Origin of the sequence: Nonomuraea sp. WAC 01424 (assembly GCF_003947315.1) — a bacterium.
Lineage (GTDB): Bacteria > Actinomycetota > Actinomycetes > Streptosporangiales > Streptosporangiaceae > Nonomuraea > Nonomuraea spiralis.
Map to the genome: position 1 here is coordinate 1 of NZ_QHHZ01000023.1, position 54,055 is coordinate 54,055.

Below are 54,055 nucleotides of genomic sequence, written 5' to 3' on the forward strand. Positions count from 1 at the left end.
ACCGGCTGAAGAACTTCCGGGCCGTGGCCACGCGCTATGACAAGCGCGCCTACATCTTCCTCGGCACCGTCACCCTGGCCGCCCTGGTCATCTGGCTCCGGACCTGATCCAAGAAACAGCTCCTAGCGTGCCCGCCATGAGACGCATCACCACCCTGACGTGCGCGGCGGCCCTGGCGCTCGCCCTCGCCGCCCCCGCGACGGCCGACTCACTCCGGCCCGAGGACAAGGGCCAGGCCGGCTTCGGCCGCGCCACGCTGACCGGCTTCGCCGCGCTGCCCGCGCAGACCTACGTCCCCGGCAGCGAGCCGTCGGGCTCGCTCCTCGGCACCGCGCCGGTCAACGGCGTCACCCCGCCCTTCCCCGGCCAGCCCGTCCAGGGCTTCAGCGGCATCGCCCGCCGCCACGACGGCACCTTCGACGTGCTCTCCGACAACGGCTTCGGCAACAAGGCCAACAGCGCCGACTTCCTCCTGCGCGTGCACCACGTCAAGCCGGACTTCGCCGCCAAGTCGGTCGAGGTGCTCGGCGGCGTCAACCTGACCGACCCGCGCGGGCTCGTCCCGTTCGCCCTGACCCGCCCGGACCGTACGCTGACCGGCTCCGACTTCGACGTCGAGTCGATCGTGCGCGCGACGGACGGCACGTACTGGATCGGCGACGAGTTCGGCCCCTTCCTGCTGCACTTCGACCGCAAGGGCCGGCTGCTCGAAGCCCCGATCGAACTGCCCGGCGTCAAGGCCCCCGAGCACCCCTACCTGAACGGCGGCCGGCCCAACCTGGCCAGCAGCAAGGGCTTCGAGGGCATGGCCAGGTCCGTGGACGGCCGCAGGCTCTACCCGCTGCTCGAAGGCACGGTGGACGGCGACCCGGCGGGCACGCTGCGGATGAACGAGTTCGACCTGCGCAAGCGCGCATACACCGGGCGCACGTGGACGTACCAGCTGGAGGACCCCTCCCACTCCATCGGCGACGCCATCGCCGTGGACGCGAACCGCTTCCTGATCATCGAGCGGGACAACCTCCAGGGCGACGCGGCCAAGGTCAAGCGCATCTACCTGGCCGACACCCGTGACAGGGACCACGACGGCGCGCTGGACAAGACGCAGGTGGCGGACCTGCTCGACCTGGCCGACCCGCGCGGTCTCGGCGGCGCTCCCGGCACGTTCAGGTTCCCGTTCCAGACCATCGAGGACGTGGTCGTCCTCGACGACCGCACCCTGGCCGTGCTGGACGACAACAACTTCCCCTTCTCCAACGGCCGCACGCCGGGCCGTCCGGACGACAACGAGTTCATCACCGTCCGCCTGTCGCGCGGCCTTCAGGCCGATCCGCGAATTTATCGGTAGAAGCATGTAGAGAAGCGTGGGCCGGCTCCGACCTCCCGGTGACAAGAGCCCGTAGAAGGAGTTCGACATGCAGCCCACGCTTCAGACCGTCACCTCGGCCGACGGCACCCGCATCGCGTTCGAGAGCAGCGGCGACGGCCACCCGGTGATCCTCCTGGGCGGCGCGTTCAACGACCGCACCACGGTCGCCCCCCTCGCCGCCGCCCTCGCGCCCGCCTTCCGCGCGATCACCTACGACCGCCGGGGCCGGGGCGGCAGCGGCGACGCGCCCGCCTACGCCGTGGAGCGCGAGGTCGAGGACCTGGCGGCGCTGATCGAGCAGGCCGGCGGCTCGGCGAGCGTCTTCGGCCACTCCTCCGGCGCGATCCTCGCGCTCGAAGCCGCCGCGCGGGGGCTGCCGATCGCCCGCCTGGCCGTCTACGAGCCGCCGTACGTCGTGAGCGACGCCCGTTCCCGCCCCGGGGACGACTTCGCCGGTCGCCTGCGCGCCCTGGTCGAGCAGGACCGGCGCGACGACGCCGTGGCGATGTTCCTGACCGAGGGCGCCGACGTGCCGGAGCAGGTGGTGGCGGGGATGCGGTCCGAGCCCGTGTGGAACTGGTTCACCGGGCTGGCGCACACGCTTCCCTACGACGCCGCCGTGTCGGGTCCGGGGCAGTCGCTGCCGGCCGGACGGCTGGCCGGCATCACCGTGCCCACCCTGGCGATCGGCGGCGACCGGTCCCCGGCGTGGATGCTCGACGCCGTACGGGCGGTCGCGGAGGCCGTACCGGGTGCCCGGCACCTGGTCCTCCCCGGGCAGGACCACGGCGTGCTGGGCGAGCCCGAGGCGCTGCGCCCGGCGCTGGAGGATTTCCTGGCCTGAGCGGGATCATCCGCTTTCGTGGCTCTTGGCGAGGGCGTCCCGCATCTCCGCCGCCGCCTCCGGGGTCAGCACGGGGTGGGAGTAGAGGTCGAGCAGGGTGAGCGCGAGCAGGTGGGCGCCCTCGGGGCTGAACACGTCCACGCCGAGGCCGCGGGAGACGTGCTTGTGCAGCACGCCGACCGACAGCGACATGGCCGTGGACACGGTCGCGCGCGCCTTGCGCCCGGCGAACGGCTCGTCCGCGCGGGTCTCGTCGAGCTCTTCGAGCCACTGCTCGCTCAGCTCGGCGATGCCGTCGAACAGCGGGGCCGCCCAGCCCTCGGCCAGCGCCCGCGCCACGTACAGCCGGTACGGGCCCAGCGCGCCGAGGGCGGCGGCCACGGGATTGTGCCCGGCGGGAAGGCCGCCGTCGCGGAGGTCGCCGGCGATCCGCCGGACGATCCTGATCAGGTGCTCGTCGCACGCCTCGCGCAGCGCCTGCTTGGAGCCGTAGTGGTGGCGCAGCAGCCCGGAGGACACGCCCGCGGCCTCGGCGATGGCCCGGATCGTGGCCCCCTCGAACCCGTGCTCGCCGAAGTGCAGCAGCGCCGCGTCCCTGATGCGGGCGCGCGCGGTGAGGTCTTCGGGCTCGGTCATGCGGTACGGCTCTCGTGGCGGACGTGCGGATCGTGACGACCCTACACGGGCGTGCAGGAAGCGGACGGGCGATAGGGTGCCCCTCATGCCGGAACCAGCCCATGTGACCGCCGACGACCTCGACGAGGCCGTCGCCCTGGCCGTCGACACGCTGCGGGGCGCGCCGCCGCAGGCGTGGGAGCAGAGGGCGGGCTCGCTGGAGTGGACCTGCTGGGAGACCGTCGAGCACCTCGCCGACGACCTGTTCTCCTACGCCGCCCAGCTCGGGCTCAAGGTGCCGCCGATGGACACGTACGTGCCCTTCGCGCTGGAGCGGCGCAGGCCCGGCGGCCCGAACAACTCGATCCACGCCGACCGCGCGGCCGGCCCCGGCGGGCTGCTGCAGGTGCTCCAGGGCCGGGGCGCGCTGCTGTCGTCCATGGTGCGCACCGCGCCGCCGCAGGCGCGCGGCCATCACATCTTCGGCATGGGGGACGCGACGGCGTTCGCCGCCATGGGCCTGGTGGAGACGCTCGTGCACATGCACGACCTGGCCGAGGGGCTGGGCCTGCCCTGGGAGCCGCCCGCGGAGGTGTGCGCGCGGGTGCTGGCCCGGCTGTTCCCCGACGCGCCCGTGGACACCGCCCCCTGGTCCACGCTGCTGTGGGCCACCGGCCGCGGCGAGATTCCCGGACGGCCGCGCCTGACCCGATGGCGCTGGTACAACGAACCCCGCTGATCAGACGATCAGGTCGTCGAACTCCCCGTCCTTGGCCCCCAGGACGAACGCGGTGATCTCGGCCTGCGTGTAGACCAGCGCGGGGCCGTCGGGGAACCGGGAGTTGCGCATGGCGATCTCACCCGTGGGCAGGTCCGCGACCTCGACGCAGTTGCCGTTGGGGTTGCTCCGCCTGCTCTTGCGCCAGACGACGGGGAGGCGACCGGCGGGGGTTCCGTTCCGGAACTCATGCATGGGGGCAGCTCCTAGCGATCTTACGGATGCACGTGCATCCGCGTTTGCGCTGACCATACGACAGCACGACGAACTCCATATACCGGATGACCAAAAATCCGACTATGGAGTGGATCACAGGAGTTTTAGCAGCTCATCCGGAAAGGAGCTGTTCCAGAAAGTGCCGCGTCTGCTTGGGCTCAAGGGCCTGAATGCTGAGCCGGTCCATGACCTCCATGTAGTGGTCGGAATCGACCGGCTTGTCCAGATAGAGGGCGCTGGTGAGCTGTTCCATGTAGACCACGTCGGGCAGGTCACGCTCGGGGAAGCGCAGGATGCTGAACGCGCCGCCGGCCGCCGCGTGGCCACCGCTCTCGAACGGCACCACCTGGACGGTGACGTTGGGCCTCTCCGTGGCGTCGAGCAGGTGGCGGACCTGCTCGCGCATGACCTCGGCCCCGCCGAGCACGCGGCGCAGGACCGCCTCGTCGATCACGGCCCACAGCTTGAGCCCGCTCTCCAGGCGTCGTTGCCTGGTGACCCGCAGCGCGACGCGGCGGTCGAGCTCGGGGTCGAGCGCCTTCTCGTTGCCGAGCCTGATCACGGCCTTGGCGTACGCGGGCGTCTGCAGCAGTCCGGGGACGAACTGGTTCTCGAACGTGCGGATGGCGGAGGCGGCGCCCTCAAGTCCGATGTAGACCTCGAACCAGCCGGGGAGCAGGTCGCCGTACTTGTGCCACCAGCCGGGGGCGTTGGCCTGCCTGGCCAGGGCGAGCAGCGGCTCGCGCTCCTCGGGGGCGATGACGCCGTAGAGGGTGAGCAGGTCGGCGACGTCCCGCTGCTTGAAGCTGACCTGCCCCAGCTCAAGCCGGCTGATCTTCGCGTGGGACGCGCGGATGGAGTATCCGGCGTCCTCGCGGGAGATGCCCTTGTCGGTACGCAGTCTGCGTAGTTGCGTACCCAGCAGGATGCGCAGCACTGTCGGGCTTCCCGGCGAGTAGCTGAGAAGCTTTCCCTCCGCGCTCTGTGCGCTCACTCGACCGCTCCTAGATCATCTGCACGTGCAGATGGTATTCGCATCGGTAAAACACGAAAAGTCTTGCATCAATAACCACACCCCGTAAAGATGGGCACTGGATCACCAAACCGCGCTTCGGGGGCCAGAATGACGACTTTCGACGCTCGGCCGCAAGCCGCCATAGGTTCCCGGCCACCAGGGTGGCTCGCGTCCATTCTGGTGGATGGGCGTGCCGGGGAGTGCGAGGCGGTGCTCCCTTTTCATGAACGCACCGCGTTCGAGCCCGCGTGTGTGGCGACGGCCCGGCGTTTCGTGGACCGGACGCTCACCTCGTGGACGGCCTCCGACCTGGCCTTCGACGTCCAGTTGGTGGTCTCCGAGCTGGTCACGAACGCCATGCGGCACGGCGGCGGCGCGGTGCAGCTCCGGCTGCTGTTCCACCGTCCCGAGCTGGCCTGCGTGGTGACCGACCACAGCGAGACCGTGCCGGTGGCGGCGCCGGCGGACGTGTTCGCCGAGTACGGGCGTGGGCTGCGGCTGGTCGACGCGCTCTGCACCGCGTGGGGCTGGTTCGCCCCCGGCGGCTCCCGCAAGCTGGTGTGGGCGGTGCTCTCCGGCTAGCCGCCCGTACGGGCGAGGTCACCGCCGGTCCAGCAGGTCCAGCACGTCCTCGTCGGTGAGCTGGTCGAAGTGCGCGTACCACTGGCCGACCGCCCTGAAGTCGGCCGGGGTCAGCAGCACCACCACCTCGTCGGCCTCCGAGCGCATCATCCTGACCGTGTCCTGCGCGCCGACCGGAACGGCCAGCGTCAGCCTGGCGGGCCGGGCCGCGGCCACCGCCCGCAGGGCCGCCCTGGCGGTGACGCCCGTCGCGAGGCCGTCGTCCACGACGATCACCTCGCGCCCGGCCAGCGGCGGCAGCGGCCGGCCGCCCCGGTACGTCTCCACCCGGCGCGCCAGCTCACGGCGTTCCCGCTCGACCACGTCCGCCACGGCCTCGGGCGTCAGGCCCAGCCGGTCGAGCATCGTCAGGTCGAACACCGGCTCCCCGCCCTCGGCGATCGCCCCCACCCCCAGCTCGGGGGCCGGCGGGTAGCCGATCTTCCGGGTGACCAGCACCTCCAGCTCGCCGCCGATCCGGCGTACGACGGGGACGGCCACGGCGACCCCGCCGCGCGGCAACGCCAGCACGACCGGGTCATGCACCTCCGGCAGCCGCTCGGCCAGCAACGCCCCGGCCTCGGCCCGATCCGCGAACAACTCCATGACCTGTGCCTACCCTTCTCCCCCGCGCCTCACCGCACGTGGCGGCGGGGCGCGGGCGAGATCGCGGGTCAGGGGCGGTTACGCGGGGAGCGGCGCATCTCCTTGTGGATGATCTTCCACTTGTTCTGCTGCTCCTTGCGCAGCCGCGCGTCCGTACGGGAGGCCATCCACGCGGCCTCCCGCTGCAGCTTGCGCCAGCTCTGGAGGCGGCGCTCCGGCAGCTCGCCGTTCTCCAGGGCGGCCAGCACCGCGCAGCCGGGCTCGCTCACGTGCCCGCAGTCGGCGAACCGGCAGCGCCTGGCCAGCTCCTCGATGTCGGCGAAGACGAGATCGACGCCTTCCCCGATGTCGTAGAGGCCGATCCGGCGGATGCCCGGCGTGTCGATGATCAGCCCGCCGCCGGCCAGCGGGATCAGCTCCCGGTGCACGGTGGTGTGCCGCCCGCGCCCGTCGGCCGCCCGGACCTGCTGGGTCTCCATCACTCCGAGCCCGGCCAGCGCGTTGACCAGTGTGGACTTGCCGGCGCCGGACGGGCCGAGCACGACGGCCGTACGGGAGCCGTGGAGGTAGCCCGCGGCCAGCGTGACCCCCTCCCCGCGCAGCGAGGAGACGGCGTGCACGTCGACGCCCGGCGCGGCGGCGCGTACGTCGGCCAGCAGCTCGTCGAGCCCCGACTCGGACAGGTCGGCCTTGGTGACGAGCACGACGGGCGTGCCGCCGGACTCCCAGGCCAGCGCCACCAGCCGCTCGATGCGGCCGAGGTCGGCGAAGTCGGTCGAGTGCATGGACGGCTCGGCCACGAAGACGACGTCGACGTTGGCCGCGAGCACCTGGCCCTGGCCGTCGCCGGACAGGCCGCCCACGGAGTCGCGGCTCACGCCGCCCCGGACGAACGCGGTGGTGCGTGGCAGCACCTCGTCGAGCTCGTACCGGCCTTCGGGCAGCCATCTGAGCGCGACCCAGTCGCCGACGCACGGCAGCGCCACCGGATCACCGACGGACGAACGGCGCACGCGGGCGCCGTACTTGACGTGGTGCTGACCGTCGGCGGCGATCACCTCGGCGGCCGCGCGGTCGACACGGGCCACCCGCGCCGGGACGGTGTCAGCAGGAAGCTCGGCGGCGCGCAGGTCGGTCCAGCCGAGCAGGAAAAGATCGAAAGACAAGACGGTGAAACCTTTGATCGAGAAGGAAACGGGCAGCTCAGACGAGCTCCCGGAGGTAGACGGACGGCAGGCGGAACAGAATGACCCGCATAGTCCTCACCTCCTCGATCGGTTGCGCAAGCGACTCTAATCACCCTGGCGCTGGGGATGCAATCCAATTTTCTTCGGCCTTGTGTTGAACCGTGCCAGGGCGGCCGAGCGTACTCCCTCCCGACGGACGCGAGAAAGGGGAATGATGCGGATCAGCACGTATCCCCCGCCCTCGGCCGAGGGGGCAGCCCCGGCGGGCAAGCAGCGCCTGCGCCACCTGATCCGGCGGGTGCGACCGGACGACGAGGTCGTCGTGTCCGCGCTCTACCGGGAGTACCACCGGCCGTTGCTGGCCTTCGTGGTACGGCTGACGGCGGGCGACCGGCAGTGGGCGGAAGACGTGGTGCAGGAGACGATGATCCGGGCCTGGCGCAGCGCCGAACGGCTGGATCCCGATACGCCCTCGCTCATGCCCTGGCTCGCCACGGTGGCCAGACGTATCGTGATCGATGACCGGCGGCGCAAGGAGGCGCGCCCGCACGAGTCGGGCGACGGGGCGCTGGAGAGCATGCCGGTGCCGGACGAGATGGAGGGGCTGCTGCACCAGGTGGTCGTGTCAGAGGCGCTGAAGGCGTTGTCACCGGCGCACCGCGAGATCCTGAACGAGACGATCCTGCGGGACCGGTCGGTCAACGACGCCGCCGAGGCGCTCGGCATCCCGGTGGGCACCGTGAAGTCCCGCGTCTACTACGCGGTGCGCGCGCTGCGCGTCGCTCTGGAGGAGAGGGGGGTGACGGCGTGACCTCGCAGGTCGAGCACACCGATGTGGGCGCCTACGCCCTCGGGCTGCTGGAGGAGGACGACCGGCTGGCCTTCGAGTCCCACCTGCGTACCTGCTCGTCCTGCCGGTTCGAGTTGTCGGACCTGGCGGGGGTGGCCGGCGTGCTGCAGGGCATCGGCCCGGTGGAGGACGCCGGCCCTCCTCCTGAGGGGCAGGCCGGCGTGGCCGACCTGCTCCGCCGCAAGAAGGCGGCCGACCGGCGGGCGCGCAGGGGCACGTTCCTGCTCGGGATGGCGGCGGCGGTCGCGCTGGTGGCCGGGGGGCTGACGCTCGGCACGCAACTCTCCGGGGGCGACCCGCCGCCGGCGATGGCGGGCCGTACCGACCACATGGGTCCGGCCGAGCAGTTCTACGCCGACGGCACGCCGATCGCGGGCAAGGGCGTGAACGGGGTGTCGGGCGGGCTGGTGGTGGAGTCGAAGGGCTGGGGCACACACGCGGCGCTGAAGTTGTCGGGGGTGAAGGGCCCGCTGGAGTGCGAGCTGGTGTCGGTGGGCAAGTCGGGCGAACGGCGCGTGATGACCGGCTGGTCGGTGCCCGCGCCGGGTTACGGCGTCCCCGGCTCGCCGTCCCCGCTCTACATGCACGGCGGCAGCGCGATGCCGCTGAAGGAGATCGACCGCTTCGAGGTGGTCACCAGGACCGGCACGCCCCTGCTCACCGTCAAGGTCTGAGCCCGGGGCGCCCGGCGCCGACGACGGCGTCGATCAGCCCGGGGAACGCCTCGTCGAACTCGGCCCGGCGCAGCGTGTTGAGGCGCGCGGTGCCGACGTAGTACTGCCGGATCAGGCCGGCCTCGCGCAGCACGCGGAAGTGGTGGGTGGCCGTGGACTTGCTGACGGAGATGTCGAACCCGCCGCAGCTGATGTCGTCGGCGGCGTCGCTGAGCTGACCGACGATCCTGCGCCGGACCGGGTCGACGAGGGCTTCGAGAACCTTCTGGAGGGTGACCTCCCGCAGGTCTGGGTGGTCCGGGGTGCGGTCGGCTTCCATGGCCCCATAGTACGACACCCATCGAAGTTTGACGACGGTCGTACTTAGGGGTTGAATGGCGCCCACTGAGACGAAAGGACCATGTGATGACCAGGACGGTGTTGTTCCGCGAGCTCGGCGGCCCCGAGGTGTTGAGGCTGGAGGACGCCCCGGCCGGCGAGCCCGCGGCGGGCGAGGTGCTGATCCGGGTGGAGGCGATCGGGCTCAACAGGTCCGAGGCGCTGTTCCGCAGCGGCCACTACATCGAGCCGGTAAGCCGTTTCCCCTCCCGGCTCGGCACCGAGGCCGCCGGCGTGGTCGAGGCGCTCGGCGCGGGCGTGACCGGGTTGCGGGTGGGCCAGCCGGTCAGCACGGTGCCGGCGTTCTCGCAGAACGACTACGGGGTCTACGCCGAGCGGGCGGTCGTCCCGGCGGCGGCGGTGCTGGCCCGTCCCGAGGGGGTGGGCCCGGTCGACGGCGCGGCGGTGTGGATGCCGTACGTGACGGCCTACGGCGCGCTGGTCGAGGTGGGCGGGATGCGTCCCGGGGACACGGTCGTGCTGAACGCCGCCTCCAGCAGCGTCGGCCTGGCCGCGATCCGGGTGGCCGACCGGATGGGCGCCACGCCGATCGCCCTCACCCGTACCGCGGCCAAGAGGGAGGCGCTGCTGAAGGAGGGCGCGGCCGAGGTGATCGTGACCGAGTCGGAGGACGTGACCGAGCGGGTGCTGGCGGCGACGGGCGGGCGCGGGGCCGAGTACGTGTTCGACGCGGTGGCCGGTCCCGGGGTGACGGAACTGGCCGGGCTCGTCGCCCCCGAAGGCCTGCACCTGGTGTACGGGGCCCTGAGCGGCCTGCCGACGCCCTATCCGGGGATCGACCTCGGCATGCCGGCGCTGAACATGCGCACGTACACGATGCACGAGACGACGCGGGTGCCCGAACGGCTGCGGCGGGCGGCCGCGTTCGTGGCCTCCGGGTTGCGGTCGGGGGCCTTCCGGCCGGTGGTGGACCGGACGTTCGAGCTGGCGGAGATCGTCGAGGCCCACCGTCACATGGAGGGCAACGCCCAGTTCGGCAAGATCGTGGTGACGGTCCAGCACTGACCGTTTTGTGGAAATTTACCGGTTTCCCGGATGAACCTCGGCGGGGCCAGGCCGCGTACTGCCTGCCGTACGACGAACAGCACGCTCAAGCCCTCCGAGGCCGGTCAGGGGCGGCTCGGTCCCGCCCCCGCCGGTCCTACCGGCGACCCGGGGAACTCCGGCCCCGGTCGCGACCGGCGCCCCGCCGCACACGGGAGCCCGTGCGGCGGGGCGTCCGGCCGTCCGCCCGGCGGGCGGCGGCGCGGGCCGGGTCCGGCCAGGCCGGGCGCGGGGAACTGTGCGGTCAGCTCGCTGACCTCGTGGTGCACGCGGGTGATGACGTCCTCGGCGTCGCCCTTGGCCAGGGCCGTGACGACCTCGTCCATCCAGGCGCCGATCTGCCGCATCTCGGCCTCGCCCATGCCGCGCGAGGTGACCGACGGGGTGCCGATGCGGATGCCGGACGGGTCGAACGGCTTGCGGGTGTCGAACGGCACCGCGTTGTAGTTGGTCTCCAGCCCGGCCCGGTCGAGCGCCTGGGCGGCCGGCTTGCCGCCGATGCCCTTGGGCGTCAGGTCGAGCAGGATCAGGTGGTTGTCGGTGCCGCCGGAGACCAGGTCGAAGCCCCGGTTGGACAGCTCCTCGGCCAGGGCCTTGGCGTTGGCGACGACCTGGTGGGCGTAGTCGCGGAAGGACGGCTGGGCGGCCTCGTGCAGCGCGACGGCGATGGCGGCGGTGGTGTGGTTGTGGGGACCGCCCTGAAGGCCGGGGAAGACGGCCTTGTTCAGCGCGGTGGCGTGCTCGTCGGCGGTGGCCATGAGCATGGCGCCGCGCGGGCCGCGCAGCGTCTTGTGGGTGGTCGTGGAGATCACGTCGGCGTGGCCCACCGGGGACGGGTGGGCGCCGCCCGCGACCAGGCCGGCGATGTGCGCGATGTCGGCCGCGAGCACGGCGCCGACCTCGCGGGCGATGGAGGCGAAGCCCTCGAAGTCGATCGTGCGCGGGATCGCGGTGCCGCCACAGAAGATCAGCTTCGGCCGGTGCTCCAGGGCCAGCTCGCGCACCTCGTCACGGTCGGCGCGGCCGGTGTCCCTGCGCACGCCGTAGCGGACCGGGTTGAACCACTTGCCGGTGGCCGAGACCGACCAGCCGTGGGTCAGGTGGCCGCCGAACGGCAGGCCCATGCCGAGCACGGTGTCGCCGGGCTGCAGGAAGGCCAGGTAGATGGCGAGGTTGGCGGGCGAGCCCGAGTACGGCTGGACGTTGGCGTGGTTGACGCCGAACACCGCCTTGGCCCGCTCGATCGCCAGCGTCTCGATCTGGTCGATGACCTGCTGGCCCTCGTAGTAGCGCTTGCCCGCGTAGCCCTCGGAGTACTTGTTGGTCAGGACGGTGCCGGTCGCTTCCAGCACGGCCTTGGACACGTAGTTCTCGGACGCGATCAGCTTGACGGTGTCGGCCTGGCGGCTCTCCTCCGCCTTGATGAGCTCGGCGAGCTGCGGGTCGACGCTAGCAAGAGAACTCATGACTCCCCTGTCATCATTGACAATTTGGCGAAGACCCAGGCGCTCGGCCTCCGCTCCGGTTAAACCGCTCCCAGGTGGTCGATCCCACCGAATGCGCCAGTCGCGTCGCCCTAGACGATAGCGGATGCGCAACCGGCCGCTTCCCGCTACTTGGTCCGGCTCTCTCCCGGCCAGAGCCGGTCGACCTCGGCGTTCAGGATGGCCCCGATGAGCACGGCCAGGGCGGTGATGTAGAGCCACAGCAGCAGCGCGATCGGGGCGGCGAGTGAGCCGTAGACGGAGACGGGCGAGAACCAGGCCGCCAGCACCGCCCGCAGGACGGCCGCGCACAGGATCCACAGGAACAGGGCCAGGATCGCGCCGGGCAGCTCCCGGTACCACTTGGTCCGCACCGGCACGCTGACGTGGTAGAGCACGGTGAGGAAGAGCACCGAGCCGCTGATCACGACCGGCCAGTAGAGGATGTCGATGAGGATGCCGTACTCGCCGGGGAGGGCGTCCTTGAGCAGGGTGGGGCCGATGACGAGGATCGGCATGACGATGATGCCGATGATCAGGCCGACGACGTAGAGGCCGAAGGACATCAGCCGGGTGCGGATGATGCCGCGTTCCTCCCCCAGCCCGTACGCGACCGAGATCAGGTCGACGTAGACGTAGAGCGCCCGCGAGCCCGACCACAGCGACAGCAGGAAGCCGAGGGAGATGATCGAGACCTTGTTGGCGTCGTCCCTGAGCACGTCGGTGATGAGCGGACTGATCACCTTCTTGACGGCCTCGTCGGTGAACAGCAGTCCGGCCTGCTCGATCACCCAGGTCTTGACCTCGGTGACGACGCCGCCGCCGAGCCAGGTGCCGAGCTTGCCGAGCACGCCGATCAGGCCCAGCACGAACGGCGGCAGCGACAGCAGTGCGAAGAACGCCGCCTCGCCGGCCAGGCCGGTGACGCGGTAGTTGACACCCGCGTTGGTGGCCGCGCGCACGATCGCCCACGCGTTGGTGTCGAGCACCCAGTTCAGCCTGGCCCGGGCGTTGGAGGCGAGCCGCCTCTTCGGCCGGGAACGCGCATCGGTGGACGTCATGGCACCCAAAGGTATTCGCAGTTACTCTCCGGGACAGCTTACGTCCCGGCTCCTGCCCTAGTCGTTGTCCACGATGCGCGCGCCCAGCGGAAGGAGCGAGACGGGGATCAGCTTGAGGTTCGCGATGCCCATGGGGATGCCGATGATGGAGATGAACAGCGGGATCGAGGTGACCACGTGCCCGATCGCCAGCCAGACGCCCGCGACCACGCACCAGATGATGTTGCCGATCAGGGAGAAGACGCCGGCGTCCGGATCGCGTACGACCGTCCGGCCGAACGGCCACAGGGCGTAGGCGGCGATCCTGAACGAGGCGATGCCGAACGGGATCGTGACGATGAGGATGCAGCAGATGACCCCGGCCACGGCGTAGCCGATCGCCAGCCAGATACCGGCGAACACCAGCCAGATGACGTTCAGAATGGTGCGCATGCTCACAGCATGTCACCGGGCGTGCGGTCCACGTCATCCGGTAGGACCCTGAACTTACCCTGACCGGGGCGGCCGTCCCTTCCCGGGCGGCCCGGCGAACGCCTGGGCGATCTCCATCCAGGCGCGGGCGGGCTCACCTGCCGTCTCCAGGGCCGTGTCCGACAGGTGGACGCGCTGGGTGACCAGCAGGCAGAAGTCGAGCATCGGGCCGCGTACGACGGTCCGGGCGTCCGGGGGGCCGGCGGTCCACGGGTCGCCGGCCGGGGTCGTGAGCTCGACCCGTACGGGCTCGGCGGGCTGGGGCAGGCCGCGGGCGGCGAAGCTGTAGGGCCGGGCGCGGAAGCCGAGCAGGGCCACGTGCCGCAGCCGGTCGGTGGGCTCCCTGGCGACGCCGAGCGCGTCGGCGACGTCCTGGCCGTGGGCCCAGGTCTCCATCAGGCGCGCGGTGACGAACGACGCGCCCGACATCGCCGGGCCGAACCAGGGCACCCGGGTACGGGAGCCGAGCGCGGCGAACGCCTCCAGGGAACGGGCCCGCGCCGTACGGAACCAGGCGTGCAGTTCCTCCGGCGGCAGGCCGCGGGACGCCTCGGCCAGGTCGTCCACCGAGCCGGTCCGGGCGGCCAGGGCCAGGAAGCCGTCCGGGTCGGTGACCGCGAGCGCGGCGGCGTCGTCGAACCAGGCCAGGTGGCTCACCTGGTCGCGTACGGCCCACCCCTCGGCGGGCGTGGGCGTCTCCCAGCCCGCGGGCCGCAGAGGCGCGAGCAGCGCCTCCAGGGAATCGGTCTCGGCTTGGAGGTCGGTGAGCAGTCCGGCCATGAGATCCACGGGCGCCAGCCTAACCCGAACAAGGTTCTAGGAGAATAATGCAGACGTGATCTGCGAGAGCTGCAAGGACAAGCGTCACGACGACTGCCGCGGCGGCTCCTGGTGCGACTGCCAGCATCAGAGCGAGGAGCGGCCCCAGGAGTCGGCGCTCGACTGGCCGCGCCAGGGATAGGGCCCCGGAAGTCCAGACTCTGGACCCCATCTTGGACATCCGGGGTCACCGGAGTATCTTCGGAGGTATGCCAGCGGACCCCATGCTCGTCGGTCGACGCCACGTCGACCTTCAGCGTGTCCGCAGTGCCATCTGTTGCGACGCCCGCTAACTCATCTTCTCCACCGCAGAGCGCGTCGCACCCACCCTGAACCCCTGCACTCGACGACGAGGCAGGAGGAACGCTGCGCGCGCCCACGAACCGAAGGACGCGCAATGAGCACCCCTGCCAGCCGGCATCACAAGCGCCCGCGCGGCGAAGGCCAGTGGGCTCTCGGTTACCGGGAGCCGCTGAACAAGAACGAAGAGAACAAGAAGAACGACGACGGCCTCAACGTCCGCCAGCGCATCATCGACATCTACTCCAAGCGGGGCTTCGACTCGATCGACCCCGCCGACCTGCGCGGACGCATGCGCTGGTACGGCCTCTACACCCAGCGCAAGCCCGGCATCGACGGCGGCAAGACCGCGATCCTGGAGCCGGAGGAGCTCGACGACCGCTACTTCATGCTCCGCGTACGCATCGACGGCGGCCAGCTCGACCTGCGCCAGCTGCGCACGATCGCCGACATCGCCAACGAGTACGCCCGCGGCACCGCCGACCTGACCGACCGCCAGAACATCCAGCTCCACTGGATCGAGATCGAGTCGGTGCCCGACATCTGGGAGCGCCTGGAGGCCGTGGGCCTGTCCACCACCGAGGCGTGCGGCGACACCCCGCGCGTCATCCTGGGCTGCCCGCTGGCCGGCATCGACTCCGAGGAGGTGCTCGACGCCACCCCGGACATCTGGTCGATCAACCAGGAGTTCATCGGCAACCCCGCGTACTCCAACCTGCCGCGCAAGTTCAAGACCGCGCTGAGCGGCTGCCCGGCCCACTGCACCGTGCACGAGATCAACGACGTGGCGTTCGTCGGCGTGGTCAACGAGCACGGCGAGGCAGGCTACGACCTGTGGGTCGGCGGCGGCCTGTCCACCAACCCGATGCTGGCCAAGCGCCTCGGCGTCTTCGTCAGCCCCGAGCGCGTCAACGACGTCTACGCGGGCGTGATCGGCATCTTCCGCGACTACGGCTACCGGCGGCTGCGCCACAGGGCCCGGCTGAAGTTCCTGGTCAACGACTGGGGCGTGGAGAAGTTCCGCGAGGTGCTGGAGACCGAGTACGTCAAGGAGAGCCTGCCCGACGGCCCCGCGCCCACCCTGCCGCGCGGCAGCCGCCGCGACCACGTGGGCGTCTACCCGCAGAACGACGGCAACTTCTACGTGGGCTTCGCGCCCAAGGTGGGCCGCCTCGACGGCGACAAGCTGCACGCGATCGCCGACATCGCCGAGCGGCACGGCTCCGACCGGGTGCGCACCACCGTCGAGCAGAAGATGGTCGTCCTCGACGTCGCCCCCGACCGGGTGGAGTCCCTCGTGGCCGAGCTGGAGGCCAACGACCTCCAGGTCAACCCCTCCACGTTCCGCCGCCAGACGATGGCCTGCACGGGCATCGAGTACTGCAAGCTCGCCATCGTCGAGACCAAGGCCACCGCCGCGCACTTGATCGACGAGCTGGAGCGGCGGCTGCCCGACTTCGAGCAGCCGCTCACCATCAACGTCAACGGCTGCCCCAACTCCTGCGCCCGCATCCAGGTCGCCGACATCGGCCTGAAGGGCCAGCTCGTCGTGGACGAGAACGGCGACCAGGTCGAGGGCTACCAGATCCACCTGGGCGGCTCGCTCGGCGTCGAGTCGGGCTTCGGCCGCAAGGTGCGCGGCCTGAAGACCACCGCCAAGGCCCTGCCCGACTACGTCGAGCGCGTGGTGGGCAACTACGACACCCAGAAGAAGGAAGGCGAGTCCTTCGCCGACTGGGTGCAGCGCGCCGACGAGGCGGACCTGAAATGACCACACGAGCGGTTCCCTTCCACTGCCCGTACTGCGGCGACGAGGATCTGGAGCCCTACGAGGGGGACGGCGGCTGGTACTGCCGCGCCTGCGCCCGCGCGTTCAAGCTGAAGTTTCTCGGGATCGGAGTGAAGATATGACGCTGGTCGACATCGAGGTCGGTTTAAGAGATCAACGTGGCACGCTCGACCTTCAGGACATCGTCGAGTCCGCCGCCACGTTCCTTGAGGGCGCCCCGGCCAGGGAGATCATCCGGTGGGCCGCCGCGACGTTCGGCGACCGGTTGTGCCTGACGTCCTCCATGAGCGACGCGTTGCTCATCGATCTGGTGAGCCGCGTCAAACCCGGCGTGGACGTGCTGTTCATCGACACCGGCTATCACTTCGCCGAGACGATCGGCACCCGTGACGCGGTGCGGCAGGTCTATGACGTCAACGTGATCGACATCAAGCCGTCCAGGACGGTCCAGGAGCAGGATCGCGACCTCGGGCCGCGCCTGTTCGGCCGCAACCCGGACCTGTGCTGCTACCTGCGCAAGGTGGAGCCGCTGAACCGGGCGCTGGAGCCGTATCTGGCGTGGATCTCCGGCATCCGGCGGGACGAGTCGTCCAGCCGTACGAGCACCAAGGTCGTCGAGTGGGACGCCAAGCGCCAGATGGTGAAGGTCAACCCGATCGCCGCCTGGACGCAGGAGGACGTCGACAACTACATCGCAGACAACGGCGTGCTGATCAACCCGTTGCACTACGACAACTACCCCTCGATCGGCTGCGCGCCGTGCACCCGCCAGGTCGCCGAGGGCGAGGACCCGCGCAGCGGCCGCTGGGCGGGGCTGGGGAAGGTCGAATGCGGCATTCACCTGTGATCCCCGGCAGGGGCCGCGTCCCGTTGGCAGACGGGCCGGCCCCCGGCCGCGTGCCACTGGTGGCGGTCGCGCACGGGTCGCGCGACCCGCGTGCGGCCGCCACCGCGGCCGCGCTGCTGGAGCGCGTGCGCCTGGCGCGTCCCGACGTGCCGGTGCGGGTGGCCTACCTCGACCACTGCGCGCCCTCGCTCGGGCAGGCGCTCGACGGGCTGGGCGAGGCAGTGGTGCTGCCGCTGCTGCTCACCGAGGCGTACCACAGCCGGGTCGACCTGCCCGCCGCGCTCAACGAGGCCCGCGCGCGCGACCCGCGCCTGCGGGTGCGCTACGGCACGACGCTCGGGCCGCACCCGCTGCTGCTGCCGGCGCTGGAACGGCGGCTGGCCGAGGCGGGCGTGCCGCCCGGCGACCCCGGCACGGCGGTGGTGCTGGTCTCGGCCGGGTCGAGCGACGCCAGGGCCAACACGGTGATCGCCGACCTGGCCCGTACGTGGCGGCGTGCCGGCTGGTGGACGGTGACCGCGGCCTACGCCTCGGCCGCCGGCCCCACGCCCGAGGAGGCCGTCGCGCGGCTGCGGGCGGCGGGAGCGCCCCGCGTGGCCGTCGCCCCCTACCTGCTGGCGCCCGGCTTCTTCGCCGACAAGATCCGCCGGGTCACCGCGCCGGCCGTCTGCGCCGACGTGCTCGGCCCGGCGCCCGAGCTGGTGGACGTGCTGCTGGAGCGGTACGAGTCGGCCCTGCGCGACCGCGTGCCGGTGGCCGGCTGAACGTTCAGCACCGAGCCGTGATCTCGCCGGACCTCGGATCGACCCTGACCACGTCGGGCCGGCACGAGCGGGTACGGGCGTCCACCAGCGTCAGCCGCCACTCGGCGGGGTAGGACGCGGTCCTGGCCAGCAGCAGGTCGGCGCCCGCGGCGGTCATCGTGCCGGTGCCCGCGTCCGCGGCCCGCACGACGGCGGCGCTCACCTCGTTCACGCCGTCGCGGGCCGTGGCGTCGCCGACCCATCCGGGAGGCTGCCGGACCGTGGGCCCGCACGCGCCGGTGGCGACCAGGTCGCCGTTGAGCCAGACCAGCCCGTAGCCGCCGGGCGGGCAGGTGAGGGCGAAGGACAGTTTCTCCGCCTTCGCCCTGAAGGTGAACGTCTCCCGCCTGCCTCCTTGGGAGTAGCCGTGGAAGAGCGGCAGTCCGGGCTGGGCCAGGTCGGGCGCCGGCTGGGCCAGGGCGCCGGCCCACACGCCCCCGGCCGCGGGGGCGGGCCGCGTCACGGGCCGGGTGTCCACGGTGAGCACCGTGACGGCCGTGACCGCCAGGGCCGCCGCCGCCACCGAGCCCGCCAGGCGGCCCCTGCGCCGCCTGATGCCGCGGACGCGGGCGTCCACGTCGGCCAGGCGTACCCCACCGGGGGGCGCGTCGGCGCTGTCGTGGTCGAGCAGGTCGCGCAATCGTTGTTCTGTCATGGTCAGCTTCCCGTCTCCGCCGCGGCCCTGGCCGCTGGATCGAGCCGCAGCTTGGCCAGCGCGCGGCTGGCCTGGCTGCGTACGGTGGCCACCGAACAGCCCACGATCCCGGCGATCGCCTCGTCGGGCAGGTCCTCGAAGTACCGCAGCACGATCACGGCCCGCTGCTTGGCCGGGAGCGCGGCGAGGGCGGCGCGGAGCGCGTCCCTGGTGCCGAACCCGGCCGTGTCGTCCTGGTCGTGCGGGCGGTCCGGGAGCTCGCCCGTGGCCACCTCACCCCGCCAGCGCCGCCGCCACCAGGAGGCGTGCGTGTTGGTGAGGATGCGGTAGACGTACGGGTCGGGGTTCGCGCCGACGCGCCGCCAGGCCAGCCAGGCCCTGGCCAGCGCGGTCTGCGTCAGGTCCTCCGCCGTGCCCCAGTCGTGGCACAGCAGGTAGGCCGTCCTGAGCAGGCGGGCCGAGCGCTGCTCGACGTAGCGCTCGAAGTCGGCACGATCCCGCATCGAGGGGTCCTCACTGTCCGGTGATGTTCACCGATCACTACGCCGAAGACCCCCGCGTACGTTGCACCGCCTCAGTAATCCCGGTGGTCGCGGCGGCGGCGGTCGCGTTCCAGGGCTCGGTGCTCGTCGCGGATCTGTCGGCCGACCTCGCGGGCGTCGTCGCGCATCTGGCGGCCGATCGCGCGCCAGTCGTCGCCGTGCAGCGCCCGCCAGTGCTCGCGCCAGGCGGTGAGGCCGCGCTTGAGCGGCTGGGCGCGCGAGTCGCCGAGCACCTTGACGTCGCCCATCACGGCGTAGGCGCGCACCCTGATCACCGGGACGTTCATGCCGGGCGCGGCCTCCAGCACGTCGACCCGCTTGTCGCCCATCACGGCGACGCCGTCGAGGTCCACGTTCACGCCGTCCGGCACGATGATCTTGACGTCGCCCATCACGGACACCGCCGTCACGTCCACCACGTCCGTACGGACCTCGGCCTCGCGCAGGTCGAGCAGCACGTCGCCCATCACGGCGACCGCGCCGAGCTCCTGGTCGATGCGCCAGGTGCCGCGCCGTTTGGTGTCGCCCATGATGCCGACGAACCAGCGCCGCTTGCCGCCCTCGCGGGCCGGGGCGGTGGGCATGGGCGTGCCGCCCGTGGGGAGGTCCTGGGTGAGCAGGGCCAGTTCGGCGTGCGTGGTCGCGGTGTAGGCGGCCTCGGTGCGGTCGGTGAGCTCGGCGAGCGTGAGCCTGCCCTCGACCGAGGCGACGCGGAGCTGTTCGACGACGGCCTCGCGCTCGGCGTCCGACGCGCGCACCTCACCCGGTTCTGTCATAGACGCAACATATCGCGTCTTGCCCCGATTCGGACTCCTCCCGAGGGAGGAACATCTCTACATCGTTGGGATGGGCGCCCGGAGATGGGCGCGCGCCCCGGCGGGCCTCGTACGACGAAGACGCTAGGGTCCTGTCATGCATGAGGAACAGCTCTACCGCGCGGCGTTGAACGGCGAGACCGAGACCGTGGGCAAGCTGCTCGCCTCCGGCGCCGACCCCAACCGGCCCAGCGAGGGCGAGGAGGCCGGGCTGCCGCTCTGCGCGGCCGCCGCCTGGGACCGGGTCGAGGTCGCCGAGGTGCTGCTCGCGGCCGGGGCCGAGGCCAACGGCCGCGAGGCCGGCGGCTGGTCCGCGCTGCTGTGGGCCGCCGCCAACGGCCACGCCGCCACCGCGAGCGTGCTGATCGAGGCCGGGGCCGAGGTCGACGCGGCCAACGAGGACGGTGACACGCCCCTTACGCTGGCCGCCAGGCGCGGGGCGCTGGGCGTGGTGCAGACGCTGCTGGAGGCGGGCGCCGACCACGAGAAGGTCGACGGCGACGGCGACAGCCCGCTCGACATCGCGGCCGACTGGGTGGGCGTGCACCTGGAGTCCGCGCTTCTCGACCAGATCGCCCAGGAGGGCTGGGAGTACGTCGTCGGCCGCCAGTACGCCAAGGACGGCACCGAGCTGGTCACCGTGGCCGGCCGCTCCCCCGACGGCTCGCAGACCGAGCAGGTGCAGGCCCAGCGCGGCCACGCCGCCATCGCGACCCTCCTGGAGGACGCGGCGGGTGTCTACACGCCGGTCGAGCAGCTCGTCGCCAGGGCCGTGTCCCACCGCGACGTCGACGAGGACGCCGAGACCTGGTGGATCGTGGCCGACTCGCTGGGCCGCCGGGCCGACGACGAGACGTACGAGGCCCTGGCCCGGCTGTGCGTGAGCGAGGACGCCCGGGAGCGGGAGTTCGGGGTGGACGCGATCGCCCAGTTCGGCTTCGCCGACGGCGCGAAGCCCTACCTTGACCGGACCCTGGCGCTGCTGCAGAAGATGGTGACCACCGAGGGCAACCCGCAGGTGCTGCGCTCGGTGCTGGCCGCGCTCGGCCACCAGGGCGACCCGCGCGCGCTGCCCGCCGTGCTCGACATCATCGGCCGCCCTGGACACAACCGCACGATGACGGACGCCATCGCGCTGGCCGACGTCCTGCCGCCCGGCCACGAGGAGGGCCTGTCGCTGCTGGTCGAGATGTCCCGGGACGAGGAGGCCGAGATCCGCGACTGGGCCACGGCCGGGCTGGCCGGGTTGTCGGAGGACACACCCCGCATCCGCGAGGCGCTGGCCGACCGGCTCGGCGACGCCGACCTGCGTACGGTGGCCGAGGCGGCCCGGGGGCTCGCGACGCGCGGTGACGAGCGGGCCGAGCGGGGGATCAGGCGGGTGCTGGAGGAGAGCGACGACGACTACGCCCGGGACCTCGTCACGCAGATCGGCGCGGAGTGAGCCAGGCGCCCCCGTCTCAGGCCGGCGGGGGCGCGGCTTCCCGGCCGGAGCCGCGCGCGCCCGCCCGGCCGGTCAGTCCGACAGGGCGGTGCGGAACTGCGTGAGCACGGAACGCAGGATGCGGGAGACGTGCATCTGCGAGATGCCGAACTCGGCGGCGATCTCCGACTGGGTCATGTTGCCGTAGAAGCGCATCAGCAGGATGTTGCGCTCCCGCGACGGGAGGGCGTCGATGAGCGGCTTGACGGCGTGCCTGCCGAGCAGCGTGTCCAGCCCGTCGTCCTGCGCGGGCAGGAAGTCGCCCAGGTCGGCGCCGTCGTTGTCGCCGCCGACGGGCGCGTCCAGCGACAGGGCGCTGTAGGCGGTCGAGGCGTCCATGGTGAGCAGGACGTCCTCGTCCGTGATGCCCATGTGCGCGGCGAGCTCGGCGACGGTCGGTGCGTGGCCGAGCGTCTGGGTGAGCTCGGAGGTGGCCTTGTTGAGCTCCAGGCGGCGCTCCTGGTAGACGCGCGGCACCTTGACGGCCCAGGTGCGGTCGCGGAAGTGCCGCTTGACCTCGCCCACCATGGTGATCATGGCGTAGCCGCGGAACTCGTGGCCGAGCTCGGGGTCGAAGCCGTTGATGGCCTTCATCAGGCCGACGTACGCGGCCTGGCGCAGGTCCTCCATCGGCTCGCGCTGGTGGCGGTAGCGGCGCGTGACCTCGACGACGAGGGAGTCGTACATGGTGACGACGCGCTCGCGGATGCGGGCCTTGTGCTCGTCGGAGGCTTCCGGCCTGTTCATCTCAGCCAGAAGCTGTTCGGCGGTCATTTCGTCGAGTGCGATATCCAGGACGGCCATCTGAGTAGCTCCATATGCCCGATGGCGGGCCCCGTCCCATGAAAAAAAGCCCAGGCAGAGGCACGCCACGTTTGAACGTGAGTCGAAGCCCTCTGCTGGACTTCGGATCAAGGATTCCCTATGGATCCCGATTTATCACCTTATATTAGGTCACGAATAGATCACAGTGTCTTTGCTCACGGCCCCGACAGGGCAGGTGCCGAGGTCAGGACGTCGCGGGCCAGCGCCAGGTCGCCCGACAACTCGGCGGGGAAGCCGTCCGGCTCTCCCCTGCCGCCCAGCAGGAAGCAGAACGCCACCACGTCCGCCGTCACATGGGCGTCCGGCGTGCCGGGGCCTGTGTCGGCGACGCCCAGCGGGAGCAGCCACTCGCCGCCACCCGCGCCGGTCAGCGTGAGGCGGAGGGTGCGGCCCGAGCCGTCCAGGCCGGAGAAGAGCATCGTCCAGGGCAGCAGGCGGGCGCACAGGTCGGCCGTGGGCCGGATGTGCTCGGGCACGGGGTCCGGCAGGCGGATCTCGGCCATGCGGGCGGCGTCGCCGGTGTGCACCCAGGTCTCCAGGCACCTGGCCAGGATGTGGTCGCGCACGACCGACTCCATGCCGTCCACGGTGGCGGGGGTGGCCGGGTCGACGGCGGCCAGGTGGCGGCACAGGGCGTCGGCCTGGGCCCGCCAGTCGCGCCTGGTCTGCTCGGGGCTGCGGGCCCGCTCGTACGCCTGCACGTCGGCCGTGCGGCCGGCCGCGTCGCGCGCCGCCATCGGCGGGCCGAGCACGGGCGCGCCGACGGAGGCGGCCAGCAGGCCGTCCTTGGCGGCCAGGTGGGCGACGAGTTCCTGGAGCGTCCAGCCCTCGACGATGACCCGCGACCAGTCGTCGTCCACGGCCGAGGCCAGCAGCGCGTCCAGGGCGGCGACGCGGCCCGCGTACGGCCGCGCCCACTCGGCGGTCGGGACCGCCGGGCGGCGGCGGGCCCGCGCGCCGGCCAGGAGCTGGGGCCGCAGGGAGCCGGCCGGCACCGCCGGGTCCTCCATCAACGCGTCCAGATAGATGCGCTCGACAGGATCCATCACACTTCTTCCTCCGCCAGCGCGTCCGCCAGGCGCCGCAGCGCCAGCCGGATGCGCGACTTGGCCGTGCCCTCGGGCACACCCAGTTCCTCGCTCACCTGCCGGTACGTCCGTCCGCCGAAGTAGGCCAGCTCCACCGCCTGGCGCAGGCCCTCGGGCAGCGACGTCACCGCCTGCCGCACCCGCTCGGCCTCCTCGGCGGCGAGCACGGCGTCCTCCAGCCTCGCCGGTTCGCGCTCGAACAGCCTCGGTCCGAGCGCGGAGACCCGGCGCCGTTCCTCGGCCCGTACGTGGTCGACCGCGCGCCGGTGCGCGATCGTGGCCAGCCAGGCGCGCAGCGTGCCGCGCTCCGGGTCGTAGGCCAGCGGGCGCTCCCAGAACACCAGGAACACCTCCTGCGTGATGTCCTCGGCGATCACACGGTCCCTGGTGACCCGTAAGGCGAGCCCGAAGATCAGCGCGGACAGCCGATCGTAGACCTCCCCGAGCGCGGACTCGTCGCCGCCGACCACCCGCTGGTGCAGCAGGCGGTCGTCGTACGGTGCCTCCACTGGCACCACACTCCCGTGATCCGGACCAAGGCGGCGGGTGCGCCGCGACCCGAGCATGTCACTATTCGCCGGAAATGTTGAGCTGGATGACCCGCGCCACCGACTTTGTGGGGCCGCGATAGTGTCGAAAGGACGCCGACCGGAAGGATCACCCGCCATGGCCACCACCCGCACCGCCACCACGCAGTGGAAGGGCAACCTGCTCAACGGCTCGGGCACCGTCTCGCTCGACACCTCGGGCGTGGGCACGTTCGAGGTCTCCTGGCCCTCCAGGGCCGAGGCGGCGGGCGGCAAGACCTCGCCGGAGGAGCTCATCGCGGCCGCCCACTCCTCCTGCTTCTCCATGGCCCTCTCCCACGCCCTGGCCGCCGCCGGCACCCCGCCCGAGTCGCTGAGCACGAGCGCCGACGTGACGTTCCAGCCGGGCGAGGGCATCACGGGCATCGTGCTCACGGTTCAGGGGCAGGTCCCGGGCATCACGGCCGAGCAGTTCCAGGAGGCCGCCGCCACGGCCAAGGCCAACTGCCCGGTCAGCAAGGCGCTGGCGGGCACCACGATCACCCTGAACGCCCAACTCCTCTAACGACAGCGCGTTGGCGTGCGACAATCGGGTCACATGCGCGAGGTCTGGCCGGGCGAGCCCTATCCACTCGGCGGCACCTGGGACGGCGTCGGCACCAGCTTTGCCGTGTTCTCCGAGGTCGCCGAGCGGGTCGAGCTGTGCCTTTTTCACGATGACGACAGCGAGGAGCGGGTGCCGCTCCCCGAGGTCGACGGCTTCGTCTGGCACGGCTACCTGCCGGGCATCCAGCCGGGCCAGCGTTACGGCTACCGCGTCCACGGGCCGTACGAGCCGTCCCAGGGGCGCCGCTGCGACCCCTCCAAGCTGCTGCTCGACCCCTACGCCAAGGCCCTCGACGGCGAGCTGACCTGGAACGAGGCGCTGTTCCCCTACTACTTCACCGATCCGTCGGTGCGCAACAGGGAGGACAGCGCGCCGTACATGCCGAAGAACGTGGTGATCAATCCGTTCTTCGAGTGGGGCAACGACCGGCCGCCGCGCATCCCGTACCACGAGACGGTGATCTACGAGGCCCACGTGCGGGGGCTGACCATGCGCCACCCGGGCGTGCCGCAGGACCTGCGCGGCACGTACGCGGGGGTGGGGCATCCGGCGATCATCGAGCACCTGCTGTCGATCGGGGTGACGGCGGTCGAGCTCATGCCGGTGCACCACTACGTGCCCGAGCACTTCCTGGTGGCCCGGGGGCTGACCAACTACTGGGGCTACAACACGATGGCCTACCTGGCGCCCCACGGGCGCTACTCGGGCTCGGGCACCCGGGGCCAGCAGGTGCTGGAGTTCAAGGCGATGGTACGAGCGCTGCACGAGGCGGGCATCGAGGTCATCCTCGACGTGGTCTACAACCACACCGCCGAGGGCGACCACATGGGGCCCACCCTGGGCTTCCGTGGCATCGACAACGTCAACTACTACCGGCTGCACGACGGCGACCGGCGCTACTACCTCGACTACACCGGGTGCGGCAACTCACTCAACGTGCGCTCGCCGCACGCGCTGCAGCTCATCATGGACTCGCTGCGCTACTGGGTGCTGGACATGCACGTCGACGGTTTCCGCTTCGACCTGGCCTCGGCGCTGGCCAGGGAGCTGCACGACGTCGACCGGCTGAGCGCGTTCTTCGACCTCATCCAGCAGGACCCGGTGATCTCGCAGGTGAAGCTGATCGCCGAACCCTGGGACGTCGGGCCGGGCGGGTACCAGGTCGGGAACTTCCCGCCGCTCTGGACGGAGTGGAACGGAAAGTACCGCGACACCGTACGAGATTTCTGGAGGGGCACCCATTCCGCCCTTCCCGAGTTCGCCTCCCGCCTGACCGGCTCGGCCGACCTGTACGAGTCCTCCGGCCGCCGCCCGGTCGCTTCGATCAACTTCGTCACCTGCCACGACGGCTTCACCCTGACCGACCTGGTCTCCTACGACCACAAGCACAACGAGGCCAACGCCGAGGACAACCGCGACGGCACCAACGACAACCGCTCCTGGAACTGCGGCGCCGAGGGCCCGGTGGAGGACCCGGACATCGTCGCGCTCCGCCGCCGCCAGCGCCGCAACTTCCTGACCACGCTGTTCCTGTCGCAGGGCGTGCCCATGCTCTCCCACGGCGACGAGATCGGCCGTACCCAGCGCGGCAACAACAACGCCTACTGCCAGGACAACGAGCTGGCCTGGATCGACTGGTCGATGTTGCACGCCGAGTCCGACCTGCTGGCGTTCGTCCGTACGCTGTCGAAGTTGCGCCGCGAGCACCCGGTCTTCCAGCGCCGCCGCTTCTTCCACGGCCGCCACTCCGAGAACGGCACGCGCGACCTGGTCTGGCTGACCCCGGGCGGCAAGGAGATGACGGCCGGCGACTGGCACACCGGCTACGCCAAGTCGCTCATGGTCTACCTCAACGGCGAGGCCATCACCGAGCCGGGCCCCCGTGGCGAGCGGATCGTGGACGACTCCTTCCTCCTGCTCGTCAACGCCCACCACGAGAACCTGTCGTTCACGCTGCCGGGGCCGGAGTTCGGGGCCGAGTGGCTGCCGGTGCTCGACACCGCCCACGACGTGGTCGAGGAGGCGTTCGGCGACGAGCGGTGGCGGCCGGGCGACCTGGTGGCGGTCACCTCCCGGTCGTTCCAGGTCCTGCGGCTGCCCCGGGAGCCGGCGACGCCGTAGCCCGCCGGTCGTGGAGGAGACGCCTCAGAAGAGGCGGGCCATGCCGGCCGTGAGCAGGACCAGGGCGAACGTGGTCACCCCGGCCACGCCGTGCAGGACCACCGCGAGCACCGGGAAGCCGCCGGCCCGCCGCTGGTGGCGTCCGCCGCCGAGCCAGCGGGTGAACATCGTGAAGCCGAGCAGCGCCGCCACGGTGAGCCCGCCGAACGCGGCGAAGGCCAGGGTGCCGCTGCCGGTGAGCACGTACGCGACCCAGCAGGCCAGCGACGACACCGCGAGCGCCGGATGGGACAGCAGCAACACCACGGGGAAGCGGGTGACCTTGGCCTCCTGCCCGCGCAGGCCGCCGGCCGAGAGCCGGCGGCAGAGCAGGTAGACCCCGATCAGTGCGGCGATCGTCCATGTCACGGCGGTGACCAGGCCCACGTCCCCTCCCGGTGCGTCCCTGCCGCCACGGTACGCAGACAACCGGTCGTTCGTCCTTCAGTTGCCCAAAAGTGCTATCGGCCGCAAAACCCCCTTGGGATCGATTGTCGGTGGGGTATGCCAAGGTAGAGGAGTGCGGCGCATCCATCCCGACTTTCAAGACAATCCGGACATCGAGCAGGCGTACGCCTACCCCGAGGACCGGCCGTGGCTCCGGCTCAACATGGTGTCCAGCGCCGACGGGGCCGCCTGGCTGAAGGGGCGCTCGGGCGGGCTGTCGAGCAGGGGCGACAAACGCATCTTCGGGATCCTGCGCGGGCTGTCCGACGTGATCGTCGCGGGTGCTGCGACCGTCCGCACCGAGGGCTACGGCCCGGTCAAGCCACGTGCCTCCTGGTCCTCGCTCCGGGCCGGCCGTCCCGAGGTGCCGCCGATCGCGGTGATCACCCGCAGCCTCGACCTCGACCTCGACGGCGAGCTGTTCACCGACGCGACCAGCCCGACGATCGTCATCACCTGCGAGGCCGCGCCCGCCGAGCGGCGCAAGCTCGCCGCCCAGCGCTCCGACCTGATCATCGCCGGCGACGAGGGCGTCGACATGCGGCTGGCCGTACGCGAGCTGCACGAGCGGGGGCTGACCCGCGTCCTGTGCGAGGGCGGCCCGCGCATCAACGCCCAGCTCTCGGCCGACGACCTGATCGACGAGTTGTGCCTGTCGGTGAGTCCCATGCTGGTCGCGGGCGGCGCGGCCCGCATACTGAACGGCGTGGCCGCGCAGGTCCCGCTGGACCTCCACCAGGTCCTGGAAGAGGAGGGGGTCCTCTTCTGCAGATACACGAGGGAGCAGAGCCCATGACCGAGCAGCCGATCGCGGAGCCGGAGCCGGTGCCCAACCTGCCGGTGCGACCACCCGTGCCGCCGATGCTGGCCAAGCCGGTCAAGGCCATGCCCAAACAGGACGGCACGCTGTTCTACGAGCCCAAGTGGGACGGCTTCCGCTGCATCGTGTTCAGGGACGGCGACGAGGTCTACCTCGGCAGCCGCAACGAGCGGCCGTTCACCCGCTACTTCCCCGAGCTGGTCGAGGCGGTGAAGGCCGAGCTGCCCGACAAGGTGGTGATCGACGGCGAGATCGTGTTGCCCCGGGGCGCGCAGCTCGACTTCGACGCCCTCCAGCAGCGCATCCATCCGGCCGCCTCGCGGGTCAAGCTGCTCTCGGAGCAGACGCCGGCCCAGTTCATCGCCTTCGACCTGCTGGCCGTGGGCGAGGAGTCGCTGATGGAGGAGCCGTTCTCACAGCGGCGGCGGCGGCTTGAGGAGCTGTTCCCGGGCAAGGGCGGGTCCATCCGGCTGACGCCGGTCACGACCACCGACGAGCAGGCGCGCGAGTGGTTCGAGACGTTCGAGGGGGCCGGGCTCGACGGGATCATCGTCAAGCCGGGCGACCAGCCGTACGTGCCCGACAAGCGCACGATGTTCAAGGTCAAGCACGAGCGTACGGCCGACGTGGTGATCTGCGGCTACCGCGAGCACAAGAGCGGGCCCATCGTCGGCTCGCTGCTGCTCGGCCTCTACGGCGACGACGGCAGGCTCCACCACGTGGGCGTGGCGGCCTCGTTCCCGATGGCGCGCAGGGCCGAGCTGGTGGAGGAGCTGAAGCCGTACCTGGCGGAGCTGAGCGACCATCCGTGGGGCCACTGGGCCGAGCAGGCCGCGGCCAACGCCGGGCAGCCGGCGGCGGGGCCCGCGACCGGCGGGCAGCGGGTGCCGGGCGCGGTGTCGCGGTGGAGCGCCAAGAAGGACCTGTCGTTCATCCCGATCCGGCCCGAGCTGGTGATCGAGGTGGCCTACGACCAGATGGAGGGCGACCGGTTCCGGCACACGGCGCATTTCCGGCGGTGGCGGCCCGACCGCACACCCGAGTCGTGCACGTACGAGCAGCTGGAACGGCCGGTCCGTTACGATCTGGACGACATCCTCGCCCGTTGAGGGGCAAAGCGGTTTAGTCTCTCCCATATGACCACCGGTGATGAGCTCAAGGCGGCCGTGTCCGCGCGGCGCGACCTCGGCCCCGACTTCGAGGACGCGCTGGTGGAGTCGTTCCTCGACAAGGTGGGGCAGGAGGTCGACCGGCGGGTCGACGAGCGCCTGTCCACCACGGCCCCGCGCGCCAAGGCGCCGGCCAGCAGGAGCTCCGAGGGGCAGCGGCTGGCGCTGGCGATCGTCTCGCTCTCCCTGGGCACGCTGTCCACGGTCGCGCTGGCGTTCGCGGGTGGGGGCCGGATGACGGCGCTGGTCCCGATCTGGGTCGGGATCATCATCGTCAACGTGGTCTTCAACAGCTCCCGCGGGAAGTAGGCCCCGGCCGCTCGGCGGCGCTCAGTCGAGCCAGACGATACCGGCGAAGCGGCCACCGGGCTGCTCGCGGCGGTGGGAGTAGAGCTCGGGCGACTCGATCGTGCAGCGCGCGTCGTGCCGTACGTCGGGCACGCCCGCCGCCCTGAGCTGCGACTCGATCCCGGCCCGCAGGTCGAGCGCCGGGGTGCCCCACGACGTCGTCGACCACGTCGGCGGCACCTTGGAGGCGACCTGCTCGCGCAGCTCGGCCGGCACCTCGTAGCAGCGCCCACAGGCGCCGGGCCCGATCAGCGCGACCATCCTGCCGGGCCGCGCGCCCTTGGCGGCCATGGCCTCGACCAGGGCGGTGGCGACGCCGGCCTCGGTGCCGGGGCGGCCGGAGTGGGCGGCGCCCACCATGCGGGCCTGGGGGTCGGCCACCAGCACGGCCGGGCAGTCGGCGCCCAGCGAGGCCAGCGCCAGTCGCGGCTCGGTGGTGAACACGCCGTCGAGCGGCGGCGGGTCGTCGCCGAACGGCTCGCTCACGAGGGCGACCTCGGCACTGTGGATCTGGCGCATGTAGACGACGGCGCGCACGCCCAGCTCGGCCACCAGGCTCTCGCGGTTGGCTCGTACGGCCGCCGGGTCGTCGCCGACCATGCCACCGAGGTTGCGCGAGGCGTACGGCGGGGCGCTGACCCCTCCGTGGCGGTCGGTGATGACGGCGTGGACTCCGGGGGCCAGCTGCATGTTGCGATCCTAGCCGCGGGCCGGGGCCTGAGAACCGCCCGGCCCGCCGGGGGCCGAGCCGTGGAGGATGAGGCCGGGCGGGCGGCCGAGGTCCAGGTACATGCTCACCTCGTCGAAGCGCCATTCGCCCACCTCGACGACGTTCGGCAGCCGTCCCCACTCGCGGAACCCGAGGCTCTCGTACAGCGCGATCGCGCCGTGGTTGTTGCCGCGCACGCGCAGCGTGAGCGTCTCGACGCCGGCCGCGCGGGCGTCGTCGGCGAGCCCGGCCACCACCAGCCTGCCGAGGCCGAGGCCGCGTGCCGCCGGGTGCGTCATCACCTTGCCGATCTCGGCGGAGTGCCGGAAGACCGCCTCTGGGCTGCGCCGCCACAACCCCATCGCCTGGACGGTGCCGTCGACCGTGGCGAGGGCGAGGCGGGCCTCTCCCTCGGTGACCGCCGCGAGCGTGGCCGCCACCCAGGGGTCGGTCACGTCCCGCGCGGGCGGCGTCAGGTGACCGACCGCGCCGCCCAGCTCGACGACGGCGTGCAGCACGCGGTGGACGGCGGCGAGCACGGGTTCGCCGGCGGTTTCCGGCCAGGTCAGATCGATCGTCACAGCTGACCATTATGCCCCGATCTGTCCAGGGCTGGTCCGGCTGTGGCAAGCAAGCATATGCTTGGGCGCGTGCCTGAGTACCGTAATCTCATCGGCGGCGAGCTGGTCCGCGCCGACCGGACGATGGACACCGTCAACCCCGCCACGGGCGAGGTGTGGGCCCAGATCCCGGCGAGCGGCGCGAGGGAGGCCGAGGCCGCCGTGGCGGCGGCGCGGGCGGCCTTCCCCGCCTGGTCCGCCATGCCCGCGCTGGGCCGGGCGCACTTCCTGCGCAAGGTGTCGGAGCTGTTCGGCCGGCACGCCGAGGAACTGGCCCGGCTGGAGACCCGCGACAACGGCCGGATCCTGCGCGACACGCTCAAGAAGGACCTGCCGGGCATGGCGTACCTGTGGCAGCTCGCGGCCGGGCAATGCCTGGACGCGGTCAAGGGCGACACCGTCGTGCTGGGGCCGGACACGCTGGGCCTGACCCGGCGCGAGCCGTACGGGGTGGCGGTCTGCATCATCCCGTGGAACTCCCCCGTCTCGACGTTCTCCGCCAAGGCCGCCTACGCCCTCGCCGCCGGGAACACGGTGATCGTCAAGCCCGCCGAGCAGGCGAGCGCGTCGGTGTTGCGGCTCGGCGAGCTGCTGGCCGAGGTGTTCCCGCCCGGCGTGCTGAACATCGTCAGCGGGCTCGGCGAGGAGGTCGGCGACGCCCTGGTCCGGCACCGGCACGTCGCCAAAGTCAGCCTCACCGGCTCGACGGCCACCGGCCAGGCCATCACCAGGGCCTCGGCGGACGCGCTGAAGCCGCTGACGTTCGAGCTGGGCGGCAAGTCGCCCAACATCGTCTTCCCGGACGCCGACCTGGACGCCGCGGCGCAGGGCGTCACCGTGAACTCGGTCTACACGGGCAACGCCGGGCAGGTGTGCGTGGCCGGCTCGCGGATCCTCGTCCACCGGTCGATCTGGGACGACCTGCTCGGCCGGATCAGGCGGATCTGCGCCGAGCTGGTCCTGGACGACCCCCTCGACCTGGCCACGACGATGGGCCCGATCGTGTCGGCCGGGCAGTTCGAGCGCGTGCGGTCGTACCTGGAGACGGCCGAGAAGGAGGGGGCCGAGCTGGTCTTCGGCGGGCGGGCGGGAGCCGAGGTGGTGCCCGGCCTGCCGGGCGGCTACTGGGTGGCGCCCACGCTCTACACGACCGAGGACAACGGGCTGCGGATCTGCCAGGAGGAGATCTTCGGGCCGGTGGCGGTGGCCATCCCGTTCGAGAGCGACGAGCAGGCGCTGGCGATCGCCAACGACTCACCGTACGGACTGGCGGCCGGGGTGTGGACGCGGGACCTGGGACGGGCGCACCGGTTCGTACGGGATCTGGAGAGCGGGACCGTCTGGGTGAACACCTACCGTCAGATGCCTCCGGGCCTGCCGTTCGGAGGCGTGAAGGACAGCGGGTACGGCCACGATTCCGTCCTTGAGTACACCCGGGAAAAGGCGGCCATCATCCAGATTTAGTTAGATAGATTCCCTCCATGAGCGAGGGGATCAACGACCAGTCCGAGCTGTCCGAGCCAGCCGCCCAGTCGCGTGCGTCCGTGTTGCGCAGCCGAGCCGAATCGTACATCGCGCTGTCGCGGCACGAGGCCGCGATCGCGGATCTGACCGAGTCGATCGCGCTGGTCCCGGACAACGCCCGGTCCTGGCGGCTGCGCGGCGAGAGCCACCGGGTCATCGAGCGGTACGAGGCCGCCCTGGAGGACTTCGACGAGTCGTTGAGACTGGAACCGGACAGCGCGTACGCACTGGGCTCGCGCGGCCAGGCGTACGCGGCGCTCGGCCGGCTGGAGGAGGCGATGGACGACTTCGACCACGCGCTCACCCTCGCCCCCGAGTCCCTGTGGATCCTGGAGGCCAAGGCCGACGCCCTGGTGGACCTCGACCGGCTGGACGAGGCCCTGGACGAGCACGCCAAGATCATCGCGTTGAACGAGGAGCTGGCGTACTCGTGGGTCGCGCGTGGTGACCTCTACCAGCGCATGCACCTCTACACCGAGGCCATCGACGACTACACGAGGGCTTTGCGGGCCGACCCCGAGCACGTCCGGGCGCTCAGCCGGCGCGGCGAGGCGCTGCGCATGATCGACCGCTACCAGGAGGCGCTGGCCGACCTGAACCGCGCGGTCGAGCTCGACCCCGACAACGACCGCGCGTTCGGCAGCCGGGGCGCGGTGCTCAGCGAGATGGGCGACAACGAGGCCGCCCTGCGCGACCTCGACCGGGCCGTCGAGCTGGACCCCGACTACATCTGGGCCTACCGGGTGCGCGGCGAGATCTTCCAGGAGATGGAGCGCCACGAGGAGGCGGTGTCCGACTTCACCCTGGCCCTGCGCCTGGAGTTCGGCGACGACTAGCTGGGGGCTGTCCTCGTCGCGCCATGACCGTGCTGGTTCGGTCAAGCGTGCTGCCGTCGTTTCCGTACAAGACGGTCGTGGTGGCCGCTTCGTAGCATGGGCGCGGGCGTTCCGCCGCCGCGCCGGCATGGCGCTGCGGCCCGCTTGCCGATCTACCTGGCGACCTCGCGTCGCCGACCATGAGGAGAACAGCACATGCGTGATCTGATCTATACCGGATTCATGTCGCTTGACGGCGTTGTGGACTCCCCGGGCGGTGGGCCGGGCGAGGAGCACCGCAGCGGCGGCTGGGTGGTCAAGGACATCGAATTCCTGCCCGAGGCCTTCTCGCTGAAAGGCGAGGAGCTTGAGGACACGACAGCGCTGATGTTCGGCCGCCGGAGCTACGAGGCGTTCGCGCCGATCTGGCGCGACTCGGATGACCACGCCGCCTACAAGGACCTGCCCAAGTACGTGGTCTCGACCACGCTGACCGACGACGCCCTCGTCGAGGGATGGGGGCCGACGACGATCCTGCGCTCGGCCGACGACGTCGTCGAGCTCAAGAAGAGCGAAGGTGGCGCGATCTTCATCCATGGCAGCGCGGAGCTCGCCCGGCGGTTGTCGGAGGCGGGCCTGATCGACCGGTACCACCTTCTCGTCTTCCCGGTGCTGCTCGGGGCCGGGAAGAGCCTGTTCACCGAGGCGGACAGGGACAAGCAGGTACTGAGCCTCCGGGCGTCCGAGGCCTACCCCAACGGCATCGTGAAGCTGATCTACGACGTCGTCAGCTGATCCAGATCCAGGGCGATCGCGCCGCCGGTGCCCTCTCGGAGTTGCCGCGCCGTACGCCCGACGTACCGGCGCAGCGCACGGGCCAGGTGTGGCTCGTCGAAGTACTCGAGCCCGGAGACGACATCGGCGACCGAGGCGCCGGTGGCCAGGAGCGCCGAGGCCCTGCGCGCACGTTCGATCTGCCGTACGGCGCCCTGGGTCAGCCCGGTCGCCGCTCGGAACCGGCGTTCGACGGTTCGTCCCGAGACCTCTGGACGGCGGCCTCGGCGGACCTCGGTGACGAGCGGGTCACGGACCAGGGCCCCGGCGCGGACCAGGCGGTCGACCAGAGCCTCGGCGTCGTCGGGGGCGGGGGATTCCCAGCGGACGCCGTCCAGCACGAAGGTCCTGCGCATGGTGTCGGGGAGCTCGACGCCTCCGTCGACCAGAGTCGGCGGGGGGACGGCGCGCAGGGACGTGCCCACGGCGAACTCGATGCCGACGAAGGTCGAGCCCTCCGGCACCGGCGCGGTGCCGGTCTTGGTCTCAGGACCGGAAATGGCCGCATGCGCCCTGCCCTCCCGCTCCCAGAAGACAAGGCCCCAGCTCACCGCCGCGACGGAGGTCATCTCCGCGACGTGCTCGCTCGTACAGCTCCACACGGCGTCGACCCACGGTGAGTCGGACGCGCGTGTCTCGAACCGCAGTGCCACGGAAGAAGAATACGCACGGCATCGGGCGGGCCGCCCCGGAGGGCGGCCCGCCGTCTCATAGCGCCAGCAGCGCGCTGACCGGCAGACGGCTGTCGGACAGCGGCCGTACGGCGATGCGCAGCAGCGCCAGCGCGTTGTCGTCACCGGCGATGCGGTTGGCGCTCAGCCCGCCGCACGCCTGGCAGTGATGGATGATCAGCCACTCCCCGTCGGGCCTGACGGTGACGCTCAGCGCCGCCATCGGGCCCCGGCAGCCCGCCCGCCGATCCCCCGGGATCCGGTGGTCGACGTGCAGGCTGGTCAGGCAGTGCGGGCAGTGGTTGCGGTGCGCCGTGCCCGGCGCGTCCATCGGCACGTCCAGCCGGCAGCCGACGCAGCGGAACGTGTCGCCACGTTCGCCGCGCTCGGCTCGCCGTACGGGCTTGGGTTGTTGCGGCCGGGCCCGGCCGGGGTTCCTCCTGGGCATGTCACAGGTCGCCGAACGCTTCGAGCGGGAACGGCGGCTGCGCGAGCGGGCGTACCGCCATGCGCATGAGGATGAGCTGGTTGTCGTCCCCGCAGATCGGGTTGGACGTCAGCTCCCCGCAACGGGTGCAACGATGGATGACCATCCAGTCGCCGGTGCGGAGCACCGCGATCGAGATCGGGTTCATCCGCGACCGGCACTCCGACGGGCCGCCCTCCACCCGGTCGAGCACGTGCAGCGAGTGCAGGCAGCTCGGGCAGTGGTTGCGGCGGGCGCCGTCGGGGGCCTGCGCGGCGTCGGTCAGGCCGCAGCGCACGCAGGCGAAGGTGTCGGTGATGGTACGAGGTTTGCCGTTGGCAGACAACCTGGGGTCTCCTTGCCGGATTTGTCATGAAAAGAGCAGCAAGGGAGCGCCGAGCGGGCCTCACAGGCACGCTGGTGCCACAGGTGGTCCGGTCCTGATCCTCAAGGAAGGCGGGAAACACCCGTGACACGTAGAGGCGCGCTGGGCGCCGTGCCGGGCATCAAGCCACCTCGTTTCCGGAAACGTCGTGTCGAACAGGACAGCAGCGAGCGTAGCCAGCGTCGCCGGTCCCGCGCCAACGGTTTTCCCGGACCTGGAGATCTTCCCGGGCCTGGAGATTGACAGAATATCGTTCTAGTGTGCGTCCATGGGGATCGGGCTGAGCGAGGAGCACCGGGCGCTGGCCGCCTCCGTACGGGGGGCGGCGGGGCGTACCGACGGGAACCGGGCGCCGGTGGGCCCGGACCTGCTGGGGCTGCACCTGCCGGAGGAGCACGGCGGTCAGGGGTACGGGCTGGTCGAGCTGTGCGTGGCGCTGGAGGTGCTGGGCGAGCTGCGGGTGGCGGGGCCGTACCTGCCGGTCGTGCTGACCTCGGCGGCGCTCGTCCGATCAGCGGCCGTCACACCCGCCGGCGGGTCGCTGGCGGGCCTGCTCGGCGGGCTCGCGGACGGGACGTCGACGGCGGCCGTCGTGCTCGGCCCGCTCGCCCTGGGGCCGGCCGGCGCGGACCTGTTCCTCGTGCCGCACGGCGACGGGTGGGCGCTGCTCGACCGGTCCCACGTGACCGCCGAGCCCGCCGAGGGCGTCGACCTGGACCGCGACCTGTGCACGGTCACGGCCCGCGAGATCCCGCCGGACCGCCTGCTGGGCGCGGTGCCGGTACGGGAACTGGCCGCGCTGCTGCTCGGCGCCGACGCGTGCGGGACCGCCGCCTGGGCGGTCGGCACGGCCGCCGCGCACGCCAGGATCCGCGAGCAGTTCGGCCGCCCGATCGGCCAGTTCCAGGGCGTCAAGCACCGGGTCGCCGCCGCGCTGGTGGCCCTTGAGCAGGCCCGCGCCGCCGTCTGGGACGCCGCCCGCGCCCTGGACGCCCCCGGCCCGCTCACCGCGGAGACGCGGCTGGCCGCCGGGGTGGCCGCCGTGCTCGGCCCGGACGCGGCGGTGCGCTGCGCGGCCGACGCCATCCAGGTGCTGGGCGGCATCGGCTACACCTTCGAGCACGACGCCCACCGCCACTACCGCCGCGCCCTGTCCGACCGGATGCTCGCCGGGGACCCGGGGCCGTGGGCCGAACGGGTCGCGGAGCTGGCCGTGGCGGGCACGCGCCGCGCGATGGAGCCCGACCTGCCCGAGGAGGCCACCCCGCTCAGGGACACGATCAGGGCGCAGGCCGAGTCGCTGCGCCGCGAGGAGCCGCTCGCCCGGCTGGGCCGGTTCGCGCGGGAGGGCTGGATCATGCCCTATCTGCCCAGGCCGTGGGGCCGGGCGGCCACGCCGCTGGAGCAGGTGATCATCCACCAGGAGTTCCGCGGGCTCAAGCGGCCCAACCTGGGGATCGCGGCCTGGGCGGTCCCGTCCATCGTCGCGTACGGCACCGGCGAGCAGCGGGAACGCTTCCTGCCGAGGACGTTCACCGGCGAGATCGTGTGGTGCCAGCTGTTCAGCGAGCCCGGGGCCGGCTCCGACCTGGCGGGGCTGGCGACCAGGGCCACCCGGATGGAGGGCGGCTGGACTCTGACCGGCCAGAAGATCTGGACGTCCCTCGCCCAGTACGCCCATTGGGGCATCTGCCTGGCCCGTACCTCGCCGGACAGGCCCAAGCACGAGGGGATCACGTACTTCCTGGTGGACATGTCCTCCCCCGGCGTCACCGTCAGGCCGCTCAAGGAGATCAACGGGGACGAGATCTTCAACGAGGTCTTCCTCGACGACGTCTTCGTCCCGGACGACCTGGTGGTCGGCGAGGTGGACGGCGGCTGGCGGGTGGCCCGCGACACCCTCTCGTACGAGCGGGTCGCGCTCGGCGACTCCTGGGGGCCCGGCTCCCAGCACACCGACATGGTCCGGCTGATCGGCACGCTGCCGCCGCTGCGGCAGTCGCAGCGCGAGCAGGCGGGCCGCCTGTGGGCCGAAGGCCAGGCGATCTCGGCGCTCGGGCTGCGCGTGACGCTGTCCAGGCTGGCCGGCTCCGACCCGGGGCCCGCCTCCAGCGTGCGCAAACTGCTGGGCATGCGCCACGCGCAGGCGATCTCGGAGTTCTGCTGGTCGCTGGCCCCGGCCGACCGCCACTGGAACCGTATGATCCTGGCCACCCGGGCCTTCACCATCGGCGGCGGCACCACGGAGGTGCAGCTCAACATCATCGCCGAGCGCGCGCTCGGCCTTCCCCGCGATCCGTGACCCCGGCGACCCCGGCCCGCACGCATCTCACCTCGGCCGACATCGCCAGATGGCGGGCCGCGATCCCGGGCATGGCGGTCACCCCGAAGGCGGTGCGGTCCACGCGGGCGGTGACGACGACGGTGAATCCGTTCGCGGTCACGTCGCAACCGTCGACGGTGAGGGTGAGCGGGTGCTCGGCGCCGGCCACGGTGAGCGTGCCGGTCAGCGTCGTGCCGTCGGCGCCGCCGCCCGCCGCGAAGGTGATGGTGGGGTGGCGGGCGGTGTCGAGGAAGCGGGAGGAACGTACCGCCTCGTCGCGCTGATGGTTGCCGGTGTGGAAGCTCGCCGCGTCGATCTCCACGCGCACGCGGGAGTCGGCGAGCGGTTCGGCCACCTCGACGGTCCCGGCCTTGATGTCGAACGTGCCGCGCACGCGGCCGAGGCCGAACAGGTGCCTGGTGGTGAAGTGGATGCCGGAGTTCTCGGTGTCGATCTCGTAGCGGCCCAGCGGGGGAAGGTTCGTCATGGGTCCATTGCACGGCGGCGAGGGGGATGTCCGGCAGGGCGGGCCGTCGGTCGCGGGGGCGACGATCGGTGGGAGCGCATGCGACTTTCGTATGATTTCCGACTTGTCGGATATCTCCGGCGTGAGGGGGTGTCATAGCGTGTGCGGCATGAGTGAAGAGGCGTGCCGCCGTCGCCGCCGTCGTTCCCTCGTGCTGGACGTGGCCATGGCGGCCGGCTTCACGCTGCTCGACACCGCCTCGACGTTGCTCGGACTCTCGTGGTGGCCCGAGCGTCCCGGCACGCTCGCCTGGGTGTTGCTGGGGGTTCAGGCCGCCGCCTGCCTGTCGCTGCTGGCCCGCCGCCGGGCGCCGCTCACCGTCCTGGCCGTGCTGGGGGTGTTCACGCTCGCGGTGACGCTGCTGATCTCGCCGGGCGGGGTGCTGGTCCCGGCCGGGCCGGAGAACGTGTGGGCGCCGTACGCGACGATCGCGGCGGCGTACGGGCCGCTCTACTACCGCAGGGACCGGCGGCTGGCCTTCGCCGCACTGGGGGCGTACACGCTGGTCATCGCGCGGGTGTGGGACCCGTCGGTCGGGGTGCTCACCGACGCGGTGCTGCGCACGGCCGTCGGGCCGCTGCTCGCGCTCTACTTCGACGGACGTCGGCGCGTGGTCAGGATGCTGACCGAACGCGCCGAGCGGGCGGAACGCGAGCGGGGCCTGCTGGCCGAGCGGGCCCGCGCCGAGGAGCGCGCCCGCCTGGCCGGCGAGATGCACGACGTCGTCACCCACCGGGTCAGCCTGATGGTGCTCCAGGCCGGCGCGCTGCGGGTCACGGCGGCCGACGAACAGGTCCGGCAGGCCGCCGAGGAGCTGCGCGCGGCGGGCTGCCAGGTGCTCGACGAGCTGCGGGACCTGATCGGCATCCTGGGCGCCGCGCCGGAGCCCGACGCGCCGCCGTCGGCGGCCGACTTCGCCGCGCTGGTCGCCGAGTCGGCCTCTGTCGGCACCCCGGCCGAGCTGGTCGAGGAAGGCGACCGGGCGCTGGCCTCGCCGGTGGTGGGGCGCACGGCGTACCGGATCGTGCGGGAGGCGCTGACCAACGTGCGCAAGCACGCGCCGGGCGCGCGGGTGGACGTCCGGATCGAGTACGGCCAGGCGCAGGTGCGGCTCACCGTGCGAAACACGCCGCCGACCGGCCTGCCGGACGGCCCCCTGACCGGGACCGGCTCCGGCCTCGGCATCGCCGGCCTGCGGCGACGGGTCGAGGTCGTGCACGGCACGCTGCGCGCGGGCCCCTCCCCCGACGGCGGGTTCCGCGTCGAGGCCACCCTCCCCGCGTACGTGCCGACATGATCAGGGTCGTGATCGTGGACGACGAGCCGATGGTCTGCCGTTTCCTGCGTACCATCCTGAGCTCGGCGGCCGACATCGAGGTCGTGGACGAGGCCCACGACGGCGCCGCGGGCGTCGAGGCGGTCGTGCGCAACCGTCCGGACGTCGTGCTCATGGACCTGCGCATGCCCGGCGTGGACGGGCTCACCGCGATCGAACGCCTGGGCGAGCTGCCGCGGCCGCCGGTCGTCGTGGTGCTGACGACGTTCGACGCCGACCAGTACGTGCTGCGTGCCCTGCGCGCGGGCGCGTCCGGGTTCCTGGTCAAGTCCACGCCGCCGGAGGACCTGATCGGGCTCGTCCGGGTGGCCGCGGAAGGGCACACCGTGTTGTCGCCGGTGGCCGCCCGCAGGCTGGTCGCGGCCTCGGCGGCGGCGGACCCGGCGCGTGACCGCGCCCGGAGGCTGGTGGAGTCGCTGACCGTACGCGAGCGCGAGGTGCTGGCCTGCCTCGGCGAAGGGCTGTCGAACGCGCAGATCGGCGCCCGCCTCCACCTCGCCGAGCCCACGATCAAGGGGTACGTGTCCCGCCTGCTGGACAAACTGGGCTGCCTCAACCGCACCCAGGCGAGCCTGATCGCCCACGACGCGGGCCTGACCTCGGAGGGGCCGAGGTAGCAGCCCATAGGTCGTCACCCCCCGATGTACACAAACCTCGCGAACTATCGCACACGGAGGGTTTGGTGGAGGGCCGACGAGGTAGGTGATAAGCCGCAAAGGGGGACAAAAGCCATGAGTAATCCGCAACAGCCCGAGCTTCGCCGATCCGGCAAGTCCGGTGCCAGCTCGAAGTCCGCGGACGCCGTGCCGGAGTCCAAGAGCGGCGGCAAGCGGGCCGGGCGCCCGCACGGGAGCGACAAGGGACACAAGGGCGGCGGCAAGGGCGGCGGCGTGCCTCCGGGGCAGCACCCGCCGTATCCGGGGTGAGCCGGGTGAAGGGCAGCCTGCAGTTCATCGGCAACGCCACCACATTGATCCGCTACAACGGCTTCACGCTGCTGACGGATCCCAACTTCCTGCACCAGGGGCAGCGGGCGTACCTGGGCTACGGCCTGTCCTCGCGGCGGCTGAAGGACCCGGCCATCGACGTGACGGACCTGCCGCACATCGACGCGGTGGTGCTGTCACACCTGCACGGGGACCACTGGGACCGGGTCACCCGCAAGGGCCTGGACCGGGACACGCCGATCGTCACCACCACGCAGGCGGCGCGCAAGCTGCGCCGCCGCGGCTTCGGCCGCAGCGTCGGCCTGGAGGTGTGGGAGCAACACGAGTTGAACGGCCCGCAGGGCAGCGTGACGATCACCGCCCTGCCCGCCAGGCACGCACCGGGCCCCGCCGAGGCCCTGCTGCCGCCGGTGATCGGGACGATGCTGGAGTTCCGCGGGCCCGAGGACCTGGTGGAGCTACGCCTGCACATCAGCGGCGACACCCTGCTCGACCGCCGCCTGGAGGGGATCCCGCGGCGCTTTCCCGACGTCGATCTGGCCCTCGTACACCTGGGCGGCACCCGCCTGCTCGGCACCTTGCTCGTCACCATGGACGGCGAGCAGGGCGCGGCCTGGGTCGACCTGATCAACCCGCACACGGTGGTGCCGGTGCACTACGACGACTACAGCGTCTTCAGCTCACCGCTGGACGACTTCCGGCATCACATCGAACAGGTGGGCCTGGCCGACCGCGTGGTGTACCTGGAACGCGGCGAATCCCGCGAACTGGCCCCACACCACCTCGTCCGCCACTGACCCAACACCGGGAAGGCCCCCGACAGTCGGGGGCCTTCCGACTCTCACCCCAGCCCCTCCGCCTCACACCCCCAGGACCCCGGCCATCGCGGTGGCCTCAGCTCCACCTCCGCCCCCGGGTGTCCTGGCGTGCGCGGAATGTGAAATCTTCCACCCAAGGTAAGAACCCTCTACCGCAGGCGGAGAATCTTCACCCCGACTGCCCCTCATACGCCGGTTTGCGCGTTACCTTTCCTTTCGGCCGCACCTCCGAGTGCCGCCGCACGGCCGGGCCGTCGGGTCCCGTCCCAGGCACCGGGTCCGGCCGTGCGGCCCTCGACGTCCCTCGGTCTCGCGCTCCCTGCGGCCCCTCCCAGCCTTGAGCCAGTTGGCGACCCCCAACACCCCAGCCGGGGCTGGTCAGGGAGGTTTGTGGGGGGTCGTTCGCATTCTTGGGAACGCCGCCACAGCGTTACAGCCGACACGCCCAGAGCTGCGGCCGACATCCTGTGCCGCCACACGATCGCCAGCGGCGTTACCGATCTGAGATCTTCACATGTGTCTCCACCTCGCCCCTGCCCAGGCAGCCCGTCTGGCCGAGGCCGGAGCGGAAGGACCCCCCGATGCACGGGACCGCCTCGCCGGCCCGAGCGCCGCCCGTACGCTCCTCCGCGCGCCGTACGAGTTCCACCAGTTCCACCACAAGTGAGACACCGAAGGAGCAAGACCTGATGCGCTCAGCCACCCGAGCAGCCCTGGCCACCCTCGCCGTCACCTGCTGTACGTTCACCTCGCTGCCGGCCTGGGCCGCGCCGGCCGGCAACGCGCCGTCGTGCGTGACCGTCTGGCAGAACACCGGGGCCATCACCAAGACCGGCTACGCCCGCAACGACTGCGACTACCGGCTCAGGCTGAAGATCATCTGGGCGCGCGGGACCGACGGCGCGTGCCAGACCGTTGACCCCGGCGAGACCATCTACTCCCGGGTGCCACGAGGTATGCGCACCTTCGACGGAGCCGACACCTGCTGACCGGTCACGCGAGAACCGACCGGTCACGCGAAAAGGCCCGGCCCCTCGAATCCATCGACGGGGGCCGGGCCTTCGCCGCGGATCGAGCGGTGCGCCACCCCCGCCGGACGCGGGTCACTCCCCGGTGTCGGGCCTGGCCTTGCTGGGCTGGACGCGCTTCGGCTCCCCCGGCATCTTCGGGTAGTTGGGCGGGTAGGGCAGGTCACCACGCTCGTCTGCGGCGTACATCTCCAGCAGGGGCTCGATCGAGTACGCCTGGTCGTCGATGGCCGCGTGCACGTCGCCCAGCTTGGCGAAGCGGGCCGGCACGGTGCGGATGTCGAAGTCACGCGGGTCGGCGTCGGCCAGCTCGTCCCAGGTCAGCGGGGTCGACACGGGCGCGTACGGACGGGCCCGCACGGAGTAGGCGCTGGCCACCGTGCGGTCTCTGGCGTTCTGGTTGAAGTCGATGAAGACGCGGTCGCCGCGCTCCTCCTTCCACCACGCGGTGGTCACCAGGCTCGGGTCGCGCGCCTCGACGGCCCTGGCCAGCGCGATGCCGGCGTGACGCACCTGGACGAAGTCCCAGCGGGGCTCGATGCGCACCGCGATGTGCACGCCGCGGTTGCCCGAGGTCTTGACGAACCCGGTCATGCCCAGCTCGTCGAGCACCTCGCGGGTGCGCTCGGCGGCCCGGCGCGCGGCGTCGAACTCCAGGCCCGGCTGCGGGTCGAGGTCGATGCGCAGCTCGTCGGGGTGCGCGACGTCGGCGGCCCGCACCTGCCAGGGGTGGAAGTCGATCGTGCCGAGGTTGGCGCAGTAGGCGATCGCGGCGACCTCGGTCACCCGCAGCGAGTCGGCGGTGCGGCCGCTGGGGAAGGTGACGGTGACCGACTGCAGCCACTCGGGATGTCTGGGCGGCATGCGCTTCTGGTAGATGGCCTCGGTCTGTACGCCGTCGGGGTGGCGCTTGATGTTGGTCGGCCGGTCTCTGAGCGCGCGCAGGGCCCCCTCGCCGACGCTTACGTAGTATTCGACCAGCTCGCGCTTTGTGGCCCCGATCTCCGGGAAGTAGACCTTGTCGGGGTTGGTGACCTTGACGGTCCGCTCCCCCACCTCGAGCTCAATGAACGGCGATGCCATGCCACCGAACCTACTCCCCCGCGCCGACAAAAGAGGTGGGCCCGTCCCGGAGCCGCGTCGGTGGCGGGACCGGGGCTCGACGGGACGGACCTAAGATCATCCGTCGCCGTTCCGGGCGCTGGCGCGCCACCCGGCCGGCCATCTCCGGTCGCCAGCGGCGCCAGCACGGGCGTGGGCTGTTGCCGCCTCGGCGAGCCGCGGACGATCTCACCCCTTTGGCAGGAGGCGATGACACCCCCTTACCGACAAAGACGCGAATTCGGCCGAGAAAGGATGCTTCACCCTGCGGAGATCTCTTTTTGCCGGATCTCGTAGTCTGGACGCATGGACAAGGTGGTCAAGAGCGAGGCCGAATGGCGGGCCAGGCTCTCTCCTGAGGAGTTCCACGTGCTCAGGGAGGCCGGGACCGAGCGCCCGTTCACGGGGGAGTACGTCGACACCAAGACCGAGGGCGTCTACTCGTGCCGTGCCTGCGGCGCGGAGTTGTTCCGGTCCGACACGAAGTTCGAGTCACACTGCGGGTGGCCGAGCTTCTTCGAACCGTCGGAGTCGGAGGCGGTCGTACTGATAGAGGACAGCAGTCACGGCATGGTGCGCACCGAGGTACGCTGCGCACGCTGCGACTCCCACCTCGGTCACGTCTTCCACGGCGAGGGCTATCCCACGCCGACCGACGACCGTTACTGCATCAATTCGGTCTCTCTGAGGCTCGAACCCAAGGGGTGATCGATCAGCGACAGCGCGTACCGGTCGCCTACGAGGGGTAGGAGCCTCTTCGTGGGCCGAGTCCATCTTCGCCACCGATGGGTGACGATAGAGACGATCGGACGTGTCGTGACTCAGCGGTGCGACGTGTGCTCGAAGACGAGGGTTCGGGTGCGCTAAGTCCGGCTCGGGGGTTTCATTGGTTCCCGGTGCGCTGCAACGGGCGGGCGGCGGTGCCGCTTCGCCGCGCGTCACTTCGGCCGGGGATACGTGACACGGCAGTTGGTGTCGGACGGACCCAGGATGTTGGCGAGGACGGGATTCCCGTTCTCGCCGAACTCCGCCTGGACGAAGACGATCGGACGCTTCACACCGTTCGCCCGGAGATACTCCAGGCCGCGCTTGCACAGCTTGATGGCCGTGGGCGAGTTGTCGGCGGTGTCGGGCAGGTTGGTGTAGATGCGCAGATAGCCGCCGACGGTGCGGATGTCCTTGACGTGTTTCATCGCCTTGTCGCCCGCGCCCCAGCGGTTGTTGAAGTACTCGGCGGCCTGCTCGTCGGTGTGCCTCGATGGGCCGTCGGCCTTGTAGCCCGCCGAGCCCTTGTGCCCGGCCGGATCCCGCTGGGTGGCCGGGTCCTGCTGGGAGGCGGGGTCTTGTTGGGTGGCCGGGTCGCCGGGGTCGGCCACGCTCACCTGCGCGTCGCCGGTCTCGGTCTGGCCCGAGACGGTGTCCTGCTTCGGGGCAGGGTCGCCCGCGCCCTGTGTGGTGGGCGTGCCGGAGCTGTCGGGGCGCGTGGCCGGTGACGTGCTCGGCCGCGCCTCGCCCTTCCGCAGCTCACGCGCCTCCGGGGCGCCCTTGCCGGCCTCGGGCGCCTGGCTGGGGTTCGCCTGGACCTGGCTCTCGCCCGCCGGGGCCTGCCGGGCTGCTGCGGCGGCGTTCCCGCCGGCCGGGGCTCCCGAGGGGGGCCCGGCGAAGGTGCCGTTCAGGCCGAGCAGCAGCGCGACTCCTCCGGCGAGCGCCACCGCACCCGCCGCCGGCCCACGTTTCCCGGCACGCGCCCGCCGCCGCCTCCCCCGCCGTCCCCGCCCAACCCGCTGCTCCGCCGTACGGTCCTCCGCCGCGTGCGCCCCTTTTGCACGGACCTCCGCTGCACGGACCTCCGACGTGCGGGGCTCCGCCATAGGGGGGTCGCCCGTGCGGCGGGTCACCGTGGGAGGTGGTTGCTCGGTGGGCTGGTCCGGGGCCGAGAGCGGCGGTCGGGAGGCCGCGTGGCGGCCCGCAGGTCGCCGGCGCCCGGGGCCCGGCCCTTCCGTGGACTGTTCCACCCCGACCCTCCTCAGCCCTTCGTGGACCGTGCCACGACATCACGCCACCGACAGGAGATTTCTCCTCGATTGTGACAAAGGGGATAGATCAATACAGGGAGATCGTCAAGTTGACCTTGATCTCCCGCACCCCCGCCAGCACACTGCTCCTGTGACCCAGGACGAGATCCTGACATGTCGGAATCTGCGAAAGACGTTCGGAGACCTCGTCGCGGTCGACGACGTCAGCTTCACCATCGCCGCCGGCGAGACGTACGGCCTGCTAGGCCCCAACGGCGCGGGCAAGACCACCACGATCTCCATGATCGCCGGGATCCTCGAACGCGACGGCGGCGAGGTACGCGTGGCCGGCCGCCCCCACGACACCAGGAGCTCCTGGGGCAAGGAACGCATCGGGTACGTCCCGCAGGACCTCGCGCTCTACCCCGACCTCAGCGCCCGCGAGAACCTGCGTTTCTTCGCCCGCCTGCACGGCCTGCGCGGCGGGCGGGTGCGCGCCCGCGTGGAGGAGGTGCTGGAGCTGGCCGGCCTGGCCGAGCGCGCCGACGACCCGGTCAAGGACTACTCCGGCGGGATGAAACGCCGGCTCAACATCGGTGTCGGCCTGCTGCACCGGCCGCCCCTGCTCATCCTGGACGAGCCCACCGCCGGCGTCGACCCGCAGAGCCGCAACGCCATCCTGGAGAGCGTCGCGGCGCTGGCCGGCGAGGGCGTCGGCGTGCTCTACACCACGCACTACATGGAGGAGGCCGAACGCCTCTGCGACCGCATCGGCATCATCGACCTGGGCCGGATCAGGGCCGAGGGCACCCGCAGGGAGCTGGTCGGCCTGGTCGGCGAGCTGGACCGGATCACGTTGACCGCCGACGGCGTACAGGCGCTGCCCGCGCTGGCGGCGCTGCCCGAGGTGCGCGAGGCGGCCGGCCGTGACGGGCGCGTCGAGCTGACGGTGGACGACGCCCGGCGGTCGCTGCCGAAGATCCTGCTCGCAGCCGCCGACGCGGGCCTCGCCGTACGGGCGGTCGAGGTCGCCGAGCCGGACCTGGAGTCGGTCTTCCTGCACCTGACCGGCAAGGCACTGCGGGACTGAGATGCGCACACTCCCCCTCCGATCAGGCAAGGGCGGCTGACATGCGCACGCTTCTCCTCATCACGGGCAAGGACCTGCGCCAGCGGCTCAGGGACAGGTCGCTGCTGCTGCTGGCGTTCGTGGTGCCGTTCGGGCTGGCGGCCGTCTTCAGCGTGGTGTTCCGGGGCGTGGACGCCCAGCAGACGGCCACGTTCGCGGTCGCGGACCTGGACCGGGGCCCGATCGCGACGGCGTTCACCGGCCGCGTCCTGCGCCCCCTCGAACAGGCGGGGGTCGTCCGGCTTCGCGGGGCCGACGACGAGGCCATGGCGCGGGCGGTCGTGGACAGCGGCGAGGCGCAGGCGGCGTACGTGATCCCCGCGGGCTTCAGCCACGCCGTACAGACCGGCCAGAAGGCGACCATCCGCGTGATCGGCGACGTGAACGCTCAGATCGGCTCGTACGTGGCCCGCTCGATCGCCGACTCCTTCGCCTCCGACGTCCGGTACGCCCAGGTGGCGCTGGCGGCCAAGGGCGGCGGCACGCCGGAGCAGGCCGTGGCGGTGCCCCCGCCGGTCACGGTCGCCGATCTGGCCGCCGACCGGCGGCAGCTCACGCTGGCCGAGGGGTTCCAGGCCGGGATGGCGGTGTTCTTCCTGTTCTTCGCCGTGCGGTTCGGATTCAGCTCGATCCTGGACGAACGCCGCGACGGCACGCTCGCCCGCCTCCTGTCCGCGCCGGTCCCCCGCCTCACGATCGCCCTGTCGAAGCTGCTGACCGGGATCGTGGTCGGCGTCGTCAGCATGGCCGTGCTGATGGCCGCCTCGTCGCTGCTGCTCGGCGCGGACTGGGGTTCGCCGGTCGGGCTCGGGCTGCTCATCGTGGCCGGCGTGCTGGCCGCCAACGGCGTGATGGCCCTGGTCGTGTCCGTGGCCAGAACGGCAGAGCAGGCCGGGAACGCCGAGTCGGCGGTCGCCGTGCTGCTCGCCGTGCTGGGCGGGGTGCTGGTCCCCATCCAGCAGACCGGCGGCGTGCTGGCGACGCTGAGCCTGGTCACGCCGCACCGCTGGTTCATGCTCGGGCTGGCCGACCTGCACGGCGCGAACGCGCCCGTCGTACCTGTCGTGCCGGTGCTCGCGCTGCTCGGCTTCGCCGCCGTCACGCTCGGGCCGGCGCTGCTGCGGGTGGACAGGATGTTCCGCCTGTGATCGCCATCGCCTGGATCAACCTGATCAGACTGGTACGCGACCGGACGAACATCTTCCCCGTCGTCATCTTCCCGATCGTCCTCATCCTGGTGTTCGGCATCTCGTTCGGCGGCACCGGCAGGCCGCGCCTGGGCGTCGCGGGCGGGGACGGCCCGCTGGCCGCCGAGCTGGTCGCGGCGCTGGCCGGGTCCGGCGAGCTGGAGCTGGTACGGGTCGCCGACGAGGCCGAGGCCCGCGACGCCGTCGAACGGGGCAGCCTCACCGCCGCGCTGCTCATCCCCGCCGGCTACGACCGCGCCCTGGCCGCCTACACGCCGGTCGAGCTGCCGTACGTGGCCAGGAACGAGCCCTCGGCGCTCCAGCTCGGTGCCGCCGTCAGGTCGGTGGTGTCGCGGGTCACCATGACCGCCCGCGCCGCCGCGTACGTGCGCGAGGGCTCCTTCCCCGACCTCGTCGCCAGGATCGGGCGCATCAGCGTGCCGGGGGTCACGGTGGAGTCCGTCATGACCGGGCCTGCCAGGCCGGTCCAGGTGTCCAGCTTCGACATCGCCGCCACCTCCCAGCTCCTGCTGTTCGTCTTCCTCACCTCGCTGACCGGCGCGTCGTCGCTGATCGAGACCAGGCTGCTCGGGGTGTCGCGGCGGATGTACGCGAGCCCCGTCTCCAGCCGCGCGATCCTGCTCGACGAGGCGGCCGGGCGGGTCGGGATGGCGCTGACGCAGGGGCTGGTCATCATGCTCGGGTCAGGGCTGCTGTTCGGCGTGCGCTGGGGCGACCCGATCGGCGCGGGCGCCTTGCTGCTGGCGTTCTCACTGGTGGGAGGGGGTGCGGCGATGCTGCTCGGCGCGGTGGCGCGGACCGCCCAGCAGGCGGTCTCCGTGGGCCTGCTGGCCGGGCTGGGCCTGGCCGCGATCGGCGGCGCGATGGTGCCGCTGGACCTGTTCACCGGCCCGATGCGGCAGATCGCGCACCTCACCCCGCACGCCTGGGCCCTGGACGGCTTCGCCGAGCTGCTGCGCGGGAACGGCACGGTGGCCGACGTCGTACCGCAGCTCGGCGTGCTCGCGTTGTTCGCGGCGGCGCTGCTCGCTCTCGGGTCGTGGCGGCTGCGGGCCGCCCTGACCCGCTAGGGCAGGGCCGCGACGAGCTCCTGGACCGGCTTGCGCGCGCCCGTGTAGAACGGGATCTCCACGCGGGTGTGGCGGCGGGCCGCCGCGGTGCGCAGCGTGCGCATCAGGTCGACGATCCGGTGGAGCTCGTCGGCCTCGAACGCCAGCATCCACTCGTAGTCGTTGAGCGAGAAGCAGGCCACGGTGTTGGCCCGCACGTCGGGGTAGTCGCGGGCCATCCGGCCGTGCTCGGCCAGCATCGCCCGCCGCTCGGAGTCCTCCAGCAGGTACCACTCGTAGGAGCGCACGAACGGGTAGACGCTGACGTACGCCCGCGGCTCCTCCTCGGCGAGGAAGGCCGGGATGTGGGACTTGTTGAACTCGGCCGGCCGGTGGAGCGCCATCGCCGACCAGACCGGCCTGCTGTGCCGCCCGAGCCCGGTACGGCGGAAGCGGGAGTAGACGTCCTGGAGGTCCTCGGGCGTGGGCGCGTGCCACCAGAACATGAAGTCGGCGTCGGCCCGGTAGCCGGACACGTCGTAGACCCCCCTGGTCACGACGTCCTTGCCGGCCGCCTGGTCGAGCAGCTCCTCGACCTCGTCGGCCATGTTCTCCCGGTTGCCCGGGACCTGGTCGGTCACCTGGAAGACCGACCACATGGTGTAACGGATCACCTGGTTGAGATCGCGGGCCTTCGGCCGCGGCGCGCCCTCTGTCATGTCCTTCATTCTCCTCGTTGCGACAGGTGGTCCAGAATCCGGGCCGCGGCGGTACGGGCGGTACCGACGCAGGCGGGGACGCCGATGCCGTCGTAGGCCGCGCCGCACACCGCGAGACCGGTGACGCCCGAGACCGCGGCGCGCACCCTGGCCACCCGGTCGAGGTGGCCCACGTTGTACTGCGGCAGCGCGCCGCCCCAGCGGGTGACCCGGCTGTCGACCGGCAGGCCGCGTACGCCGACCACCTCGTCCAGCTCGGCCATGGCCAGCGACACCAACTCGGCGTCCTCGCGCTGGAGCAGGTGCTCCTCGCCGATCCTGCCGACCGAGCAGCGCACGATCAGCAGGTCTTGAGCCAGGTGGGGCCACTTCACCGAGCTGAACGTCACCGCCTTGACCGGCCGGCCCTCCACCGGCGGCACCAGGTAGCCGCTGCCGGTCGGCGGCTGCGGGAAGGCGTCGAGCGGGTAGGCCAGCGTGACGACGGCCATGCTCGCGTACTCGATCCTGGCCAGCTCGGCCGCGGCCTTCGGCACCTCGGCCTTGAGCAGCCGGGCGGCGGCGGGACCCGGCGTGGCCAGGATCACCGCGTCGGCCTCGATCACCTCGGGCTGCGGCACCGGCCCGGCGACCAGCCGCCAGCCGTGCTCGGTGCGGTGGAGCTCGCGGACGGTGACGCCGGTCCTGATGTCGGCCCCGGACGCCTTGGCCACCCCCTCGGGCAGGCCGCCCAGCCCCTGGCGCAGGGTCGTGAAGACCGGCCCGGCGTTCTTCGGTGTGCCCTCGACGATGTGCCTGGCGGCGCTCAGCAGCGAACGCTCGGCCCGGGCGACGGCCGCGACCTGCGGCATCGTCGCCTCCAGCGACAACATGTCGGAACGGCCCGCGTAGACGCCGCCGAGCAGCGGCTCGACCAGGCGCTCGACGATCTCGCCGCCCATCCTGGCCCGGATGTAGGAGGCCACGGACACGTCGGTGCGCACCAGCGTGGGCGGCAGGACCTGGTCGAGCGGCACCCGCAGCAGGCCGCCGGGCGAGACGATGCCCGATCTGGCCAGCTCGGCCAGGTCGGCGGGCACGCCCATGACGTGTCCCTTGGGCATCTGCCGCAGCGCGCCCCTGGAGTAGACCGACGACCGGACGGTGCCCGGGAAGACCAGGTCTTCCCCCAGCCCGACGGCCTTGGCCAGCTCGACGCCCTCCGGCCGCCGGGCCAGCATGGCCTCGGCCCCGGCGTCCGCGCTCACTCCCGCGACCTCGGAGGCGTGCAGCTTGCCGCCGAGGCGGGGGCTGCCCTCCAGCACGGTGACCTTGACCCGCTCGCTCGTCCCCTGCCGGAGAAACCATGCGGCGGCCAGACCGGAGATGCCTCCGCCGATGACGACAACGTGCGCCCGATTCCCTTCCACGTCTCCTGACGCTACCGCCTCGGTGGACCGCCCAGCAGCTCGGGGCACGTGACCGTACCGTGACGCTTGCCACCAAACCCGGGTGATCCTCCATCCGTCATAAGGGCATGAGACTCCGGTTAGGCATCGCGCTCTCGGCCTGCGCCACTCTGCTGCTCGCAGGCTGCGGCGGCGGCTACGAAGCGATCAGTACGGGCGGCTCGTCGGAGGCGGCCCCCGCCGCGGCTCCGCAGAGCCTCGACTCCGCCTCCGCGGAGGAGAACGTCGCCGCCAAGAGGGCTCCGGAGAGAGCCGACAGCGCGGTCTCCGACGTCAAGCTCATCCGGCAGCAGGACCGGCAGGTCATCTACACCGGCAGCATGACCGTACGCGCCAAGGAGGTCACCGCCGCGGCGCAGCAGGCCAAGCAGATCGTCACCGCGGCCGGCGGCTACCTGTCGAGGGAGGAGTCCAACACCGCCAGCGACACCGAGGACTCGGCCATGCTGGAGTTCAAGATCCCGCCCACCCGGTACGCCGAGGTGACCGGCAGGCTGGGCAAGGAGCTGGGCAAACAGCTCTCGATGAACCAGGGCACGCAGGATGTCACCCTCCAGGTCGCCGACGTCGACAGCCGCCTGAAGTCGGCGCAGGAGTCGCTGGCCTCGCTGCGCACGCTGCTGAAGCGGGCCGACACCATCGGGCAGGTGCTCCAGGTGGAGAAGGAGATCAGCTCCCGTGAGGCGGACCTTGAGGCGTTGCAGGCCCAGCAGAAGGAGCTGGCCACCCAGGTCTCGATGGCCACGATGACGCTCCGCCTGGTCGGGCCGGTGGCGGTGGTCGAGGACCCGGCCGAGGAGCCCGCCGGGTTCCTCGGCGGGCTGAAGGCCGGGTGGGGGGCGCTGGTGTCGTTCACCAAGACGGCGCTGACCGTGCTCGGCGCGCTGCTGCCGTGGCTGGTCGTGTTGGTGCCGCTGGTGGCCGTGGCCGTGTTCCTGGTCCGGCGCAACCGCGCGCGCCGGCGTCCGGCCCCCGCCGCCCCCTCGAAGCCGGAGCCGTCCGGGCCCGAGCCGTCCGAGCCCGGCCCGTCCGAGCCGGGGGCGGCGTCGGCCTGACGGTCAGGCGCTCGCTTCGTGGACCAGGTCGGTCAGGCGCTTGAGCTGGTCGGGGTCGGTCGAGGGGAGCACGCCGTGGCCGAGGTTGAACACGTGGCCCTCGGCCGCCGCGCCGCGCCGCAGCACCTCGCGGGCCTTGCCTTCGACGACCTCCCACGGCGCGAGCAGGATGGCCGGGTCGAGGTTGCCCTGCAGCGCCTTGCCCGGCCCGACGCGCCGGGCCGCCTCGTCGAGCGGCACCCGCCAGTCGACGCCCACGACGTCGGCCCCGGCCTCGCCGAGCACGCCGAGCAGCCCGCCGGTGCCGACCCCGAAGTGGATGCGGGGCACGCCCGCGACGCCCTCGAAGATGCGCCGGGTGTGGGGCAGGATGAACTCGCGGTAGTCGGCCGGCGCCACCGCGCCCACCCACGAGTCGAAGAGCTGGATCGCCGAGGCCCCGGCCGCGATCTGGATGCGCAGGTGTTCCAGCACGATGTCGGTCAGGCGTTCCATGAAGGAGTGCCACAGGGCCGGCTCGCCGTACATCATGGCCTTGGTGCGGTCGTGGTTCTTCGACGGGCCGCCCTCGATCAGGTAGGACCCGAGCGTGAAGGGCGCGCCGGCGAAGCCGATCAGCGGGGTGCCGCCCAGCTCGCCGACCAGGGCCCGCACGGACTCGGTCACGTAGGGCACGTCGTCGGGCTCCAGCGGGCGCAGCGCCGCCAGCCCCCGGGCGTCGCGGATCGGGTCGGCGACGACCGGGCCGACGCCCGGCTTGATGTCGAGGTCGACACCGATGGCCTTGAGCGGGACCACGATGTCGCTGAAGAAGATCGCCGCGTCGACGCCGTAGCGGCGCACCGGCTGCATGGTGATCTCGACGATCAGGTCGGGCGTCGCGCACGCGGTGAGCATCGGCACGCCCTCGCGCACCTTCAGGTATTCGGGCAGCGACCGCCCGGCCTGCCGCATGTACCAGACCGGGGTGTGCGGGACGGGCTGCCTGCGGCATGCGCGCAGGAAGGCTGAGTCGGCGAGATTCACCCTCCAAGGGTGCCATGGCCCCCGATCGGCCAGGACATCGGCGCGAGGTGTCGGAAAAACATACATTGGATACCCAAAATCATGATCAGATAGCCAGATGAAGGTTTACCGGTCTGCCCGGCAGCGGCGTCGCACACGGGTCGAACACACCCCATGGCCGCCCAGAGAGCCGGTCTCGACTGGATCAAATGTTCACCAACCCACCGCGCGGCATCGATTCAGCGACCACTTTCGGGACACGCCGAGCGCGTTGCGCGGAATTGTCATCGGCTCGTGTCAACGTCGGAGCCACGACCCGAAGAAAGGCCCCGGTTCGATGACTGGTGCGATGACCGCGTTGTGGAGTTCCCCGGAGCGTCGCAGCGAGAGCTGCGCGACCTGCGCTGGCGAGCGGCTGTTCGAACAGCCACCCTGTTTCGACGGGCATGAGCCGGGCCAGTGCCCGGAATGGGCCTGCGCCGAATGCGGCCACGCGATCCTGCTCGGCTGGGCCGAGACCACCCGACCGGTTCGCCAGCTGGTTACGGCAGCGGCTTGATCACCAAGGATGAGCACCCCCGTGGTCCCCTTCCGTTCGTCCTCGACCTACGCTTCGGCTATGACACCCGGTGACCAGCCACCGCCGCCGGCAGCGTTCACCCGCGCGGCGGAGAGCCTGCGGCCGGCCGAGGTCAGGCCGGAGATCGAGCTTGAGGACCTGCCCGCGCCGCAGCGGCTGGCCCCCTACTCGGCCGCCATCGGCGCCTCCGTCTACCGCGACGACGACGAGCTCGCGGTGGGCCGGCTGATCCTGCTCTACGACCCCGACGGCCAGCGCGGCTGGGAGGGCCCGTTCCGGCTGGTGGCCTACGTCAGGGCCGACATGGAGCCGGAGATCACCTCCGACCCGCTGCTCGGCCCGGTCGTGTGGAGCTGGCTGACCGAGGCGCTGGAGGCCCACGAAGCCGACTACTCCGCGGCGGGCGGTACCGTGACTAGAGCTGTGTCCGAGGGCTTCGGCAACAAGGCGGAAGACCCGGTCACGA

62 protein-coding genes and 1 pseudogene (1 of these 63 cut by a window edge) are annotated in these 54,055 nt (G+C 71.7%); 35 read left to right on the forward strand and 28 right to left on the reverse strand.

The window, feature by feature from the left end:
• From DMB42_RS45470 to DMB42_RS45480, 3 genes and pseudogenes are all read left to right on the forward strand, one after another.
• Positions 1-107 (forward strand): annotated as a pseudogene (locus tag DMB42_RS45470) (IS5/IS1182 family transposase); the annotation flags it as partial.
• Positions 108-136: 29 nt separating this feature from the next.
• Entirely contained in the window at positions 137-1,348 is a 1,212-nt protein-coding gene (locus DMB42_RS45475; RefSeq protein WP_125646177.1) for an esterase-like activity of phytase family protein, read from the forward strand.
• Positions 1,349-1,415: 67 nt separating this feature from the next.
• Positions 1,416-2,213 carry an alpha/beta fold hydrolase gene (locus DMB42_RS45480; protein WP_125646179.1) on the forward strand — a complete coding sequence of 266 codons (798 nt, stop codon included), beginning with the start codon at positions 1,416-1,418 and terminating at the stop codon, positions 2,211-2,213.
• Between the two features lie 6 nt (positions 2,214-2,219).
• On the opposite strand, the gene DMB42_RS45485 is transcribed toward DMB42_RS45480, so the two are convergent.
• A complete protein-coding gene (locus DMB42_RS45485; protein WP_125646181.1) occupies positions 2,220-2,849 on the reverse strand; it encodes a TetR/AcrR family transcriptional regulator in 630 nt (209 codons plus the stop codon).
• A gap of 85 nt (positions 2,850-2,934) precedes the next feature.
• Here DMB42_RS45485 and DMB42_RS45490 point away from each other — a divergent pair, with 85 nt between their 5' ends.
• Positions 2,935-3,567 carry a maleylpyruvate isomerase N-terminal domain-containing protein gene (locus tag DMB42_RS45490; protein WP_125646183.1) on the forward strand — a complete coding sequence of 211 codons (633 nt, stop codon included), beginning with the start codon at positions 2,935-2,937 and terminating at the stop codon, positions 3,565-3,567.
• Here DMB42_RS45490 and DMB42_RS45495 read toward each other — a convergent pair whose 3' ends face one another.
• Complete coding sequence (locus tag DMB42_RS45495; RefSeq protein ID WP_125646185.1) at positions 3,568-3,801, reverse strand: DUF397 domain-containing protein; 234 nt, start codon at positions 3,799-3,801, stop codon at positions 3,568-3,570.
• Positions 3,802-3,934: 133 nt separating this feature from the next.
• Positions 3,935-4,816, reverse strand: coding sequence for a helix-turn-helix transcriptional regulator (locus DMB42_RS45500; protein WP_125646187.1), 882 nt, complete (start codon positions 4,814-4,816; stop codon positions 3,935-3,937).
• 231 nt (positions 4,817-5,047) lie between these two features.
• On the opposite strand from DMB42_RS45500, the gene DMB42_RS45505 reads away from it, so the two are divergent.
• Positions 5,048-5,419, forward strand: a complete 372-nt coding sequence (locus DMB42_RS45505) for an ATP-binding protein (protein ID WP_229823318.1) — start codon at positions 5,048-5,050, stop codon at positions 5,417-5,419.
• An 18-nt stretch (positions 5,420-5,437) separates the two neighbouring features.
• Here DMB42_RS45505 and DMB42_RS45510 read toward each other — a convergent pair whose 3' ends face one another.
• Together DMB42_RS45510 and rsgA are read right to left on the reverse strand one after the other, a co-directional pair.
• The gene (locus tag DMB42_RS45510; protein WP_125646191.1) at positions 5,438-6,064 is read right to left on the reverse strand and encodes a phosphoribosyltransferase; all 627 of its coding nucleotides are present in this window, start codon (positions 6,062-6,064) and stop codon (positions 5,438-5,440) included.
• 68 nt (positions 6,065-6,132) lie between these two features.
• Entirely contained in the window at positions 6,133-7,230 is a 1,098-nt protein-coding gene (gene rsgA, locus DMB42_RS45515; RefSeq protein WP_125646193.1) for a ribosome small subunit-dependent GTPase A, read from the reverse strand.
• A 343-nt stretch (positions 7,231-7,573) separates the two neighbouring features.
• On the opposite strand from rsgA, the gene DMB42_RS45520 reads away from it, so the two are divergent.
• Positions 7,574-8,062: a sigma-70 family RNA polymerase sigma factor gene (locus tag DMB42_RS45520; protein ID WP_221762665.1), complete on the forward strand. Its 489-nt coding sequence runs from the start codon at positions 7,574-7,576 to the stop codon at positions 8,060-8,062.
• Positions 8,059-8,775, forward strand: coding sequence for an anti-sigma factor (locus DMB42_RS45525; RefSeq protein WP_125646195.1), 717 nt, complete (start codon positions 8,059-8,061; stop codon positions 8,773-8,775). The genes DMB42_RS45520 and DMB42_RS45525 overlap by 4 nt, the downstream gene beginning before the upstream one ends.
• Here DMB42_RS45525 and DMB42_RS45530 read toward each other — a convergent pair.
• On the reverse strand, positions 8,765-9,094 hold the full coding sequence (locus DMB42_RS45530) for a helix-turn-helix transcriptional regulator (RefSeq protein ID WP_125646197.1): 330 nt from the start codon (positions 9,092-9,094) through the stop codon (positions 8,765-8,767). The two genes, DMB42_RS45525 and DMB42_RS45530, sit on opposite strands and share 11 nt — an antisense overlap.
• A gap of 86 nt (positions 9,095-9,180) precedes the next feature.
• Between DMB42_RS45530 and DMB42_RS45535 the strand changes: the two genes are divergently transcribed.
• Positions 9,181-10,179 (forward strand): zinc-dependent alcohol dehydrogenase family protein, encoded by a 999-nt coding sequence (locus DMB42_RS45535; RefSeq protein WP_125646198.1) that lies wholly within the window; start codon positions 9,181-9,183, stop codon positions 10,177-10,179.
• 104 nt (positions 10,180-10,283) lie between these two features.
• On the opposite strand, the gene glyA is transcribed toward DMB42_RS45535, so the two are convergent.
• The 4 genes from glyA to DMB42_RS45555 form a co-directional block, all read right to left on the reverse strand.
• Positions 10,284-11,684, reverse strand: a complete 1,401-nt coding sequence (gene glyA / locus DMB42_RS45540) for a serine hydroxymethyltransferase (RefSeq protein ID WP_396985798.1) — start codon at positions 11,682-11,684, stop codon at positions 10,284-10,286.
• 146 nt (positions 11,685-11,830) lie between these two features.
• The gene (locus tag DMB42_RS45545; protein ID WP_229823316.1) at positions 11,831-12,763 is read right to left on the reverse strand and encodes a YihY/virulence factor BrkB family protein; all 933 of its coding nucleotides are present in this window, start codon (positions 12,761-12,763) and stop codon (positions 11,831-11,833) included.
• A gap of 57 nt (positions 12,764-12,820) precedes the next feature.
• Positions 12,821-13,195: a YccF domain-containing protein gene (locus DMB42_RS45550; protein ID WP_125646200.1), complete on the reverse strand. Its 375-nt coding sequence runs from the start codon at positions 13,193-13,195 to the stop codon at positions 12,821-12,823.
• A gap of 54 nt (positions 13,196-13,249) precedes the next feature.
• Entirely contained in the window at positions 13,250-14,014 is a 765-nt protein-coding gene (locus DMB42_RS45555; protein ID WP_185845219.1) for a TIGR03084 family metal-binding protein, read from the reverse strand.
• Positions 14,015-14,069: 55 nt separating this feature from the next.
• Here DMB42_RS45555 and DMB42_RS55690 point away from each other — a divergent pair, with 55 nt between their 5' ends.
• From DMB42_RS55690 to DMB42_RS45575, 6 genes are all read left to right on the forward strand, one after another.
• The gene (locus DMB42_RS55690; protein ID WP_260478325.1) at positions 14,070-14,195 is read left to right on the forward strand and encodes a hypothetical protein; all 126 of its coding nucleotides are present in this window, start codon (positions 14,070-14,072) and stop codon (positions 14,193-14,195) included.
• A 67-nt stretch (positions 14,196-14,262) separates the two neighbouring features.
• Positions 14,263-14,346, forward strand: coding sequence for a putative leader peptide (locus tag DMB42_RS56545; RefSeq protein WP_311132608.1), 84 nt, complete (start codon positions 14,263-14,265; stop codon positions 14,344-14,346).
• A gap of 104 nt (positions 14,347-14,450) precedes the next feature.
• Positions 14,451-16,124: a nitrite/sulfite reductase gene (locus DMB42_RS45560; protein WP_125646204.1), complete on the forward strand. Its 1,674-nt coding sequence runs from the start codon at positions 14,451-14,453 to the stop codon at positions 16,122-16,124.
• A complete protein-coding gene (locus DMB42_RS45565) occupies positions 16,121-16,264 on the forward strand; it encodes an Insertion element protein (protein WP_103955276.1) in 144 nt (47 codons plus the stop codon). The genes DMB42_RS45560 and DMB42_RS45565 overlap by 4 nt, the downstream gene beginning before the upstream one ends.
• Positions 16,261-16,989: a phosphoadenylyl-sulfate reductase gene (locus DMB42_RS45570; protein ID WP_125646206.1), complete on the forward strand. Its 729-nt coding sequence runs from the start codon at positions 16,261-16,263 to the stop codon at positions 16,987-16,989. Before DMB42_RS45565 ends, DMB42_RS45570 begins: the two co-directional genes overlap by 4 nt.
• A gap of 23 nt (positions 16,990-17,012) precedes the next feature.
• Complete coding sequence (locus DMB42_RS45575; protein ID WP_260478326.1) at positions 17,013-17,753, forward strand: sirohydrochlorin chelatase; 741 nt, start codon at positions 17,013-17,015, stop codon at positions 17,751-17,753.
• Between the two features lie 4 nt (positions 17,754-17,757).
• Here the strand turns inward: DMB42_RS45575 and DMB42_RS45580 are convergent, their stop codons facing one another.
• From DMB42_RS45580 to DMB42_RS45590, 3 genes are all read right to left on the reverse strand, one after another.
• Entirely contained in the window at positions 17,758-18,447 is a 690-nt protein-coding gene (locus tag DMB42_RS45580; RefSeq protein ID WP_125646211.1) for a hypothetical protein, read from the reverse strand.
• Positions 18,448-18,449: 2 nt separating this feature from the next.
• Positions 18,450-18,950 carry a SigE family RNA polymerase sigma factor gene (locus tag DMB42_RS45585; RefSeq protein ID WP_125646213.1) on the reverse strand — a complete coding sequence of 167 codons (501 nt, stop codon included), beginning with the start codon at positions 18,948-18,950 and terminating at the stop codon, positions 18,450-18,452.
• Positions 18,951-19,021: 71 nt separating this feature from the next.
• Positions 19,022-19,765 carry a DUF1707 domain-containing protein gene (locus DMB42_RS45590; RefSeq protein WP_125646215.1) on the reverse strand — a complete coding sequence of 248 codons (744 nt, stop codon included), beginning with the start codon at positions 19,763-19,765 and terminating at the stop codon, positions 19,022-19,024.
• Between the two features lie 136 nt (positions 19,766-19,901).
• On the opposite strand from DMB42_RS45590, the gene DMB42_RS45595 reads away from it, so the two are divergent.
• Positions 19,902-21,248: an ankyrin repeat domain-containing protein gene (locus DMB42_RS45595; protein ID WP_260478327.1), complete on the forward strand. Its 1,347-nt coding sequence runs from the start codon at positions 19,902-19,904 to the stop codon at positions 21,246-21,248.
• A 72-nt stretch (positions 21,249-21,320) separates the two neighbouring features.
• Here DMB42_RS45595 and DMB42_RS45600 read toward each other — a convergent pair whose 3' ends face one another.
• From DMB42_RS45600 to DMB42_RS45610, 3 genes are all read right to left on the reverse strand, one after another.
• A complete protein-coding gene (locus DMB42_RS45600; RefSeq protein WP_125646217.1) occupies positions 21,321-22,091 on the reverse strand; it encodes a SigB/SigF/SigG family RNA polymerase sigma factor in 771 nt (256 codons plus the stop codon).
• A 176-nt stretch (positions 22,092-22,267) separates the two neighbouring features.
• Positions 22,268-23,158, reverse strand: a complete 891-nt coding sequence (locus DMB42_RS45605; protein WP_125646219.1) for a maleylpyruvate isomerase family mycothiol-dependent enzyme — start codon at positions 23,156-23,158, stop codon at positions 22,268-22,270.
• Positions 23,158-23,715 (reverse strand): sigma-70 family RNA polymerase sigma factor, encoded by a 558-nt coding sequence (locus tag DMB42_RS45610; protein WP_221762660.1) that lies wholly within the window; start codon positions 23,713-23,715, stop codon positions 23,158-23,160. The genes DMB42_RS45605 and DMB42_RS45610 overlap by 1 nt, the downstream gene beginning before the upstream one ends.
• A 151-nt stretch (positions 23,716-23,866) precedes the next feature.
• Between DMB42_RS45610 and DMB42_RS45615 the strand changes: the two genes are divergently transcribed.
• Together DMB42_RS45615 and glgX are read left to right on the forward strand one after the other, a co-directional pair.
• Positions 23,867-24,292 (forward strand): OsmC family protein, encoded by a 426-nt coding sequence (locus DMB42_RS45615; RefSeq protein WP_125646223.1) that lies wholly within the window; start codon positions 23,867-23,869, stop codon positions 24,290-24,292.
• Between the two features lie 33 nt (positions 24,293-24,325).
• A complete protein-coding gene (gene glgX, locus DMB42_RS45620; RefSeq protein WP_125646225.1) occupies positions 24,326-26,455 on the forward strand; it encodes a glycogen debranching protein GlgX in 2,130 nt (709 codons plus the stop codon).
• Positions 26,456-26,479: 24 nt separating this feature from the next.
• Here glgX and DMB42_RS45625 read toward each other — a convergent pair whose 3' ends face one another.
• Positions 26,480-26,881, reverse strand: coding sequence for a hypothetical protein (locus DMB42_RS45625; protein WP_125646227.1), 402 nt, complete (start codon positions 26,879-26,881; stop codon positions 26,480-26,482).
• A gap of 133 nt (positions 26,882-27,014) precedes the next feature.
• Between DMB42_RS45625 and DMB42_RS45630 the strand changes: the two genes are divergently transcribed.
• The 3 genes from DMB42_RS45630 to DMB42_RS45640 are packed head-to-tail and all read left to right on the forward strand — an operon-like array spanning position 27,015 to position 29,239.
• Entirely contained in the window at positions 27,015-27,737 is a 723-nt protein-coding gene (locus DMB42_RS45630) for a pyrimidine reductase family protein (RefSeq protein WP_125646229.1), read from the forward strand.
• Entirely contained in the window at positions 27,734-28,870 is a 1,137-nt protein-coding gene (locus tag DMB42_RS45635; RefSeq protein ID WP_125646231.1) for an ATP-dependent DNA ligase, read from the forward strand. Before DMB42_RS45630 ends, DMB42_RS45635 begins: the two co-directional genes overlap by 4 nt.
• 27 nt (positions 28,871-28,897) lie before the next feature.
• Positions 28,898-29,239, forward strand: coding sequence for a hypothetical protein (locus DMB42_RS45640; protein WP_125646233.1), 342 nt, complete (start codon positions 28,898-28,900; stop codon positions 29,237-29,239).
• 21 nt (positions 29,240-29,260) lie between these two features.
• Here DMB42_RS45640 and pgeF read toward each other — a convergent pair whose 3' ends face one another.
• Positions 29,261-29,968: a peptidoglycan editing factor PgeF gene (gene pgeF, locus DMB42_RS45645; RefSeq protein ID WP_125646235.1), complete on the reverse strand. Its 708-nt coding sequence runs from the start codon at positions 29,966-29,968 to the stop codon at positions 29,261-29,263.
• Positions 29,969-29,977: 9 nt separating this feature from the next.
• Positions 29,978-30,568, reverse strand: a complete 591-nt coding sequence (locus DMB42_RS45650; RefSeq protein ID WP_125646237.1) for a GNAT family N-acetyltransferase — start codon at positions 30,566-30,568, stop codon at positions 29,978-29,980.
• Positions 30,569-30,625: 57 nt separating this feature from the next.
• Between DMB42_RS45650 and DMB42_RS45655 the strand changes: the two genes are divergently transcribed.
• From DMB42_RS45655 to DMB42_RS45665, 3 genes are all read left to right on the forward strand, one after another.
• The gene (locus DMB42_RS45655) at positions 30,626-32,071 is read left to right on the forward strand and encodes an aldehyde dehydrogenase (protein ID WP_125646239.1); all 1,446 of its coding nucleotides are present in this window, start codon (positions 30,626-30,628) and stop codon (positions 32,069-32,071) included.
• A gap of 17 nt (positions 32,072-32,088) precedes the next feature.
• A complete protein-coding gene (locus DMB42_RS45660; protein WP_125646241.1) occupies positions 32,089-32,967 on the forward strand; it encodes a lipopolysaccharide assembly protein LapB in 879 nt (292 codons plus the stop codon).
• Positions 32,968-33,162: 195 nt separating this feature from the next.
• Complete coding sequence (locus tag DMB42_RS45665; RefSeq protein WP_125646243.1) at positions 33,163-33,741, forward strand: dihydrofolate reductase family protein; 579 nt, start codon at positions 33,163-33,165, stop codon at positions 33,739-33,741.
• On the opposite strand, the gene DMB42_RS45670 is transcribed toward DMB42_RS45665, so the two are convergent.
• The 3 genes from DMB42_RS45670 to DMB42_RS45680 are packed head-to-tail and all read right to left on the reverse strand — an operon-like array spanning position 33,723 to position 35,263.
• Positions 33,723-34,433, reverse strand: coding sequence for a helix-turn-helix domain-containing protein (locus DMB42_RS45670; protein WP_125646245.1), 711 nt, complete (start codon positions 34,431-34,433; stop codon positions 33,723-33,725). The two genes, DMB42_RS45665 and DMB42_RS45670, sit on opposite strands and share 19 nt — an antisense overlap.
• A gap of 55 nt (positions 34,434-34,488) precedes the next feature.
• Complete coding sequence (locus DMB42_RS45675; protein ID WP_125646247.1) at positions 34,489-34,899, reverse strand: RNHCP domain-containing protein; 411 nt, start codon at positions 34,897-34,899, stop codon at positions 34,489-34,491.
• Between the two features lies 1 nt (position 34,900).
• Positions 34,901-35,263, reverse strand: a complete 363-nt coding sequence (locus DMB42_RS45680; protein ID WP_125646248.1) for an RNHCP domain-containing protein — start codon at positions 35,261-35,263, stop codon at positions 34,901-34,903.
• A gap of 307 nt (positions 35,264-35,570) precedes the next feature.
• Here DMB42_RS45680 and DMB42_RS45685 point away from each other — a divergent pair, with 307 nt between their 5' ends.
• Positions 35,571-37,604 carry an acyl-CoA dehydrogenase gene (locus DMB42_RS45685; RefSeq protein WP_125646249.1) on the forward strand — a complete coding sequence of 678 codons (2,034 nt, stop codon included), beginning with the start codon at positions 35,571-35,573 and terminating at the stop codon, positions 37,602-37,604.
• On the opposite strand, the gene DMB42_RS45690 is transcribed toward DMB42_RS45685, so the two are convergent.
• Positions 37,564-38,112 (reverse strand): YceI family protein, encoded by a 549-nt coding sequence (locus tag DMB42_RS45690; protein ID WP_125646250.1) that lies wholly within the window; start codon positions 38,110-38,112, stop codon positions 37,564-37,566. The genes DMB42_RS45685 and DMB42_RS45690 overlap by 41 nt on opposite strands.
• 148 nt (positions 38,113-38,260) lie before the next feature.
• On the opposite strand from DMB42_RS45690, the gene DMB42_RS45695 reads away from it, so the two are divergent.
• The 5 genes from DMB42_RS45695 (at position 38,261) to DMB42_RS45715 (ending at position 42,241) form a co-directional block, all read left to right on the forward strand.
• Positions 38,261-39,448, forward strand: coding sequence for a sensor histidine kinase (locus DMB42_RS45695; RefSeq protein WP_125646251.1), 1,188 nt, complete (start codon positions 38,261-38,263; stop codon positions 39,446-39,448).
• On the forward strand, positions 39,445-40,104 hold the full coding sequence (locus DMB42_RS45700) for a response regulator transcription factor (RefSeq protein ID WP_125646252.1): 660 nt from the start codon (positions 39,445-39,447) through the stop codon (positions 40,102-40,104). Before DMB42_RS45695 ends, DMB42_RS45700 begins: the two co-directional genes overlap by 4 nt.
• Positions 40,105-40,218: 114 nt before the next feature.
• The gene (locus DMB42_RS45705; RefSeq protein ID WP_125646254.1) at positions 40,219-40,413 is read left to right on the forward strand and encodes a hypothetical protein; all 195 of its coding nucleotides are present in this window, start codon (positions 40,219-40,221) and stop codon (positions 40,411-40,413) included.
• Positions 40,414-40,418: 5 nt separating this feature from the next.
• Entirely contained in the window at positions 40,419-41,231 is an 813-nt protein-coding gene (locus DMB42_RS45710; RefSeq protein ID WP_125646256.1) for an MBL fold metallo-hydrolase, read from the forward strand.
• A 710-nt stretch (positions 41,232-41,941) separates the two neighbouring features.
• The gene (locus DMB42_RS45715; protein ID WP_125646258.1) at positions 41,942-42,241 is read left to right on the forward strand and encodes a hypothetical protein; all 300 of its coding nucleotides are present in this window, start codon (positions 41,942-41,944) and stop codon (positions 42,239-42,241) included.
• A gap of 114 nt (positions 42,242-42,355) precedes the next feature.
• Here DMB42_RS45715 and ligD read toward each other — a convergent pair whose 3' ends face one another.
• A complete protein-coding gene (ligD, locus tag DMB42_RS45720; RefSeq protein ID WP_125646259.1) occupies positions 42,356-43,363 on the reverse strand; it encodes a non-homologous end-joining DNA ligase in 1,008 nt (335 codons plus the stop codon).
• 324 nt (positions 43,364-43,687) lie between these two features.
• On the opposite strand from ligD, the gene msrB reads away from it, so the two are divergent.
• Positions 43,688-44,089, forward strand: coding sequence for a peptide-methionine (R)-S-oxide reductase MsrB (gene msrB, locus DMB42_RS45725; RefSeq protein WP_125646261.1), 402 nt, complete (start codon positions 43,688-43,690; stop codon positions 44,087-44,089).
• A 230-nt stretch (positions 44,090-44,319) separates the two neighbouring features.
• Here msrB and DMB42_RS45730 read toward each other — a convergent pair whose 3' ends face one another.
• Positions 44,320-45,093, reverse strand: a complete 774-nt coding sequence (locus DMB42_RS45730; RefSeq protein ID WP_125646263.1) for a hypothetical protein — start codon at positions 45,091-45,093, stop codon at positions 44,320-44,322.
• Positions 45,094-45,547: 454 nt separating this feature from the next.
• Here DMB42_RS45730 and DMB42_RS45735 point away from each other — a divergent pair, with 454 nt between their 5' ends.
• From DMB42_RS45735 to DMB42_RS45745, 3 genes are read left to right on the forward strand one after another with little or no spacing between them, the layout of a single operon-like run.
• Positions 45,548-46,486, forward strand: a complete 939-nt coding sequence (locus DMB42_RS45735) for an ABC transporter ATP-binding protein (RefSeq protein ID WP_260478328.1) — start codon at positions 45,548-45,550, stop codon at positions 46,484-46,486.
• A 41-nt stretch (positions 46,487-46,527) separates the two neighbouring features.
• Positions 46,528-47,673 (forward strand): ABC transporter permease, encoded by a 1,146-nt coding sequence (locus tag DMB42_RS45740; RefSeq protein ID WP_125646264.1) that lies wholly within the window; start codon positions 46,528-46,530, stop codon positions 47,671-47,673.
• Positions 47,670-48,803 (forward strand): ABC transporter permease, encoded by a 1,134-nt coding sequence (locus tag DMB42_RS45745; protein ID WP_125646266.1) that lies wholly within the window; start codon positions 47,670-47,672, stop codon positions 48,801-48,803. The genes DMB42_RS45740 and DMB42_RS45745 overlap by 4 nt, the downstream gene beginning before the upstream one ends.
• Here the strand turns inward: DMB42_RS45745 and hemQ are convergent.
• Positions 48,800-49,501, reverse strand: coding sequence for a hydrogen peroxide-dependent heme synthase (hemQ, locus tag DMB42_RS45750; RefSeq protein ID WP_185845210.1), 702 nt, complete (start codon positions 49,499-49,501; stop codon positions 48,800-48,802). The genes DMB42_RS45745 and hemQ overlap by 4 nt on opposite strands.
• A gap of 5 nt (positions 49,502-49,506) precedes the next feature.
• Complete coding sequence (gene hemG, locus DMB42_RS45755) at positions 49,507-50,910, reverse strand: protoporphyrinogen oxidase (RefSeq protein WP_125646269.1); 1,404 nt, start codon at positions 50,908-50,910, stop codon at positions 49,507-49,509.
• Between the two features lie 107 nt (positions 50,911-51,017).
• Here hemG and DMB42_RS45760 point away from each other — a divergent pair, with 107 nt between their 5' ends.
• Positions 51,018-52,004: a DUF4349 domain-containing protein gene (locus tag DMB42_RS45760; RefSeq protein WP_125646270.1), complete on the forward strand. Its 987-nt coding sequence runs from the start codon at positions 51,018-51,020 to the stop codon at positions 52,002-52,004.
• Between the two features lie 3 nt (positions 52,005-52,007).
• Here DMB42_RS45760 and hemE read toward each other — a convergent pair whose 3' ends face one another.
• Entirely contained in the window at positions 52,008-53,030 is a 1,023-nt protein-coding gene (gene hemE / locus DMB42_RS45765) for a uroporphyrinogen decarboxylase (RefSeq protein WP_125646274.1), read from the reverse strand.
• A gap of 598 nt (positions 53,031-53,628) precedes the next feature.
• On the opposite strand from hemE, the gene DMB42_RS45775 reads away from it, so the two are divergent.
• Positions 53,629-54,055: the 5' portion of a DUF3000 domain-containing protein gene (locus DMB42_RS45775; protein WP_125646279.1), read on the forward strand. It continues 170 nt past the right edge of the window; only the first 427 of its 597 coding nucleotides appear in the window; its start codon is at positions 53,629-53,631; its stop codon lies beyond the right edge, outside the window.

Coding starts and splice junctions, on each gene's coding strand:
- DMB42_RS45640 (WP_125646233.1), top strand. CDS start 28,898: ATGACCACCGGTGATGAGCTCAAGGCGGCCGTGTCCGCGCGGCGCGAC.
- DMB42_RS45560 (WP_125646204.1), top strand. CDS start 14,451: ATGAGCACCCCTGCCAGCCGGCATCACAAGCGCCCGCGCGGCGAAGGC.
- DMB42_RS45535 (WP_125646198.1), top strand. CDS start 9,181: ATGACCAGGACGGTGTTGTTCCGCGAGCTCGGCGGCCCCGAGGTGTTG.
- DMB42_RS45715 (WP_125646258.1), top strand. CDS start 41,942: ATGCGCTCAGCCACCCGAGCAGCCCTGGCCACCCTCGCCGTCACCTGC.
- DMB42_RS45685 (WP_125646249.1), top strand. CDS start 35,571: ATGGGGATCGGGCTGAGCGAGGAGCACCGGGCGCTGGCCGCCTCCGTA.
- DMB42_RS45495 (WP_125646185.1), bottom strand. CDS start 3,801: ATGCATGAGTTCCGGAACGGAACCCCCGCCGGTCGCCTCCCCGTCGTC.
- DMB42_RS45555 (WP_185845219.1), bottom strand. CDS start 14,014: ATGGCCGGACTGCTCACCGACCTCCAAGCCGAGACCGATTCCCTGGAG.
- DMB42_RS45510 (WP_125646191.1), bottom strand. CDS start 6,064: ATGGAGTTGTTCGCGGATCGGGCCGAGGCCGGGGCGTTGCTGGCCGAG.
- DMB42_RS45615 (WP_125646223.1), top strand. CDS start 23,867: ATGGCCACCACCCGCACCGCCACCACGCAGTGGAAGGGCAACCTGCTC.
- hemQ (WP_185845210.1), bottom strand. CDS start 49,501: ATGACAGAGGGCGCGCCGCGGCCGAAGGCCCGCGATCTCAACCAGGTG.
- DMB42_RS45690 (WP_125646250.1), bottom strand. CDS start 38,112: ATGACGAACCTTCCCCCGCTGGGCCGCTACGAGATCGACACCGAGAAC.
- DMB42_RS45695 (WP_125646251.1), top strand. CDS start 38,261: ATGAGTGAAGAGGCGTGCCGCCGTCGCCGCCGTCGTTCCCTCGTGCTG.
- DMB42_RS45665 (WP_125646243.1), top strand. CDS start 33,163: ATGCGTGATCTGATCTATACCGGATTCATGTCGCTTGACGGCGTTGTG.
- DMB42_RS45705 (WP_125646254.1), top strand. CDS start 40,219: ATGAGTAATCCGCAACAGCCCGAGCTTCGCCGATCCGGCAAGTCCGGT.
- DMB42_RS45660 (WP_125646241.1), top strand. CDS start 32,089: ATGAGCGAGGGGATCAACGACCAGTCCGAGCTGTCCGAGCCAGCCGCC.
- DMB42_RS45590 (WP_125646215.1), bottom strand. CDS start 19,765: ATGACAGAACCGGGTGAGGTGCGCGCGTCGGACGCCGAGCGCGAGGCC.
- DMB42_RS45545 (WP_229823316.1), bottom strand. CDS start 12,763: ATGACGTCCACCGATGCGCGTTCCCGGCCGAAGAGGCGGCTCGCCTCC.
- DMB42_RS45675 (WP_125646247.1), bottom strand. CDS start 34,899: ATGCCCAGGAGGAACCCCGGCCGGGCCCGGCCGCAACAACCCAAGCCC.
- DMB42_RS45605 (WP_125646219.1), bottom strand. CDS start 23,158: ATGGATCCTGTCGAGCGCATCTATCTGGACGCGTTGATGGAGGACCCG.
- DMB42_RS45760 (WP_125646270.1), top strand. CDS start 51,018: ATGAGACTCCGGTTAGGCATCGCGCTCTCGGCCTGCGCCACTCTGCTG.
- DMB42_RS45700 (WP_125646252.1), top strand. CDS start 39,445: ATGATCAGGGTCGTGATCGTGGACGACGAGCCGATGGTCTGCCGTTTC.
- ligD (WP_125646259.1), bottom strand. CDS start 43,363: ATGGCATCGCCGTTCATTGAGCTCGAGGTGGGGGAGCGGACCGTCAAG.
- pgeF (WP_125646235.1), bottom strand. CDS start 29,968: ATGCAGCTGGCCCCCGGAGTCCACGCCGTCATCACCGACCGCCACGGA.
- DMB42_RS45485 (WP_125646181.1), bottom strand. CDS start 2,849: ATGACCGAGCCCGAAGACCTCACCGCGCGCGCCCGCATCAGGGACGCG.
- DMB42_RS45635 (WP_125646231.1), top strand. CDS start 27,734: ATGACCGAGCAGCCGATCGCGGAGCCGGAGCCGGTGCCCAACCTGCCG.
- DMB42_RS45655 (WP_125646239.1), top strand. CDS start 30,626: ATGCTTGGGCGCGTGCCTGAGTACCGTAATCTCATCGGCGGCGAGCTG.
- DMB42_RS45740 (WP_125646264.1), top strand. CDS start 46,528: ATGCGCACGCTTCTCCTCATCACGGGCAAGGACCTGCGCCAGCGGCTC.
- DMB42_RS45565 (WP_103955276.1), top strand. CDS start 16,121: ATGACCACACGAGCGGTTCCCTTCCACTGCCCGTACTGCGGCGACGAG.
- DMB42_RS45550 (WP_125646200.1), bottom strand. CDS start 13,195: ATGCGCACCATTCTGAACGTCATCTGGCTGGTGTTCGCCGGTATCTGG.
- DMB42_RS45480 (WP_125646179.1), top strand. CDS start 1,416: ATGCAGCCCACGCTTCAGACCGTCACCTCGGCCGACGGCACCCGCATC.
- DMB42_RS45570 (WP_125646206.1), top strand. CDS start 16,261: ATGACGCTGGTCGACATCGAGGTCGGTTTAAGAGATCAACGTGGCACG.
- DMB42_RS45585 (WP_125646213.1), bottom strand. CDS start 18,950: ATGCGGGATCGTGCCGACTTCGAGCGCTACGTCGAGCAGCGCTCGGCC.
- DMB42_RS45595 (WP_260478327.1), top strand. CDS start 19,902: ATGCATGAGGAACAGCTCTACCGCGCGGCGTTGAACGGCGAGACCGAG.
- glyA (WP_396985798.1), bottom strand. CDS start 11,684: ATGAGTTCTCTTGCTAGCGTCGACCCGCAGCTCGCCGAGCTCATCAAG.
- glgX (WP_125646225.1), top strand. CDS start 24,326: ATGCGCGAGGTCTGGCCGGGCGAGCCCTATCCACTCGGCGGCACCTGG.
- DMB42_RS45530 (WP_125646197.1), bottom strand. CDS start 9,094: ATGGAAGCCGACCGCACCCCGGACCACCCAGACCTGCGGGAGGTCACC.
- DMB42_RS56545 (WP_311132608.1), top strand. CDS start 14,263: ATGCCAGCGGACCCCATGCTCGTCGGTCGACGCCACGTCGACCTTCAG.
- DMB42_RS45580 (WP_125646211.1), bottom strand. CDS start 18,447: ATGACAGAACAACGATTGCGCGACCTGCTCGACCACGACAGCGCCGAC.
- DMB42_RS45490 (WP_125646183.1), top strand. CDS start 2,935: ATGCCGGAACCAGCCCATGTGACCGCCGACGACCTCGACGAGGCCGTC.
- DMB42_RS45475 (WP_125646177.1), top strand. CDS start 137: ATGAGACGCATCACCACCCTGACGTGCGCGGCGGCCCTGGCGCTCGCC.
- msrB (WP_125646261.1), top strand. CDS start 43,688: ATGGACAAGGTGGTCAAGAGCGAGGCCGAATGGCGGGCCAGGCTCTCT.
- DMB42_RS45600 (WP_125646217.1), bottom strand. CDS start 22,091: ATGGCCGTCCTGGATATCGCACTCGACGAAATGACCGCCGAACAGCTT.